The 57,671-nt window shown below is 34.0% G+C and carries 52 protein-coding genes, 1 tRNA gene, 5 pseudogenes and 1 riboswitch (2 of these 59 only partly in view); of the genes and pseudogenes, 27 read left to right on the forward strand and 31 right to left on the reverse strand.

From position 1 onward, the window contains the following. A protein-coding gene (dcd, locus tag OPR42_RS01225) for a dCTP deaminase (protein WP_006012513.1) crosses the window boundary here: on the reverse strand, positions 1 to 348 show its 5' portion. Its footprint begins 210 nt before the window's first position; 348 of the gene's 558 nt are visible here — the first part of the coding sequence; its start codon is at positions 346 to 348; its stop codon lies off the left edge, out of view. 71 nt (positions 349 to 419) lie between these two features. Next, complete coding sequence (locus OPR42_RS01230; RefSeq protein ID WP_265041567.1) at positions 420 to 1,877, reverse strand: TrkH family potassium uptake protein; 1,458 nt, start codon at positions 1,875 to 1,877, stop codon at positions 420 to 422. A gap of 124 nt (positions 1,878 to 2,001) precedes the next feature. Between OPR42_RS01230 and OPR42_RS01235 the strand changes: the two genes are divergently transcribed. Beyond that, positions 2,002 to 2,970, forward strand: coding sequence for a hypothetical protein (locus tag OPR42_RS01235; protein WP_264682670.1), 969 nt, complete (start codon positions 2,002 to 2,004; stop codon positions 2,968 to 2,970). 123 nt (positions 2,971 to 3,093) lie between these two features. On the opposite strand, the pseudogene OPR42_RS01240 reads toward OPR42_RS01235, so the two are convergent. Beyond that, positions 3,094 to 3,366 (reverse strand): annotated as a pseudogene (locus tag OPR42_RS01240) (transposase); the annotation flags it as partial. Between the two features lie 107 nt (positions 3,367 to 3,473). Here OPR42_RS01240 and tnpC (OPR42_RS01245) point away from each other — a divergent pair. After that, positions 3,474 to 4,826 carry an IS66 family transposase gene (gene tnpC / locus OPR42_RS01245; protein ID WP_264330462.1) on the forward strand — a complete coding sequence of 451 codons (1,353 nt, stop codon included), beginning with the start codon at positions 3,474 to 3,476 and terminating at the stop codon, positions 4,824 to 4,826. A gap of 22 nt (positions 4,827 to 4,848) precedes the next feature. Here the strand turns inward: tnpC (OPR42_RS01245) and OPR42_RS01250 are convergent. After that, positions 4,849 to 5,646, reverse strand: a pseudogene (locus OPR42_RS01250) (IS256 family transposase); the annotation flags it as partial. A gap of 219 nt (positions 5,647 to 5,865) precedes the next feature. Between OPR42_RS01250 and OPR42_RS01255 the strand changes: the two are divergent. Together OPR42_RS01255 and tnpC (OPR42_RS01260) are read left to right on the forward strand one after the other, a co-directional pair. Continuing rightward, on the forward strand, positions 5,866 to 6,909 hold the full coding sequence (locus tag OPR42_RS01255; protein ID WP_265041569.1) for an IS110 family RNA-guided transposase: 1,044 nt from the start codon (positions 5,866 to 5,868) through the stop codon (positions 6,907 to 6,909). Positions 6,910 to 6,986: 77 nt separating this feature from the next. Continuing rightward, a complete protein-coding gene (gene tnpC, locus OPR42_RS01260; RefSeq protein WP_264330462.1) occupies positions 6,987 to 8,339 on the forward strand; it encodes an IS66 family transposase in 1,353 nt (450 codons plus the stop codon). Between the two features lie 160 nt (positions 8,340 to 8,499). Here tnpC (OPR42_RS01260) and OPR42_RS01265 read toward each other — a convergent pair whose 3' ends face one another. Both OPR42_RS01265 and OPR42_RS01270 read right to left on the reverse strand, forming a co-directional pair. After that, the gene (locus OPR42_RS01265; protein WP_264376075.1) at positions 8,500 to 8,622 is read right to left on the reverse strand and encodes a hypothetical protein; all 123 of its coding nucleotides are present in this window, start codon (positions 8,620 to 8,622) and stop codon (positions 8,500 to 8,502) included. Between the two features lie 435 nt (positions 8,623 to 9,057). Further along, entirely contained in the window at positions 9,058 to 10,719 is a 1,662-nt protein-coding gene (locus tag OPR42_RS01270) for a hypothetical protein (protein WP_265041571.1), read from the reverse strand. A 436-nt stretch (positions 10,720 to 11,155) separates the two neighbouring features. On the opposite strand from OPR42_RS01270, the gene OPR42_RS01275 reads away from it, so the two are divergent. Next, positions 11,156 to 11,587 carry a hypothetical protein gene (locus OPR42_RS01275; protein ID WP_264682413.1) on the forward strand — a complete coding sequence of 144 codons (432 nt, stop codon included), beginning with the start codon at positions 11,156 to 11,158 and terminating at the stop codon, positions 11,585 to 11,587. Between the two features lie 3 nt (positions 11,588 to 11,590). Continuing rightward, positions 11,591 to 12,214 (forward strand): heme ABC exporter ATP-binding protein CcmA, encoded by a 624-nt coding sequence (ccmA, locus tag OPR42_RS01280; RefSeq protein ID WP_064085635.1) that lies wholly within the window; start codon positions 11,591 to 11,593, stop codon positions 12,212 to 12,214. A gap of 62 nt (positions 12,215 to 12,276) precedes the next feature. Here the strand turns inward: ccmA and argS are convergent, their stop codons facing one another. The 3 genes from argS to OPR42_RS01295 form a co-directional block, all read right to left on the reverse strand. Next, positions 12,277 to 13,983: an arginine--tRNA ligase gene (argS, locus tag OPR42_RS01285; RefSeq protein WP_265041573.1), complete on the reverse strand. Its 1,707-nt coding sequence runs from the start codon at positions 13,981 to 13,983 to the stop codon at positions 12,277 to 12,279. A gap of 171 nt (positions 13,984 to 14,154) precedes the next feature. Beyond that, entirely contained in the window at positions 14,155 to 15,120 is a 966-nt protein-coding gene (locus tag OPR42_RS01290; protein ID WP_265041574.1) for a hypothetical protein, read from the reverse strand. Positions 15,121 to 15,205: 85 nt separating this feature from the next. Beyond that, a complete protein-coding gene (locus OPR42_RS01295) occupies positions 15,206 to 15,811 on the reverse strand; it encodes a hypothetical protein (protein WP_265041575.1) in 606 nt (201 codons plus the stop codon). A gap of 157 nt (positions 15,812 to 15,968) precedes the next feature. On the opposite strand from OPR42_RS01295, the gene OPR42_RS01300 reads away from it, so the two are divergent. Continuing rightward, positions 15,969 to 16,235, forward strand: a complete 267-nt coding sequence (locus tag OPR42_RS01300) for a hypothetical protein (RefSeq protein WP_019236943.1) — start codon at positions 15,969 to 15,971, stop codon at positions 16,233 to 16,235. Positions 16,236 to 16,566: 331 nt separating this feature from the next. Here the strand turns inward: OPR42_RS01300 and OPR42_RS01305 are convergent, their stop codons facing one another. Together OPR42_RS01305 and ubiE are read right to left on the reverse strand one after the other, a co-directional pair. Then, positions 16,567 to 18,267 carry an ABC transporter ATP-binding protein gene (locus tag OPR42_RS01305; protein ID WP_265041576.1) on the reverse strand — a complete coding sequence of 567 codons (1,701 nt, stop codon included), beginning with the start codon at positions 18,265 to 18,267 and terminating at the stop codon, positions 16,567 to 16,569. A 175-nt stretch (positions 18,268 to 18,442) separates the two neighbouring features. After that, the gene (gene ubiE / locus OPR42_RS01310) at positions 18,443 to 19,141 is read right to left on the reverse strand and encodes a bifunctional demethylmenaquinone methyltransferase/2-methoxy-6-polyprenyl-1,4-benzoquinol methylase UbiE (RefSeq protein WP_265041577.1); all 699 of its coding nucleotides are present in this window, start codon (positions 19,139 to 19,141) and stop codon (positions 18,443 to 18,445) included. A gap of 149 nt (positions 19,142 to 19,290) precedes the next feature. On the opposite strand from ubiE, the gene OPR42_RS01315 reads away from it, so the two are divergent. From OPR42_RS01315 to OPR42_RS08870, 3 genes and pseudogenes are all read left to right on the forward strand, one after another. Then, a complete protein-coding gene (locus tag OPR42_RS01315; RefSeq protein WP_265041578.1) occupies positions 19,291 to 20,439 on the forward strand; it encodes a Bcr/CflA family efflux MFS transporter in 1,149 nt (382 codons plus the stop codon). A 78-nt stretch (positions 20,440 to 20,517) separates the two neighbouring features. Next, entirely contained in the window at positions 20,518 to 22,149 is a 1,632-nt protein-coding gene (locus OPR42_RS01320; protein WP_265041579.1) for an ankyrin repeat domain-containing protein, read from the forward strand. A gap of 199 nt (positions 22,150 to 22,348) precedes the next feature. Further along, a pseudogene (locus OPR42_RS08870) lies at positions 22,349 to 22,438 on the forward strand (WPE palindromic element domain-containing protein); the annotation flags it as partial. A gap of 439 nt (positions 22,439 to 22,877) precedes the next feature. On the opposite strand, the gene OPR42_RS01325 reads toward OPR42_RS08870, so the two are convergent. From OPR42_RS01325 to pgsA, 8 genes are all read right to left on the reverse strand, one after another. Beyond that, positions 22,878 to 23,558: a thiamine diphosphokinase gene (locus OPR42_RS01325; protein ID WP_319606746.1), complete on the reverse strand. Its 681-nt coding sequence runs from the start codon at positions 23,556 to 23,558 to the stop codon at positions 22,878 to 22,880. Then, a complete protein-coding gene (locus tag OPR42_RS01330; RefSeq protein ID WP_017532519.1) occupies positions 23,530 to 23,814 on the reverse strand; it encodes a SemiSWEET family sugar transporter in 285 nt (94 codons plus the stop codon). The genes OPR42_RS01325 and OPR42_RS01330 overlap by 29 nt, the downstream gene beginning before the upstream one ends. Then, positions 23,803 to 23,905: riboswitch (TPP riboswitch) on the reverse strand. (Overlaps the previous gene by 12 nt.) A gap of 76 nt (positions 23,906 to 23,981) precedes the next feature. Further along, a complete protein-coding gene (locus OPR42_RS01335; RefSeq protein WP_264687197.1) occupies positions 23,982 to 24,851 on the reverse strand; it encodes an SPFH domain-containing protein in 870 nt (289 codons plus the stop codon). Continuing rightward, entirely contained in the window at positions 24,835 to 25,893 is a 1,059-nt protein-coding gene (locus OPR42_RS01340; protein ID WP_264375469.1) for a M23 family metallopeptidase, read from the reverse strand. The genes OPR42_RS01335 and OPR42_RS01340 overlap by 17 nt, the downstream gene beginning before the upstream one ends. Further along, entirely contained in the window at positions 25,890 to 26,630 is a 741-nt protein-coding gene (locus OPR42_RS01345; RefSeq protein ID WP_264687196.1) for a YebC/PmpR family DNA-binding transcriptional regulator, read from the reverse strand. Before OPR42_RS01345 ends, OPR42_RS01340 begins: the two co-directional genes overlap by 4 nt. Positions 26,631 to 26,637: 7 nt before the next feature. After that, complete coding sequence (bamD, locus tag OPR42_RS01350) at positions 26,638 to 27,324, reverse strand: outer membrane protein assembly factor BamD (RefSeq protein ID WP_010404795.1); 687 nt, start codon at positions 27,322 to 27,324, stop codon at positions 26,638 to 26,640. Positions 27,325 to 27,391: 67 nt separating this feature from the next. Further along, the gene (locus tag OPR42_RS01355) at positions 27,392 to 28,348 is read right to left on the reverse strand and encodes a hypothetical protein (protein WP_007302576.1); all 957 of its coding nucleotides are present in this window, start codon (positions 28,346 to 28,348) and stop codon (positions 27,392 to 27,394) included. A gap of 99 nt (positions 28,349 to 28,447) precedes the next feature. Next, positions 28,448 to 28,990, reverse strand: a complete 543-nt coding sequence (gene pgsA, locus OPR42_RS01360; protein ID WP_006012406.1) for a CDP-diacylglycerol--glycerol-3-phosphate 3-phosphatidyltransferase — start codon at positions 28,988 to 28,990, stop codon at positions 28,448 to 28,450. 121 nt (positions 28,991 to 29,111) lie between these two features. Here pgsA and OPR42_RS01365 point away from each other — a divergent pair, with 121 nt between their 5' ends. The 3 genes from OPR42_RS01365 to grxD are packed head-to-tail and all read left to right on the forward strand — an operon-like array spanning position 29,112 to position 31,043. Beyond that, a complete protein-coding gene (locus tag OPR42_RS01365) occupies positions 29,112 to 30,431 on the forward strand; it encodes a malic enzyme-like NAD(P)-binding protein (protein ID WP_265041580.1) in 1,320 nt (439 codons plus the stop codon). Positions 30,432 to 30,469: 38 nt separating this feature from the next. Next, the gene (locus tag OPR42_RS01370) at positions 30,470 to 30,688 is read left to right on the forward strand and encodes a BolA/IbaG family iron-sulfur metabolism protein (protein ID WP_006012412.1); all 219 of its coding nucleotides are present in this window, start codon (positions 30,470 to 30,472) and stop codon (positions 30,686 to 30,688) included. A gap of 16 nt (positions 30,689 to 30,704) precedes the next feature. Next, on the forward strand, positions 30,705 to 31,043 hold the full coding sequence (gene grxD, locus OPR42_RS01375) for a Grx4 family monothiol glutaredoxin (protein ID WP_265041581.1): 339 nt from the start codon (positions 30,705 to 30,707) through the stop codon (positions 31,041 to 31,043). A gap of 57 nt (positions 31,044 to 31,100) precedes the next feature. Here grxD and OPR42_RS01380 read toward each other — a convergent pair whose 3' ends face one another. Then, entirely contained in the window at positions 31,101 to 31,769 is a 669-nt protein-coding gene (locus OPR42_RS01380) for an ankyrin repeat domain-containing protein (RefSeq protein ID WP_265041582.1), read from the reverse strand. On the opposite strand from OPR42_RS01380, the pseudogene OPR42_RS01385 reads away from it, so the two are divergent. After that, positions 31,750 to 32,378 (forward strand): annotated as a pseudogene (locus tag OPR42_RS01385) (IS256 family transposase); the annotation flags it as partial. The gene OPR42_RS01380 and the pseudogene OPR42_RS01385 overlap by 20 nt on opposite strands. Before the next feature lie 50 nt (positions 32,379 to 32,428). Here OPR42_RS01385 and ligA read toward each other — a convergent pair. After that, the gene (gene ligA, locus OPR42_RS01390) at positions 32,429 to 34,384 is read right to left on the reverse strand and encodes an NAD-dependent DNA ligase LigA (protein ID WP_265041583.1); all 1,956 of its coding nucleotides are present in this window, start codon (positions 34,382 to 34,384) and stop codon (positions 32,429 to 32,431) included. A 154-nt stretch (positions 34,385 to 34,538) separates the two neighbouring features. On the opposite strand from ligA, the gene OPR42_RS01395 reads away from it, so the two are divergent. Further along, positions 34,539 to 35,267 (forward strand): hypothetical protein, encoded by a 729-nt coding sequence (locus OPR42_RS01395; protein WP_264704292.1) that lies wholly within the window; start codon positions 34,539 to 34,541, stop codon positions 35,265 to 35,267. 260 nt (positions 35,268 to 35,527) lie between these two features. After that, positions 35,528 to 35,650 carry a hypothetical protein gene (locus OPR42_RS01400; protein ID WP_264375462.1) on the forward strand — a complete coding sequence of 41 codons (123 nt, stop codon included), beginning with the start codon at positions 35,528 to 35,530 and terminating at the stop codon, positions 35,648 to 35,650. Positions 35,651 to 35,773: 123 nt separating this feature from the next. Here OPR42_RS01400 and OPR42_RS01405 read toward each other — a convergent pair whose 3' ends face one another. Further along, the gene (locus tag OPR42_RS01405; protein ID WP_264375440.1) at positions 35,774 to 36,796 is read right to left on the reverse strand and encodes an IS110 family RNA-guided transposase; all 1,023 of its coding nucleotides are present in this window, start codon (positions 36,794 to 36,796) and stop codon (positions 35,774 to 35,776) included. A gap of 219 nt (positions 36,797 to 37,015) precedes the next feature. On the opposite strand from OPR42_RS01405, the pseudogene OPR42_RS01410 reads away from it, so the two are divergent. After that, positions 37,016 to 38,033: pseudogene (locus tag OPR42_RS01410) on the forward strand (IS256 family transposase); the annotation flags it as partial. Positions 38,034 to 38,229: 196 nt separating this feature from the next. On the opposite strand, the gene OPR42_RS01415 reads toward OPR42_RS01410, so the two are convergent. Next, positions 38,230 to 39,507: an IS4 family transposase gene (locus tag OPR42_RS01415; RefSeq protein WP_265041416.1), complete on the reverse strand. Its 1,278-nt coding sequence runs from the start codon at positions 39,505 to 39,507 to the stop codon at positions 38,230 to 38,232. A 220-nt stretch (positions 39,508 to 39,727) separates the two neighbouring features. Here OPR42_RS01415 and OPR42_RS01420 point away from each other — a divergent pair, with 220 nt between their 5' ends. Beyond that, a complete protein-coding gene (locus OPR42_RS01420) occupies positions 39,728 to 40,645 on the forward strand; it encodes a hypothetical protein (RefSeq protein ID WP_265041584.1) in 918 nt (305 codons plus the stop codon). Positions 40,646 to 40,711: 66 nt separating this feature from the next. Here the strand turns inward: OPR42_RS01420 and OPR42_RS01425 are convergent. Next, positions 40,712 to 40,785 (reverse strand) — tRNA-Arg (locus tag OPR42_RS01425). A gap of 151 nt (positions 40,786 to 40,936) precedes the next feature. Here OPR42_RS01425 and OPR42_RS01430 point away from each other — a divergent pair. The 6 genes from OPR42_RS01430 to OPR42_RS08790 all read left to right on the forward strand — a co-directional run bounded on the left by OPR42_RS01430 (position 40,937) and on the right by OPR42_RS08790 (position 45,302). After that, entirely contained in the window at positions 40,937 to 41,674 is a 738-nt protein-coding gene (locus tag OPR42_RS01430) for an ABC transporter ATP-binding protein (RefSeq protein WP_007302769.1), read from the forward strand. A 140-nt stretch (positions 41,675 to 41,814) separates the two neighbouring features. Further along, positions 41,815 to 41,982 (forward strand): twin-arginine translocase TatA, encoded by a 168-nt coding sequence (gene tatA, locus OPR42_RS01435; protein ID WP_006013840.1) that lies wholly within the window; start codon positions 41,815 to 41,817, stop codon positions 41,980 to 41,982. Positions 41,983 to 42,108: 126 nt separating this feature from the next. Continuing rightward, a complete protein-coding gene (locus OPR42_RS01440; RefSeq protein ID WP_265041585.1) occupies positions 42,109 to 42,762 on the forward strand; it encodes an exopolysaccharide biosynthesis protein in 654 nt (217 codons plus the stop codon). 114 nt (positions 42,763 to 42,876) lie between these two features. Beyond that, complete coding sequence (locus tag OPR42_RS01445) at positions 42,877 to 43,533, forward strand: exopolysaccharide biosynthesis protein (protein ID WP_265041586.1); 657 nt, start codon at positions 42,877 to 42,879, stop codon at positions 43,531 to 43,533. After that, positions 43,526 to 44,920 carry a cysteine--tRNA ligase gene (cysS, locus tag OPR42_RS01450; RefSeq protein WP_064085935.1) on the forward strand — a complete coding sequence of 465 codons (1,395 nt, stop codon included), beginning with the start codon at positions 43,526 to 43,528 and terminating at the stop codon, positions 44,918 to 44,920. Before OPR42_RS01445 ends, cysS begins: the two co-directional genes overlap by 8 nt. Next, positions 44,889 to 45,302 carry a YqaA family protein gene (locus OPR42_RS08790; protein WP_012481730.1) on the forward strand — a complete coding sequence of 138 codons (414 nt, stop codon included), beginning with the start codon at positions 44,889 to 44,891 and terminating at the stop codon, positions 45,300 to 45,302. The genes cysS and OPR42_RS08790 overlap by 32 nt, the downstream gene beginning before the upstream one ends. Before the next feature lie 30 nt (positions 45,303 to 45,332). Here the strand turns inward: OPR42_RS08790 and OPR42_RS01455 are convergent, their stop codons facing one another. The 7 genes from OPR42_RS01455 to hemJ form a co-directional block, all read right to left on the reverse strand. Then, on the reverse strand, positions 45,333 to 48,269 hold the full coding sequence (locus OPR42_RS01455) for a DUF3971 domain-containing protein (RefSeq protein WP_265041587.1): 2,937 nt from the start codon (positions 48,267 to 48,269) through the stop codon (positions 45,333 to 45,335). Then, the gene (gene rnhA / locus OPR42_RS01460) at positions 48,262 to 48,699 is read right to left on the reverse strand and encodes a ribonuclease HI (RefSeq protein WP_010401349.1); all 438 of its coding nucleotides are present in this window, start codon (positions 48,697 to 48,699) and stop codon (positions 48,262 to 48,264) included. Before rnhA ends, OPR42_RS01455 begins: the two co-directional genes overlap by 8 nt. 175 nt (positions 48,700 to 48,874) lie before the next feature. After that, positions 48,875 to 49,762, reverse strand: coding sequence for a heme o synthase (locus OPR42_RS01465; RefSeq protein WP_010401351.1), 888 nt, complete (start codon positions 49,760 to 49,762; stop codon positions 48,875 to 48,877). A gap of 1 nt (position 49,763) precedes the next feature. After that, positions 49,764 to 51,314: a cytochrome c oxidase subunit I gene (gene ctaD / locus OPR42_RS01470; RefSeq protein WP_139686463.1), complete on the reverse strand. Its 1,551-nt coding sequence runs from the start codon at positions 51,312 to 51,314 to the stop codon at positions 49,764 to 49,766. Positions 51,315 to 51,329: 15 nt separating this feature from the next. Next, the gene (coxB, locus tag OPR42_RS01475) at positions 51,330 to 52,094 is read right to left on the reverse strand and encodes a cytochrome c oxidase subunit II (protein WP_264375831.1); all 765 of its coding nucleotides are present in this window, start codon (positions 52,092 to 52,094) and stop codon (positions 51,330 to 51,332) included. A 556-nt stretch (positions 52,095 to 52,650) separates the two neighbouring features. Further along, a complete protein-coding gene (locus OPR42_RS01480; RefSeq protein ID WP_265041589.1) occupies positions 52,651 to 54,162 on the reverse strand; it encodes an HlyD family type I secretion periplasmic adaptor subunit in 1,512 nt (503 codons plus the stop codon). 154 nt (positions 54,163 to 54,316) lie between these two features. Further along, positions 54,317 to 54,745 (reverse strand): protoporphyrinogen oxidase HemJ, encoded by a 429-nt coding sequence (gene hemJ, locus OPR42_RS01485; protein WP_006013861.1) that lies wholly within the window; start codon positions 54,743 to 54,745, stop codon positions 54,317 to 54,319. Between the two features lie 65 nt (positions 54,746 to 54,810). Between hemJ and pdhA the strand changes: the two genes are divergently transcribed. The 3 genes from pdhA to OPR42_RS01500 form a co-directional block, all read left to right on the forward strand. Next, complete coding sequence (pdhA, locus tag OPR42_RS01490) at positions 54,811 to 55,791, forward strand: pyruvate dehydrogenase (acetyl-transferring) E1 component subunit alpha (protein WP_108784629.1); 981 nt, start codon at positions 54,811 to 54,813, stop codon at positions 55,789 to 55,791. A gap of 205 nt (positions 55,792 to 55,996) precedes the next feature. Beyond that, a complete protein-coding gene (gatB, locus tag OPR42_RS01495; protein ID WP_265041592.1) occupies positions 55,997 to 57,430 on the forward strand; it encodes an Asp-tRNA(Asn)/Glu-tRNA(Gln) amidotransferase subunit GatB in 1,434 nt (477 codons plus the stop codon). Then, on the forward strand, positions 57,430 to 57,671 hold the start of the coding sequence (locus tag OPR42_RS01500) for an ankyrin repeat domain-containing protein (RefSeq protein WP_265041594.1). 3,031 nt of this gene lie beyond the right edge of the window; 242 of the gene's 3,273 nt are visible here — the first part of the coding sequence; its start codon is at positions 57,430 to 57,432; its stop codon lies off the right edge, out of view. The genes gatB and OPR42_RS01500 overlap by 1 nt, the downstream gene beginning before the upstream one ends.

Genomic DNA, 57,671 nt, shown 5'->3' on the forward strand with positions numbered 1-57,671 from the left:
TATAATACCACATCTTGCATAAGTTGATTTACCAACACAAATTACCAGTACATTCCTTGGTATACGAAAATATTCCACCGTGCTGGCAAGTACAAAACTATTTGGTGGGATTATACATACATCTGTTTCCTTATCTATGAAACTATTCTCAGAAAAATTCTTGGGGTCTACAATAGCTGAATTAACATTAGTAAAAATCTTAAACTTATTACTAACTCTTGCATCATAGCCATAAGATGATAATCCGAAAGATACAACACCCTTACTGCTTTTATGATTCACAAAAGGCTCTATCATTCTAGAGTTTTCAGCCTTTTCCCTTATCCATTTATCTGGCATAACTGCCATAATTGTCCTTTAAAGTTTTGTAATACTTATAATAATATGTAATAGAATTTAAATGTAAACCTGAATTAGCGTTACACTCTGGAATGGCAAAGTTTCCAGTATAAACTACCTATACAAAAATAAATTGGCAATATTTCAAGCCTGCCAAGCAGCATCAAAAACGATAGAAATAGCTTTACTCCACCACTAAAGGAGGAATAATTACCTGAAGGACCTATTAGGTTACTAAATCCTGGGCCAGAATTTGTAAGCATTGCAGAAACAGAGCTGATGCTAGTTATAAAGTCCGCATTGCTCAAGTAAGACATCACTATTGATGATATAGCGAACGTTAACATGTAAATCGCAAAAAACGTAAAGACAGATTGAACTTCATCATTCTCCAGTATTTTACCATTGAGTTTTACTCTATCGCTTTCACTTGGATTTAATAAAGAGCTAAAGTAATTCCTTATAGATTTTAGAAAAATGACTAAACGGAAGATTTTGATTCCACCACTAGCAGAACCACCACATCCACCAATAAAGGCTAAAAAGAAAGCTAAGACTGAAATAAAGCTCCAATTCAAGTAGTTGCACATTACATAGCCAGTTGATGTGATAAAGGAGGTAATGGTGAATGTGCTGTACCTAAATGATAAAAATACTCCTAAGTCAAAATTTTTATATAACCAAAAACAAGCAAGCAAAGATGAGATAACAACTATCTTAATAAAGTAAGAGACCTGTTCATCATAACAAACGTCTAATCGTCTTATAATTTTTAAATAGCTCAGAAAAGGTAAAGAGCCTAAAATCATAAAGATAATTGTTATGACCTCCAATATAGGGTTATTGTAGTAGCCTATAGAATCGTTATAGTTAGCAAATCCACCAGTTGATACAGCGGACATTCCGTGACATACTGCGTCAAATAATGGCATGCCAGCTAGATAGTAGAAAAATATGCACAATAAAATTAGGCAGTAATATATTTCTGCAATATGTATTACTACGCTTCGCGTATGTGGTAACTTTCTTTTAAGAGCATCTGAGTACTCAGAATAGAGTAAATTATTTAAGCTCAAAACCTTAAATATGGGAAAAATTGCAATTCCTACTGTAATTACTCCAAAACCACCTATACCGTGCAGCATTGCTCTCCACAGTAGTATCCCCGGAGATTGTTGCTCGATGTAACTTAGAACAGTTGCTCCTGTGGTTGTAATCCCAGATACTGCTTCAAACAGTGCATCAATGTAGCTTAAACTATCAAGATAAAATGGAATAGCTGCAAATAGAGATAATGCAATCCAGGTACAACTGGTAATCGCAAAAATTGCCGGCATTCCATGTACCCTATTTAGTTTACCCAGTAGAATAAAAATCACACTAAATGTGCAGGTAACTATAAATCCAACCAGAAAATTTTTCCATTCGTAACCTAGATAATTATTAGTAATAGCAGGAATAAGCATTGCTACGCCAAACAACAATAGAAAAATTCCCACAATAAACGCAATTGAACGTAAAACTTGCAGACTTTCCATAGACAGTACTGTGAAAGCTATATGTTATTAAAACTTCAAACGCTTTGCTAATTTTTTCTCTTGACTTGATTATAAATACGTATAATTATAGCGCTAAATTTGCCATAAGAGGTAGAGGTAAGGTATGTTATTAACTGAAAGACAAAAAAACATTCGAGATTCATTAATTAGTGAAGCTATACAAGGCAACTTTGAGAATATAAAAAATAATTACGATAGCGATATACAAGAAGTTTTGAAAAGCGAATTACCTAGTAATATAAAAAAAGAGTTTAAAGACGATCTACCTAATCCTTGTACCATTTCACAGTTGATTATATTCAAAAAAAATCAAAAGGAAATTAATCAATGTATACAGAAAATGGAGCAAAAAATTGAGAGTATTTCGTGTGATATAGCTATGCAAGAAGCGAAAGGAAGTTATGATTCGCATATGCAAAAAGTGAAAAACTTAAAGAGAACAAGTGATCTTCACCACAAATTACGTCAAGCAATAGATTATTTAGATGTTAAAAAAGTTAAAGCAGTATTAGAAGATTGTGATACAAATTTAGCAATGATTTTAAATAGACCTATACATTCACAGAGCAAAACTACCCTTTTACTTTATCCTCTGCAAGTTGGTCTTAATAAACGATATATAGGTGATGGTAAAAGATTGAAACAAGAAGATCTGAGAAATATAAAAGAAATTACTAAACTTCTTTGGGATAAAGCTTCTCCTGATATTCGCAATTTCTGGTTTAAATTCCATCAAGATCAACAAGAAGAAAGTACAAAAGACACAAAAGCAACCTTTGAAGCTCATTTGAAAAAAGCTCCTCCTGATATTCGTGACTTGTGGCTTAAATATCAAAGAGTGCCTGAAAATCAAGATGCAGCTGTAATAAAACTTCTTAAAGGTGAGCAACAACGACATGCCAAGATAGGTAGTGAGAAGTGGCTTGAAGATTTCATTCAAGAAGTTAAAGATTACACAGAACAAAAAAGCATAGAAGAAAACCTTGAAATAGCTACAGAGAAACCTACAACAAAATCTGTTCTACAAGACGCACAACTTTCTCAAATAAATAGAACTTGTTGTATTTTGTAGTAAATAAGTTCTTAGGAAATCTAAGTATGATAACAATAAAAACAAGAAATTTAAACGTTCTATTTTTAACCTAGTATCCAGAATAAAAAGGGAGTGTTAAATAAACTGTGTCAAACCTAATTTTTAGCTCAACTCAATTTTCAATCTACCAGGAAAGAAAATGTCGAGCTGGGATATGGTTAATGCCCAATCATGTACAGGCATAGTCCATTTCTCTTCCACCTTTTTTATAGCACAATATACCTGTTTATACAAGGCACTTATGCTGGTAAATGAGCCTTTGGTCTTGGTGAACTTTCTAATTTGCCTATGCAGCCCCTCTATGGGATTGGTAGTGTAAATTACCCTTCTGACTGGGCCTGAATACTTAAAATAACCAGATAAATTCTCCCAATTGGTATCCGTTCAGAGGTGTGGCAAGGATAAAAAACAATTGACATAATATATTAAAGTAGTAATAACACAAAATGTTGATAGTAAAGTAAGGCTAGATGCTTCAATTGTTGATCAGTATTGTAGAGTTATGTAAAAACTTAGAGCAGAAAGTAGCAAAGCTTGAAGAAAAAAATAAAATCTTAGAAATAGAGAATGCTGAACTAAGAGAGAGACTCGGCTTAAACTCAAGGAATTCATCTTTACCAAGTTCAAAAGAGCTGTACAAAATAAAAAAAGACACACCAGAAGATAAGTCAGAGGGCGGCAGGAAGATAGGTGGTCAAGTTGGACATAAGGGGAATTGCCGAGCTAAAATGGAAGCAGATGAGGTGGTGAAGGTAGAGTTACCAAATAGATGCGAGTGTGGTGAAGAAATCGCAATATCGGAAAAACCATATGTCTATCAAAAAGTTGATTTACCAGAAATTAAGCCTTACGTAGTTGAGTATCAATTAGAACATGGTCGCTGTCGTAAATGCGGAAAAAGAAGGAGTAGCAAATTACCAGAAGGAGTTACACCGGATACCTTTGGTCCTAGAGTTAAGTCAGTAGTTGCATCACTAAGTGGGTTTTATAAGAATTCAAAGCGAGAAATAGCGAATATTATGAAAGACATCTTTAACATGAGTATAAGTGTTGGTAGTGTGTCCAATAGTGAAGCAAGGGTTTCGTCAAAATGTAAAGAAGCCTATGAACAAATAGAGGAAGAAATAAAAGCAAGCGAAATTTTGCATATTGATGAAACCAGTCACTACAACAAAGGCAAATTGGGATGGTGCTGGATGTTTGCCAACAATAAAGCAAGTCTTATGAAGTTAGCAGATACAAGAGGAATGAAATTTTTAAAGAATAGTGCATTTTGTGATTACAAAAACCTGGTAATTACTGACAGATATGCAGTTTACAACCACTTCAGTGATGAAAAACGACAAATTTGTTGGGCTCACTTATTGAGAAATTTCGAGAGGTTATCTCATAGTTGGAATAGTGAAGTAATGAGACTTGGCCATTGTTTAAAAGACGCAGCTAATGGATTGTTTGTATTAAAAAACGCTTTGTCAGAAAATGAAATTAGTATTTCAAAGTTCACTAAGCAAGCTAAAGAATTACGAAGATACATACAGTACTGCATGATAAAAATATCTTATATACTTGAAGCAAAAGGAGCTTCACGAACGGTAAAGGGTATTATAAAATCCGAGTCAATGATGTGGACATTTTTGGATGACCCAGAGAATATTCCATTAACGAATAACCATGTTGAGCGACAGATACGGCATTATGTTGTCTATCGTAAGAATTCATATTTTGCACAGTCAGAGCGAGGGAATAGATTTCTTGAGCGGATAATTTCGTTGTATCTGACTTGGAAACAAAAGGAATTAAACCCTTTTCAAAACCTGCTAGCTGTTGTTTCTTAAACCACACCTCTGAACGGATACCCCAATTGTTCTGCCAAAACCATAGGATACTTTGCACCCCATTTTTCATCCAATTCCAATAAATAATTCTCAGCAACTTCCTTGCTTGAAGCTTGATATACCTTCTTCAAATCACTTAAAAAGCTCTTTACATCTTTGCTAGCCACGTACTTCAATGAGTTGCGTATTTGGTGCACTATACACAGCTGCACTTCTGCATTAGGAAATACGCTATTTATAGCTGTAGGAAAGCTTTTTAACACAAGCTATCAGAATATCATCTACTCCTCTCTCCTTTAGGTCATTTAGTACTTCCAACCAGAACTTCACTTTCAGCCAAATAAAAACCCAAAACTTCTTTTCTGCCATTTTGCTAATATGTTATACATACATTTGCTTACACAATGCCCGTCCTCCTTGACCTTAAAAAACCATGAACACTATTGGATATACAGATTGCAGCGGACGACTGCGCCATTCGTTGATTACCGGTAACAATTTGTCAGTAATACTTGATATCTCTGCTGCAGATATTTTATATTTCTTCTACATGCGATGCTATATCCCATGCCACTGGCATATGTACTTAAAACCTTTGCTTCAAGTTCGGTTGTTTGCCTTTTTCTGACTACTTGTGGCTCAAAGCTTCCTTCCCTATCTATTGGTGTCAATAGTTCAAATACTTGTCCGTAAAGTCTTTGAATTTCTTCGGTTGTTTTTTTCGCTTTCAGCTGACAAATGGTTTTCTATCTCGCCTTCCCTCTAGCAGTTTTTTTACAAACGGTGTTAATGCACCATCTCTTTCCGTCAATGGTCTTGTATCTTGTAAAAAGCATCTAATGTTTTAAGCTTAAGCATTAGATGGAGAAGAGAAGAACTCTGTCAGTGGTCTTAGATATAAAATCTGTAAGGTAGATAAGAGTTCTCTTCTCAAGAGTACAGGCTGGACGGTATCGTAGAAAAACCTAAATGGTTCTAATTCTGTATTCACAAGACTAGCCTTACTTTTCATTTTTAATGGTAACGCATGGGGTTATATATGATCAACAACTTTTTAGGTATAGATGTATCGAAAGATCGCTTTGATGTTTTTCTCTCGTTCATAAGCAAAAAAGGAAGATGTGAAACTAGAAAAAGGAGTTTTAAAAACGAGGATTCTGGGTTTCAAGGTTTACTTAGCTTTCTACAAAAACATAATGTAGAAGAAGTAAAAGCCTGCATGGAGGCTACTGGTTGTTATAGCGAAGCTTTGGCTGAGTTTCTGCACAACGCTGGACATTCTGTTAGTGTTGTAAATCCTTATTGCATAAAATCTTATGCAAGGAGTAAGCTGATACGACAAAAGAATGATCAGACCGATGCAGAAGTTATTGCTGATTATTGCCAAAGACAGGAACCTTCTAGTTGGACACCACCTTCTCCTGAAATGAAAAAATTAAAACATCTTTATCGTTGCTCAGTTGCGTTAAAAGATGAGTTAACATTAGTAAATAACCACTTAGAAAAAAAAGAGAGACTGCTTAAAGAAGTTGCAAGTGCTTGGGAAGACCTTGCAATGAATATAGCTCAAAAAATAGAAACAATAAAAAACTCCGTACGTGAACTATTAAATCAACATAAAGAATTGTTGGAAAATTTTCAACTTCTATTGACTATTCCAGGAATAGGAGAAGAATCAGCAATAGCTATTTTAGCTGAAGTTCCTGACATAGAGGTTTTTAGAGATGCCAGGCAATTGGCAGCATATACAGGAGTTATACCACGAAATATGACGTCAGGTTCCTCTGTATATGCCAAACCCAGATTAAGTAAATCCGGTTCACAAACATTACGTAAAGCACTTTTCTTTCCTGCTATAGTAGCTAAGAATCACAATCCTATCATTATTAGTTTTTGCCAGAGATTAAAGGAAAAGGGTAAGCATAATATGGCTATCGTTGGTGCTGCAATGCGTAAGCTACTCCATATCATTTTCGGTGTTCTAAAATCCAAAAGTGCTTTTAATCCTGACCATATCAAGAATTACAGGGCAAAGCGGTTGGAGGAGAATTTAGGTATCCGTTCAGAGGTGTGGCAAGGATAAAAAACAATTGACATAATATATTAAAGTAGTAATAACACAAAATGTTGATAGTAAAGTAAGGCTAGATGCTTCAATTGTTGATCAGTATTGTAGAGTTATGTAAAAACTTAGAGCAGAAAGTAGCAAAGCTTGAAGAAAAAAATAAAATCTTAGAAATAGAGAATGCTGAACTAAGAGAGAGACTCGGCTTAAACTCAAGGAATTCATCTTTACCAAGTTCAAAAGAGCTGTACAAAATAAAAAAAGACACACCAGAAGATAAGTCAGAGGGCGGCAGGAAGATAGGTGGTCAAGTTGGACATAAGGGGAATTGCCGAGCTAAAATGGAAGCAGATGAGGTGGTGAAGGTAGAGTTACCAAATAGATGCGAGTGTGGTGAAGAAATCGCAATATCGGAAAAACCATATGTCTATCAAAAAGTTGATTTACCAGAAATTAAGCCTTACGTAGTTGAGTATCAATTAGAACATGGTCGCTGTCGTAAATGCGGAAAAAGAAGGAGTAGCAAATTACCAGAAGGAGTTACACCGGATACCTTTGGTCCTAGAGTTAAGTCAGTAGTTGCATCACTAAGTGGGTTTTATAAGAATTCAAAGCGAGAAATAGCGAATATTATGAAAGACATCTTTAACATGAGTATAAGTGTTGGTAGTGTGTCCAATAGTGAAGCAAGGGTTTCGTCAAAATGTAAAGAAGCCTATGAACAAATAGAGGAAGAAATAAAAGCAAGCGAAATTTTGCATATTGATGAAACCAGTCACTACAACAAAGGCAAATTGGGATGGTGCTGGATGTTTGCCAACAATAAAGCAAGTCTTATGAAGTTAGCAGATACAAGAGGAATGAAATTTTTAAAGAATAGTGCATTTTGTGATTACAAAAACCTGGTAATTACTGACAGATATGCAGTTTACAACCACTTCAGTGATGAAAAACGACAAATTTGTTGGGCTCACTTATTGAGAAATTTCGAGAGGTTATCTCATAGTTGGAATAGTGAAGTAATGAGACTTGGCCATTGTTTAAAAGACGCAGCTAATGGATTGTTTGTATTAAAAAACGCTTTGTCAGAAAATGAAATTAGTATTTCAAAGTTCACTAAGCAAGCTAAAGAATTACGAAGATACATACAGTACTGCATGATAAAAATATCTTATATACTTGAAGCAAAAGGAGCTTCACGAACGGTAAAGGGTATTATAAAATCCGAGTCAATGATGTGGACATTTTTGGATGACCCAGAGAATATTCCATTAACGAATAACCATGTTGAGCGACAGATACGGCATTATGTTGTCTATCGTAAGAATTCATATTTTGCACAGTCAGAGCGAGGGAATAGATTTCTTGAGCGGATAATTTCGTTGTATCTGACTTGGAAACAAAAGGAATTAAACCCTTTTCAAAACCTGCTAGCTGTTGTTTCTTAAACCACACCTCTGAACGGATACGAATTTAGTACTTTAAAATCAAAAAATGCGTACTTTCTATCTTATGTAAAATAGCATTTTACACAAATTTATTTAATGTAGTTGGTTAGTGTATATGTTGATAGAAAGTATTTTTTGATTTCGTAATACAGCTTAAGATTCAATTTCTATAATTTTCTTGTTGACTGACAAGACGGTATCTTCCTTCTCGTATAGATGATAAGATATTTGTTTCTAATTCTTTATAGTCTACCAAACCGGTAGTTCTGTTTGCTTGACTCATTGTCAAACCTCCATTTTTTTATCAATTTATTACTTTACTTCTCGGTTTGACACAGTTTATTTAACACTCCCCCGTTGCAGAAAAGTTTACTCAAAAGGGAGCTTCTTATTGATACTTCTCAACGTTCTGTTCAACAAACTAGAACTTCCATATTTAAACACGTAGAAATTAGATTTCTTGCACTACTGGAATTTAAAGAGTTCCAGCGCGTAACGCTGGAATCTAGATTTTCTTGCTAAATCCCAGCTGGGATGACGCTTAGTTATGCAAGAAATCTATTTTTTATCATAAATAACTTAAATATTATATTATAAACTCTGCTAAATTTATTCTCACAACAAAAACTTCTTCTCTACTTTTTTTTGAGTAAGGTCACCAATTCTATTTTTCTAAAAAAGTGTTTTCTGAGCTGAAAAGCCCAGAAAACATTTAGTCTTATATAAAATTAGTATCATCAGAAACAGGATTATCTTCATAGTAAGGACTCGCTCTTTGCATATCATCAAAAACAGTTTTTAACAGTACTTCCTTATCAGTATCCCATGCAACTTTCTTCATGATTGGAATATAATCCTTACACTTTTGGTCATTTCCACAGTCCTTGATTTTACCATTAGCCTTTAGATAAGGCTTTAATAAATTATAGTGTATTTGAGTGTTATTGCCCTCTTTATCTATCATTTGTCCTGAGTTATTAACAAGTATCAATGGTGCAACTTGTTTTGCTTTCATAACACTTATTTCACCTAACTCTTTAACGAGATCAGGACATGATTCTCTAGAAAAAAAATTCTTGTTGCATTCTTTAGTAGCATAGTACTCGTTAGAGTAGCAGAAACTCTTAATCCCTTCTTCTTGACACGCTAACTCTTGTGGACTATTAATGCATTTATCACATTTTATATCACTAAAGTAGCCTATTGAACTAAGAGTATCAGTAAAGGCAAATTTAAAATTTACTGCACCATAACCACCCTCTGCTCCCTTTTCTATATATGGTGCAATTTTAGGATTACCGTACATCTCAGAATACAAATTCTTTAATAAATCAGATGTATTAAAACCTTGATAACCTATCTTTGCATTTTCTCCATAAAAACGAGCATAAGATCCACAAATTTCTTCCTTGCTACAATCTGGGGTTATTTTTTGAGACGTAATTTCTCTATTTTCATCCCTTCCTCCATTAGTAACAGGTTTGACTACATTAGTTTCATCTCCTCCTCCATTAGTAACAGGTTTGACTACATTAGTTTCATCTCCTCCTCCATTAGTAACAGGTTTGACTACATTAGTTCCACCTCCTCCATTGGGACAAGGTTTATCTGTACCACTTCCTTTCTCTTTTTTACATTCTTCAGCTTCTTTTTTATACCACTCAGTCTCTGCTTTTGCCGTGTCAATTTTACACTGTATAAGTTCTTCTTTATCACTTCCTTTCTCTTTTTTACATTCTTCAGCTGCTTTTTTATAACACTTATTCTCTGCTTTTGTCATGTCAATTTTATACTGCATAAGTTCTTCTTTTACCTTGTCAATTTTACACCGCATAACTTCTTCTCTCTCTTGTCCAATTTCGCACCTCAAAGCTTCTATTCTTGCTTGCTCAGCTTCCAATTTTGCTTGCTTAGCTTCCAATTTTGCTTGCTTAGCTTCTAATTTTGCTTGTTTAGCTTCTGCTTGAGCATCATCATACTTTGCCTGATTAATTGCCTGTTCAGAGCCTTCTTTCATCTTCTCAGCATCTTTTTTACACTGTATTAACTCATCTTTTGCTTCCTTAGCTTCATTCTTAGTTTGTTCTACCTTCTCTCTTTCTTCTTGAAACTGTGACTTTAATTCACTAGCTTCTGCTTCTAATTGTGTAATTTTTCTTTGTGATTCCACAGCATCTTTTTTACACTGTATTAACTTATCTTTTGCCTTCTTAGTTTCATCTCTACAGTCACGAAGTAAATCTTCTTCTGATTTATCATCCTCTTTTCCCGCAACCTGATCTCCTAGATTTTCGACTTGCTCACCCTCTTCACCATAAAAAAGTTTGTTGGCATATAAATTACTATTATTAACTTGATTGCTATAGATATTGTTTGACATTGTGACCTCCTATATAGTCAAAACTGGAATTAAATTAGAGTATAAAAGCTAGGAATTCAACATGGGTAAAAGAAACCACAGCTCAGGAAATCTAAGGTTAAATCAGAAATTATTATAAGCCAAAATGATTAAAAATTTTATAACTTATATTGTAGATCTAGCATGATAACCAACAATTAGATTTTCTTCAATTTCCACCTTACTCACCAGCTTGACACAGTCCATCTTTATTCATTAGAGAGCCGTGATTCCTCTACTCTCCAATGATTAATCACTTGTCAGTTTTGAGTGTAGTAGTTGATAGCCTGTACGTAAATACGTTGCTTTTGTTCTTTAGAAATTTTTAGTCTACTATCTTTATCCAGAAAAAAATTGTAAAATTTCTATAGTTATGGTATAATTGTAAATACCGCTTGCCAATAAGCTGAGTATAAAAATGCCGTTCGGACAAATCATTACATATAGCACGATATTACTTACTATAATTGCAGTATTTCTCTTTTTGAGAAAAATATACAAAAATCATATTAGAAAAATTATATTTCCTCTAAAAGTTCTCAAAGAAGAGTGGGAAGAAAATAGAAGATTTAATGAATTGTATCAAAAAAATAAGCAAAAAGAGTTGATGAAACAACAGGAAATGCTAAGGGAGAAACAAAAGAATATGCAAGTTTACAAAGAAGATCTAGAAATAGTTGATATAGCAAAACCGTTAGGTAAATGGACAAAGATGGTTATGATGGGTAATAGTTTAATGAAACATTTTGCACAATTGATAAACAGAGAAGGTGATAAGAAAGGATTTTGGGAGCTATTTATAAAAGCTCAGTCTTCAACTAAGGGTAAATATAAAGGAAAAGGCAGATAATCCATGCTTGAATGTAAAAATCTATCCTGTGCTCGTAATAACAAAGTATTATTTAAAAACCTCAATTTTAAAGCTGAGCCAAAATCAAAAATCTTAATCACTGGTCCAAATGGTAGCGGCAAAACCAGCTTAATCAGAAGTTTATCTGGACTCTTACCACCAGTATCAGGCAATATAAGATACTGCGGAAAAGACATATATGATGATCCAAAATCCTTTATATCTTCCATGGTTTACGTAGGACATAAAAACGCCTGTAAAGATAGTTTAACAATTGGTGAAAACATAGAATTCTGGGCAAGAATACGGAACACTAGAGAATCAGTTATGGCAGCTGCTTATTGTTTAGAGTTGCAGCCTGTATTTAACATTAGATATGGTGAACTTTCTGCAGGCTGGAAAAGAAGAGTTGCGCTTGCTCGCCTTTTAATTTCTAATGCAAACATTTGGCTGATAGATGAACCATTCTGTAATCTTGATAGCACAACATGTGAATTAGTATTGAACCTAATCTCAATACGCTCTGAGCAGAACGGTACAGTAATTATTACAGGACATAGCTCTACAGAACAATTGTGTGACTTCAAGACAATCGACATACGTGATTTTAACAGACCTCTTGTATAATTTTTGGCCTTATTGTACTTACATCAATAATTTATTATCACATTTAATATTACGCATTAAAATTAACTCATCTCTTTCAAAGGCTCTATATTAAAAATCGAAAGTCCAGAAGCAATGACGTGTGCTAAGGCTTGGACGAGAAACATTCTTGCAGCGGTGAAATTTAAGTTATTCTCCAGTATAAACCGCATATTTAAATCACTTTTGCCATATCCCCATAAAACGTGAAACGCTTCTGCAACTTCAAGTAAGTAGAAAGTGATTCTATGTGGCTCACAAAGCCTTGCAGATATTTCTACCACATCTGGCCACTTTGCTAAGGTTTTTATGAGGAATAGCTCCCCATCTGTCTTTAAAAGTGAAGGGTCTGCTGTTGGGAGCTCTTTTGGAGCATTACGCATTAACGAATGAGCACGGGCGTGCGCATATTGCACATAAAAAATAGGGTTGTCTTTTGACTGTTCTTTAACTTTAGCAAAATCAAAGTCCAAGACCATATCATTCTTGCGTGTTAACATTATAAAACGAGTTATATCCCTGCCAACCTCTTCCACTACATCCCTAGCTGTAAGAAAATTTCCTGATCTTTTCGACATCTTAACAGGTTTGCCATTTTCGAAGAAATTCACAATATTATGCAGTTTTACCTCTATCTTTGCTTGATCATCACTGAGCGCAGAGACAACTGCTCTAAGCCTTTTAATATAACCGCCATGGTCACTGCCGAGCTCTACGATCATATTGTTAAAACCACGTGATATCTTATCAAAATGGTAAGCAATATCCGATGCAAAATAAGTCCAGCTACCATCCTCTTTTTTTAGTGCGCGGTCAACATCATCACCAAATTTTGTAGAGCAAAATAACATTTCTTTTCTGGAAATCCAACTTTCACTTTCTTTGCCTTTTGGTTTCTCCAGGTACCCTTCATACACTAGACCCTTGTCAGACAATATCTTTATACTCTCTTCGATTTTGCCATTTTTTTGTAGCTCATACTCTGAAGTAAAAATATCATGATTGACTCCAAGCAAGCTCATGTCCTCCTTTATGAGTTCTAAAATAGAACTTAAAGTATATTCTCTAATTATCTGGTTATCTTCCTCTGCTCTAAGCTCCTTTCCATATTTTTTAGCTAGCCCCTTCCCTATTGGCTTTAAATATTCACCTGGGTATAAACCTTTTTCGATGCTAATTTTCTCTCCCAGAGCTTCCTTATACCGCAAATATACTGACCGAATTAACGTATCTATCTGCGCTCCAGCATCATTGATATAGTACTCCTTAGTAACTTTATAACCAACTTTCTTTAGCAAATTTGCTAAAACATCACCAAACACTGCCCCTCTTGCATGACCAATATGCAGTGGACCGGTTGGATTTGCAGATACAAACTCAACATTGATGGCCTGATTGTTTCCAATGTTGAGAGTGCCAAACTCCTTTTTTAGCTCATTTATTTGTTTTAAAATCCCATGCCATACTTCCATTTTCAAGTGCATATTGATGAACCCAGGACCTGCTATTTCCACTTTTGCAACTTCATCAAAAGATTTAAATTCTTCTGCTAAGATCCCTGCAATCTCAACTGGATTCTTTTTTTCATGTTTTGCAAGCACCATAGCAACATTTGTATAGATATCACCATGTGCTCTATTGCTCGGAGGCTCTACAATAAAGTTTGTTGCATTCGTACTTATAACACCCCTTTGCTTCAACTCATTTAATTTACTAAAGATTAGAGAGGCAACCTGTTTAAAAATGTTCATTCACTATACTGCTGTAAAATCTATAGCAGTATAGCGAATAAGTGGGGCTAGTTAAAGGTTTATCTAATGTAATCTACATTGCAGTTTTCTGTAATTCCTGGTCCAGATACTAATTGTATATTATTTCTAATATAAGCTTTTCCTTGCTCAAGTGAGCCAGGAAAAATGTAGTTATACCAAGTCATTGCCGGAATGAGAATAAGAAGAAAGTAGCTCATTTTGAATTTCAGAGTAGTAAGAGTTTTCTAGATTATTAGAAGTTGTCGACAGGTTGTCACCATCATCCTCAGTTTTATCATCCTTAGTTTTATCATCCTCAGTTTTATCATCCTTAGTTTTATCATCTTCAGTTTTATCATCCTTAGTTTTATCATCTTCAGTTTTATCATCCTTAGTTTTATCATCTTCAGTTTTATCATCCTTAGTTTTATCATCCTTAGTTTTATCATCCTTAGTTTTATCATCTTCAGTTTTATCATCCTTAGTTTTATCATCCTTAGTTTTATCATCCTTAGTTTTATCATCTTCAGTTTTATCATCCTTAGTTTTATCATCCTTAGTTTTATCATCTTCAGTTTTATCATCCTTAGTTTTATCATCTTCAGTTTTATCATCCTTAGTTTTATCATCCTCAGTTTTATCACTAATCTTAAACTTAAGACTTTTCTCTAGTTCATTCTTAATACTTTCTTTTATCTCATTCTTAGTCTTACCACTAATCTCAAACTTAAGACCTTTCTCTAGTTCATTCTTAATACTTTCTTTTATCTCATTCTTAGTCTTACCACTAATCTCAAACTTAAGACCTTTTTCTAGTTCAGTCTTAATACTTTCTTTTATCTCATTCTTAGTCTTATCACTAATCTCAAACTTAAGACCTTTTTCTAGTTCAGTCTTAATACTTTCTTTTATCTCATTCTTAGTCTTATCATCAATCTCAAACTTAAAACATTTTTTCAGTTCATTCATAGTGTTATCATCAATCTTACACTCAAGATCTTTACCACATTTATCATGAATCAACTTACTCTTATTGACTTTACAATCATCCAACTTTGTAAACAAATTAACTCTTACCATATCATTTACAGAACATATATTAGTTGGCATTGGATGAGGATAGGCGCTTTTAAACATAAAATAACTCCATCAGTAAATAAATTTATCAAACAATTAAACATAGAATAATGTGTGTACTAACAATACACACATTGTATTACTTTTATAGAAAATAAATATTTCCTTCTAGCGCTGGTATATTGTAGGTAGAAAGAAAGGCTGCAGCACTTTGAGAATCTATTATAGAACCGTTTATTATTTCTACACATTTATCACATTCAGAATTGTCTTCACAGCTACCCGCAAGTTTACCATCTACAACCTTAAGATTATTTTTAGAATTCTGAATAATCTTTGCACACTCTTTAAACTTGTAGCCTGTTGGATCTTTGGTCTTAACATCAAGGATATCATCAGTTATTGGGTTAACCGTTATTGCAAGCTTTGAAAAATCAACGACTGTTTTAGATTCAGGTTCAGGTTTAACTTGTGGACAAGGTGGACAAGCAGGAGCAGGTGGACAAGCAGGAGCAGGTGGACAAGCAGGAGCAGGTGGACAAGCAGGAGCAGGTGGACAAGATGGTATATTTATATCGGGAAGCTGTATATTTAACTCAAGTCCATTATCGTACGGGTTAAATCGATTATAGTCAGATGGATCAAAGTTATGACACCATGGATTGAATTTATGATGATGCCGTGGATCAATCATCAAGCTCTTACGTGCGGAAGTACAAGGGTCTATACATGAAGAAAAATTATAAGTCATAAAAATCCTAAAAAATAACTATCTTACTATTATAAGATACAGAAGTTAACGATTTCATAACTCCAATGTTAAAATTAGCATATACAAATACAATACATTTAAATACGACTTTAACATAGGAGATATTGAAACTAAAAAGCTTTGCCACAGCAAAATAATGCTAAGATTTCAAGAAAAAGCTGTCAGTAGTCAAATTAGTTGTGTTAATTTTGGTAGAACTGCTATAGCCACTGCAAATGACAAGCAAGCATCTGTTTATTATATTTTTAAGCAAAATGTGAAGCACATGGTTTCCCATGTGCTATTCGAAGTACGTGTAGCAAGAGTGGCAGCACATATATTTGTAAGTGATCCAAACTTAGCAAAAATAATCAAATGTTTCACAATAAGGGTTATGATATATGTCATAATGGCTATTATATGAGTTAAAATGATTATGGCACGAATTAGTAGCACAAGGTACAAATGTAGGTGGACAAGATTGTGCACAATTCGATACTGGTGCTTGTAAAGCTGTTGGTAAATTATAAGGCATATTTAATACCGGTGCTTGTAAGCCTGATACTGGCAAATTATAAGCTGTGTTCGATACTGGTACTGGCAAACTATTAACCATAGATTGTAGTTTTGGTAGACTATTGTAAAACATAACGATCCTTAAAAAATACTATGATGTCATTATAAATTAAAATAATTAAAGATTTCATAACTTGATTGCTAAATCTAGCATGTTAACAACATTATGATTTAAATTTCTACCCTATCTTCACCAATTTTGCATACAGCCCATCTTTACTCATTAGAGAATCATGAGTTCCTACTTCTTCTACTTTCCCGCAATTAATCACTATAATCTTGTCAGTTTTGAGTGCGGTTGATAGCCTGTGCGTAATTATAATTGTTGTTCTGTTTTGCATTAACTTGCTCAGTGCTTTTTGCACTAGGTTTTCACTTTTATAATCAAGGGCAGAGGTTGCTTCATCCAGTATTAAAACCTGAGGATTTTTCAGTATTGCTCTTGCTATTATAATACGTTGCTTTTGTCCTTCGGAAAGCTTTAGTCCTCTTTTTCCTACAAATGTATCAAATTTATCCGGCAGCTTATCAATAAATTCCATCGCATAAGCGCTGATAGCAGCTCGCCTGACTTCCTCATATTCAGCACCCGGTTTGCCGTATAGTATATTTTCCATTATTGAGCAAGAAAATATCATGTGATCTTGTGGTACTAAGCCAAACAGCGATCTTAGATCATTTAGCGCAATTGTCTTAATATTCTGTCCATCGATAGTAATACTGCCTTCACTTGGATCGTGAAAACGGAGCAGAAGCTTTAAAATGGTGCTCTTGCCACTGCCAGATGGTCCAACAATTGATACTGATTGGCCTGCCTCTATAGAAAATGATACGTTATTTAATGCTGGCTTATCAGCATAAAAAAATGTTACATCGTTAAACGCAATTTCTTTTTGAATACTATTAATTCTTATAGGATTTTCGCCATTTACTATAGAGCTTTTCATGTTCGTAAACTCAAACAAACGCTCTACAATTCCAAGACCTCGTTGTAAATCACTGATATTATCGCTCAAATTATTTATAGCTCCTGCCGCAAGCGCTGAATAAAACACAAATGAGGAGAGTTCTCCAATGGTCATATTATTACTTAAGACTTCTTTTATTCCAAAAAAAAGCAAAATAACTAGCGAACCTATCACACACGTGATAACTAGAGTTACTAAAATAGCACGCAAGAGTACTAATTTTACGTATGATTTTGATACTGAGTTTAGATGTTTCTGAAAACGAATTTTTTCATTTTCTTCTAGTACAAATGATTTAATGGTTACTATAGATCTAAAATTTTCCTCACTAAATGATGCAAGCTCACTTAATTTATCCTGAGCAAAGCGTGCATAATTGCGAACTTTTTTTCCAAGTGAAGTCATGATAATGAGCAGTATGGGTATTATTGCAGCTGCATATGCGGTTAAATGTAGATTTGTATATAATAACATGGCAACACTGCCAATTAATATTACAAAATTTCGCAATATGGTGAGTAGGCTGCTATTTATTATTGATTGCAGCGCAGAGGTATCAGTAATGAGTGCTGAGATAACATCTTGTACGCCTGTGTTTTCAAAGAAACTTGGTTGCAAGTCAGTGATACTGCTATATAAGTCGTATCTGATTCTTGCGATAACTTTTTCGCTGCCAATGCCAATGAAATATAACCGAATAAATGCAGTGAAAGAAATGCCTAAAACTATCAGTATTGAAACTACGAGCTTGGTAGTAAAGTTATGCTCTGCGCCAGAATCAATTATGTTGCTTAAGCCCCTACCAAAAAGAAGAATCGTTAAAGCTGAAAATAGAACTGCAATAAAAGCTACGGTAAAATAATGTAGATTAGGTTTTATATAATAAAATAACTGCTTAATGTTAGATCGCATTTTATTTTTAAGTTAATTATATAGATTTTAGCTTCAGGAAAAAGTTACAATATTAGTTTACAGTGTACTTCGTTAGAGCAATACGTTCAAGAAACTTTAGCTTGATTTCTACTGAAGGAAAAACGCTGCGAAATTACAGAAAGTTAGCAAAAAAAACTACTGAATAGACCAGAGTTTATTTTGTTCCAATATGTAATGCTACTATTCCATAGCTCATATTATAGAACTCAACATTCTTAAAGCCTATCTCTTCAATTTCCATTTTAAAATTAGTTTGAGTTGGAAATTCTCTGATGCTTTTCACTAAATATTCATAAGAACCCTTATCTTTAGCAACTATGCTACCAATTTTAGGAATTACTTTAAATGAGTATAAGTCATAAAATTTGGTGAATATCTCATTTTGATAATGCATAGGGGCAAATTCCAAGCAGACAAATTGTCCATTTGGCTTTAGTACCCTATATGCTTCACTTAAAGCCTTTTTACGGTCAGAAAAGTTTCGAATACCAAAAGCTACTGTATAATAATCAAATTCAGAATCTTCAAATGGTAAGCTCTCTGCATTTGCACATACCCAATTGAAATTTAGCTGATTTGAATTTATTGCTTTATCACGCCCTTTGTCCAGCATGTTTTGATTTATATCACATACTGTAACTTGAGCACTTGGTTCACCTCTTGCTATTCTTATAGCTATATCTCCTGTTCCTCCAGCAATATCCAAAACCTTGGAGTGCTTTTTAAAATTCACACTACTTACCATCTTCTCTTTCCATAGCCTGTGCATTCCAAGGCTCATTATATCATTCATGATGTCGTAGCAATTTGCTACAGAATCGAAAACCTCTTTAACTAGTTGTGATTTATCCATATTTTATATAGAGATTGCTTACATAATTATTTTAAACTTTAGCAGTTAAATTAATATACTAATGAGAAAAATATACTACAATTAAACATATTTAATCCAGTAAATCATTAGTGTCGACAGCTTTTTCACAAAATATCATCTCCCTTATTATGATATTATCTGTAGCAGTTGTTGATATGGCAACAGACTTATACTCAGTTGCATTGCCAAGTATTGCCAACTATTTTAAGGTGAAAGGTAATATAGCGCAGCTTACGATCAGTTTAAATTTAGTAGGAATTGCAATATCTGGATTAATTTATGGCCCATTGTCAGACTATTATGGCAGGCGCCTAATAATGCTGATTGGTATGACAATTTTTACTTTAGCAAGTATTGTATGTTGTATAGCTGATAATATTATACTTTTAATATTAATCCGGTTTATACAAGGGGCTGGAGCTGGTGTTGCAGGCGTTGTCGGATATGCAGCAATCAGGGATATGTACTCAGGTAGTGAATACTCAAGAGTAATCTCAAAGTTAAATATGATAGTAGCACTTTCACCTGGAATAGCTCCAGTGGTAGGCAGTTATATAATTTCACATGGTTATAGTTGGAAGTTTTTGTTTTTTATCATATCACTTGCCGCAATTATTATGCTCATTTTTATTTACTTGAAGCTACAAGAAACGCTGACCGTAAATAAAAGTAAAGCCAGTATTAATATCTTCAAGCAGTATATATTAATATTTAAGAATTATCGTTTCCTTGGGTTTTCAGCCATTCATGGATTAACTTTCATGTGGCTTTGGGCATACATTGCTAACTACCCGTTCATATTTGAATCAATGGGCGTTGAAGTACAATATTTTGGCTATCTCATATCAATCATAGTTATATTTTACATAATTGGAACTTTAATTAATAGAAGGTACGTACCAAAAATAGGAGTGAGCAAGATGTTAATAATAGGTTTGGTATTACCGATGATATCGGATGGTTTATTGGTATATTTTTATCTCACAAACAAGTTAAGTGTACTTATTCTTCAAGTTCTTTGGATTCCAAGCAATATAGGACTTGCACTCGTAATCAGCAATAACGTAACTTCTGCTTTAGAAACAGTCAAAAGTATAGGGCTTGGTAGTGCAGTTCTCTCATTTTGCAATATGATGTTTGGGGCTGTTGGAATATACATAGTAGGAAAATTCTTTTCTTATGGCATTTTACCAAATTTACTATTAACAGTTGTATGTTCTATAATTGCAATTCTTATATATAGTTTACTTAAATATACTGAAAAACACGAAGGATAATCATTATTTCTACAACCCAGATTTCATGAATTATTAACTACCTTACTATGGTAATGCAATTTTATAGAGAAGTGTTAAATGAATTATTCAATCAGAAATATAGATGCTGCTTTACTTGATGCTGCTAAAAGAGGTGATCTTAATGAAGCAAAGCGCCTAATAATTGAAGAAGCTGATGTTAATGCATATGATGGATCTCAAGGTAATTCTCTATATTGGGCTGTTAAAAATAATCATTCTGATATAGCAAAAGTTCTATTAGATAATGGAGCAGATTTTATTGCTTATGACTCTTCTCGAGAACGCCACGTGTTAAATAAATACGAAGAAGTAAAAGCTGAGTATTGTAAGGTTTCTCTACATCTGGCTGCCAGACTTGGCGACTTGAAAGCAGTAGAAGACCTATTAAAGAAAGAAGCAAATGTTAATGCAAAAAATGATAAAGGACAGACTCCTTTACATTTGGCTGTTGAAATGTGCTACCATGATATATCAAATCAAGATGAGGTAAATAATTATTGGGATTGGGATCGGCATGCTAATGCTAAAATAAAATGTGGCAATGTGAAAATAGCAGAAGCCCTATTAGGAAACAAGGAAATTAATGTTAATGCACAAGATAACAACAAAAAGACTTCTCTACATTATGCTGCTCAAAACAACAACAAAGAGATAGTAGTAGCTCTAATAAAAGCAGAAGCAGATCTTAATATAAGAGATAAAAACAGAGAGACTCCTTTGCATTTAGCTGCTCAAAACAACAACAAAGAGATAGTAGTGGCTCTAATAAAAGCAGAAGCAGATGTTAGTATAACAGGTAAAAACGAAGAGATCCCTTTAGATTTAGCTATTGACGAAGAAATAAAAGTGCCATTAATAAATGCTGCTTTACTTAAGGCTGTTCAAGAAGGTGATGTTCAGAAAGTGAGACACCTAATAAGTAAAGGAGCAGATGTTAATATATCGGATGAAACAGGAAAGACTCTTTCATATTATGCCATTCAAAAGGAGAACTTTGAAATGGTAATTGCTCTAATAAAAGCAAGGGTAAATGTTAATGCAGTGGACAAAGATGGAAGGATTCCTTTACATTGGGCTGTTCACAAAGAAAACTTGGAGATAGTAAATGTTCTAATACAAGTAAGAGCAAATGTTAATGCACAAGATCTATATGAAAGGACTCCCTTACACTATGCTGCTATGAGTGGCGATATAAAAGTAGTAGAAGCCCTACTGAAAATAAAAGAAATAGATATTAATTTAGCAGATAAGGATGGAAATACTCCTTTAGATTTAGCTAGCACAGAAGAAATAAAAACTCTATTAAAAAAAGCCAAAGAAAAAATTGATGACATTATAGAATCGAAAGATAATGAAGGAAATCTAAAGGAGGATACTGATACACAACAGGGAGAGAGACAAGTAGATGATTTAGAGGAAGAGGAGGAAAGCATAGAAGAAACAGATGTACAAGCTTATGCTGCTTCTACTCCAGAATCTACAGAGACAGAAAGTTCTTTTTTTAGTAACTTGTTTAGTATATTTATGAAGCCTTTTTCTTTAATAGGGTCATTTTTTGGTAATTTCTTTTCATGGTTGTTTGGATCTGATGAACCATCAACTGAATCTGATCAAATAATTGCACCAAGTAACTCAGGAAGAGAGGAGCTAACAAACTATCAAGAGGGTGATAATAATATTATACAATAGATTTCTTGCATAACTGGAATGCAAAAGTTGATGTCATGAAACCAATTAAATTTACGGAGTATAATGGATTCCAGCGTCAAGCACACAGCTGTACGAACATTCATTTTTGCAGGTAAATTGCACAGCAAATGGTGTCATTCCAGTGCTTGACACTGGCATCCAGTCCTTTCACAGAGTTCCATCCAAAACGTTGTAAAGTGTTTACCAACTTAGCTGGATTCCAGTGTCAAGCACTGGAATGACACCGTCTGCTACGCGAATTGCCCACAAACCACAATGTTCGTACAGCTGTGACTGGAATGACAAGAAAGGGAGAAATGACTTGCACATTCCCCTGAACAGATACCTTGATACATTAAAGTTTCTAGGTTTGAGTAGTGAAATCCGATCAGTATGAAAATTAGCAAACTCCTTTTTATTCGCTGTAGAATAAAATTTTTTATTTTAATGAAAAAATTGCTTCCGCATACTCAAGATGCCATTATAATGATGGTAGAGATATTTAGAGAGCTCAAAATCTATCTCGGTCTGCAGACCTTTTAACCAATTTTTCAATAAAAATTCAGCCACATCTGTTGTGTGTACATTCTGAATCTTTTTTATACAGGAGGATTTTATGTCCAGAATTCCAGATATTTGACCTTTACTTTAGCTAACAACAGGCGCCTGTAGTTTTTAGAATTAGTGTTAACACGGTTTTTCTACTTTTTTTTTCTTAATGTTTTAACTCAATACACACCATCATCATTTACTGCTTCTAAATATATCATTGCTAAACACACGCCGCTGTGTATTTCTATAGATAACTCATTGCCTAAACTTCGATTAAAGCAAGAATTCTTTCCTGGAAAAGCAAGGTTACTAAGGTACAGTTCCCATTGTAATCCTTTAGTTGATATTTGAGCTTTCGGTATACCAAGTAAGGATATTTTAGTATTTTTTAGCAAAGAGGAAAAATAGCTAATACCTTTTTGTAAGGCGTACCCCACCATGGGAGGCGAAGGCATATAAAAGATACTATCTGTACTTAAAAAAAAGTTAATATTTTGTAGTATATGATCAATTGCTCCTCCAGTAATACCCGTTACTATTGATGGCAATAACTTTACTGTTTTTAAGTGAGCCATTGCTTTAGAAAAGTCGCAATAATCTTGATCAGGTAGATATACTGTATTTAAATTAGCACGTAAATTCGGATTTATACTATCCAAATCTCCTATTACAAGATCAGGTTTTACGCCAATTGATAGAAGCTTATTTGCTCCTCCATCTACAGCAATAACAGGTATATCTTGTTTAAAAAACGATGAATCAGGTATTTCTCCATTTAGTACTACAATAGAACGATATTCTTGCTCCACGCTACAATGTAGCATATGGTTATAAAACGCTTCGTGCAGTTTTTGCATCGTAGTAACATTTTTGAACAATTGATATTATACTGATCACTAATCCAGCAATATTACTGAGTATCACAAAAGTTAAACCCTGACAAATACCGTAAATAAGCCAAGATGATGAACAAATAAGATAATTCACCAACATTAGCATCGATACGTCACGAGTAAGTTTTGTGATATATGCTCTATATACTTGAGGCAATAACCCAATGAGAGATGTAATGAACGCGATGAAGCCAAAGCATTCTTCAATATTTATATACATACATTTTCCTACGTTTGTTTTAACAAGATCAGGTTCAAAGGGTTGTACTTTATGTACTCTCAGCTTTTTTAGAGCACCCCTAATGCGTGTAATTTATAACATCATTTAGTCTATTAATCAAGAAATTAACAGTGACTTGCATTCATGAAACCCAATCGGCTTCTATGCTAATTATTATCCAAACTAATAGTCGGCTGTGCATCCTGCTCAGAGATCAGAGCAACTAGCAAATTGTTTATCAATTGAACCTTTTGTTTTCCATCCAATTGTAAGCTTTTATTTTTTTCAAAATGGGCTATTACTTCTTCGATAATTCCTATTGCATTTTGCACTATATGCCTTCTTGCAGAGGTGATGGCATGTGCTTGTTGACGTCTCAGCATTGCTTGTGCAATCTCAGATGAATACGCCAAATGCGATATTCTCGCTTCTGTAATTTCAATTCCAGCAATATTCAATCTTTGTTGTAGCATTGATCTCAATTCATTTGAAATTTTATCAGAATTTTTACGCAAAGATTCCTCATCGTTTTCGCTATCATACGGATAATTACTTGCCAGTTCTCTAATTACCGAGTCACTTTGCACAAAAACAAAATCATGATAATTATTAACATTATAATATGCCTTCGCAGGACTGCTCACTCTCCAAACAATTACTACTGAAATCTCTATCGGACTTCCATTAGCATCATTAACTTTAATTTTTTCTGTATTGATATTCTGAAATTTCAAAGAAACTCTATATTTACTCGAAAATGGAAGCGTTACGCATATTCCAGACTTAAAATAAGTTCCAATATAATGACCAAAAAACTCTATCACTCTTGCTTCATTAGGATCATTAACGAAAAATCCTTGAGAAAAAGTCAATATTGAAACAGCAGCAACTCCAAGTGCAATTGTGCTGTCATACACAAAAAGTACCAATAAAATTAACCCTAGCGCTATTAGTACAGGAAAAGCCCGAATTTTACTTAGATTTCTATCATTTATTGTATTTTTATCTGTACTGTCTTCATCAGATTGCTTTTTCACTTGCACCCTCTCTGCTGATTATTTCATCTACCTTACTTACAAATAATTTAAACTCTCTTAATTCACGATCAGGCAACTTTATCTCATTGCCATGAGCTATCGTAAGCGGATCAATATGTTTACCATTATATATAACTTCATAATGTAAATGAGGTCCTGTTGCAACACCAGTGCTGCCAACATAAGCAATGATTTGTCCCTGCTTTACTTTAGAGCCTAACTTTACATCGCTACTAAATTTGCTTATATGTGCGTAACAAGTTGAATATTTATTGTTGTGCTTTATTTTGATGTAATTCCCATAGCCACCATTCTTTCCTATATATTCTATTACACCTTCTGCAGTGGCGTGTATAGGAGTGCCAAGTTTAGCTGCATAATCTACTCCTTTATGAAAAGCAATTTTACCATGAATGGGATGCTTTCTATTACCAAAATTTGAGGATATACGAAAATCTCCGTTTAAAGGATTTACAAAAATTTCGCTACTCTTCAAGCTTACCCCCTCTTTATTAAAATACACTTCTTTTGCTTCTTGTGACTCATAATGATACAAGCTAATGACCTTTTTATCTGTTGTCAGTGAAGTATATAAAATTTTTTCTTCAGCCTTCTGATTACTGAGTGATTTTTCACACAGCACCTCCAATTTGCTTTTGGGCACAATGTCTTTTTTAAAATCTACACCATAACCTTTATATATGTCGATTAATCTCATTACTGTATTTGGCGCCAAACCTTCTGCGTCAAAAAAAGAGGATTTTATGTCACTGGATATGAATAACAACTTTCTATCACTTTCTGTCACCAAAGCAGCTTTTTTTTTCCTGATCCCGTGCTGAAGTAACGCTGGAAAGTGGTTTAGGTTGCTTTCTGTTATTCCAGTGCTTGAACAGTTTTTTAATCGAAAATGTTGTATAGCGTGCTGTTTACAATCAATTTCCAGTGTCTGGGCACTGGAATGACAATAGTATTTCTGCGCAAATGTTTCAGTTGCATATGCTGGTAAAATACAAAGCAGTGGAAGTATTACCAGCCTCATAGTTTATCAGCAAAAATAAAATTACCTTCAACATACTGCACATCATCATTATCTTCTAGCTCTTCAACTAATGTAGATAATTTATCAATTAATTCTTTGTCGCTCACTTCAATCAGGTCCTTTGGTTGCCATGAAAGACGAGCAAGTTCTGGTTCTCCAAATTTTGTATAGAAAGCATCACGCACTCTACCAAAATCTTTCACTTCACAAGTTATAACATATAATTCTTCCTTGTTATTTTCCTCAACATTCAATACTTCTAATTCAATTCCATAGTTAAATAAATCTTCAAAATTTATACCCTCTGCTTTATAGACAATTAAGCCTACATGATCGAAAAGGTAACTCACACATCCTGTTTCTCCCAAATTACCGCCTTTGCGAGAAAAGATATAACGTATCTCAGAAGCAGTTCGGTTGCGATTATTTGTCAGAGCATGGACAATAAGTGCAGCACCAGAAGGTCCGCAGCCTTCATATTGTATTTCTTCATAACTTTCTCCAGCAACGTTACCAGCTGCATTTTTTATTGCTGTTTCTATTTTATCTTTTGGTAGATTTTCCTTTCGCGCAGAAAAGATAGCAGAGCGAAGACGTGGATTAAGCTCGGGATCAGGTAGCCCTTGTTTTGCAGCAACTGTTATTTCCCTAATGAGCTTCGTAAATTTTTGCGAGCGCTTTGCATCCTGAGCACCTTTTCGATGTTTTATATTTGAAAACTGTGAATGACCAGCCATAAGAAAACTAATTCACCCCTTCTACTAACATATTTTCATACTGCTCAGCTTCTAAGTCAAGGCCAAGAGCTAAGTGAGCTGTTATTAAATAACTAATAACTCTAGAAGAATATTTAGAATCTTTATCGCTTATCATATCTTGAAAACGCTTAATTGCTGCTAAATATTCACCACGCTTTAGGTAAAATTCACCAATAGAATACTCTTTTTTTGATATATGTTCTGTGATTAATTTTTCTTTTTCTTTGATCTCTTCTATATATTCGCTATTCGGAAAAAGATTAATATATTCAGTAGCTAGCTCTAAAGTTTTATATGCAATTTGTTGCCCAAGCTGCACTTTGTTAATTTGCATGTAATAAGATAATACTCTTAAGTAATATACATATGGCAAATCTTCACCATTTGGATAAACGTATATATAATCATCCATATCACTTGCAGCACCGCTGTATTTACCCATATTATAGTGAGAAACCCCAGACAATAATTTGGCTTTCATTGCCCAATAAGATAAAGGATACAAATCCTCTATCTTTTGAAATGCTCTAATAGCTTGCTTATATTTTTTCTGATCATAAAGCTTAACTGCCTCCTCATATAGTTCAGTTTCAGTGTGTTCAAGATCATTCGCATACGACTGCGTGAAGGGGCAAGTCAGAAGAAAAAAGCATATGATTAAAGTCTTATACATAAGATTTTTTTTGATCAAAATAAAGTATAGACTAAATATTACCTAAATAAACAAATTTTTGGCATTATCATCGAACGAAAAGCGTCTCTTGGCCACCATTACCTATATTGCTCGCACCACCACCTATTGCAACACCCTTTCCACTCACTTCTACGTTCTCTAGCTTTCTACTATAAGAATGTGTGATCAATCCACTTCCTACCATCAAAAGAGCAATACCTACCAGACCTAAAGCAGGCCCAACAGCAGATGATGCTAATGCTACTCCAGAAATCAATATTATTTTCCTGATTAGTAATAAAGAAGAACCAGCGAGCATTAACTTAGCTGAAGACATATTGCTTGTCTTTTTTTCAAACTTCTCATCAAAGTCTTGCTCTTTTTCTACTTCATATTTTTTACTTTTCTTGTACTCGCGATAGCAGAAAGTAGCACTCGCTACAAAGTAAAATAGACTAGAAATTGAAAAAGCTACGTCTCCTATTATTCCTTGCTCCAATGCTTCACCTACTATGCTAGCCACAATAACTAATGTAACTAAAGCAGCATCAGCATAGTTAAAGTAATCATCAACGGTACAAGGAAGGTCTCTCTTTTCTTTTTCTACTGTTTTCCCACTTTCAATATTCTCCAATTCTCGTTCTTTTTGTGCTATTTTTCTATTATTATAAATTAAATATAGCGTGCAAATAAGGGATAAGACTGTGAAAGGTAATATAGTATGGCCTAATGAGCTGCTTATAAGGCCAAGTAATACCTGATCGCTACATGTTTTTTCGAGCTCAATTGCCATCAATAATGCAAATGGAACCATTGTTACCAATGATACACATTTCCTATGTAGCTCTCTTTTTTTTAGTGTTAATAGTTCTTGTTCGAGCTTTTTGCTTTTTTCTTCCTCTCTTTCTTTTCTGACTTCTTCATCAACTGTTGGCCAAAAATCCCAGAAAAAATCTTCCATTTTAGCACCTTTTTTACCTTTGGATCTTTTTAAAAAAAACTTAGTGCCTGTAATACTAGTCATATGAACAGACCAACTTATGAACTAATACATTATATAGGATTTTAATTACTAAGTCAATGTTATGAAATTATTAACTTTCTTTGTATACTCTTAAGCAATTTAGTCAATCTGTTTGATGCCAGCTAGAACGTAATTATAGCCTGACCACATAGTCATAACAGCCGCAGCCCATAAGCAAACCACACCTATATATTTAGTTGCTTCATAATCACTCATTATTAACGCTACTATAGCAACCATCTGCAAAAATGTTTTAATTTTCCCAGCCTTACTCACAGGTAAACTAACGTTTGTAGCTATCAAGAACTCCCGCAAGCCTGAAACTAATATCTCCCTACAAACAATTATAACTGACGGTATAATTGTAATATCATCTATCTTATGCTTATAAACTAGCATGATTATTGTTGAAGCTACTACTAACTTGTCGGCAATTGGATCAAATAACTTGCCAAAATTCGATTGGACTTTCCATGCACGCGCTAAATAACCATCAAAAAAATCTGTAATGCACGCAAACATAAAGATCAATATTGTTATTAGACTTGCATACTTACTCTCTATATAAAAGCTTGATATTATTGCCGGTATTGCGAGCGCACGAGAAATTGTTAGCAAATTAGGCACGTTTTTCTTAAGCATGTCACATCACCCTACGTAGTAGATAAATTTATACAGAAGTACAATAGAGTTCACAAGCTAATAGTTGAACATTCATAAAAACCCCATATACTTAGGAAATTACTAACAATAAGCTCAAAGCATGAATAATGATTTAGATAACACCACAAAACAAGAAGCACTTAAGTACCATAATAAAAGTGGTAAACCTGGTAAGGTATCAGTTATACCAACAAAACCCTTATCCACACAGCATGACCTATCACTTGCTTATTCCCCTGGTGTTGCAGCCCCATGCCTTGCAATAGCTAAAAATCCTAAAGCTGTTTATGATTACACGGCAAAAAGCAATTATGTGGCTGTCATTTCAAATGGCACCGCAGTGCTGGGACTTGGCAATATCGGTCCTCTTGCTTCAAAACCCGTCATGGAAGGCAAAGCTGTTTTATTTAAGCGTTTTGCTGACATTGATGCAATTGATATAGAAGTTGACACAGAAAACATAGAAGATTTCATCAATGCAGTAAGGTATCTTGGTCCAAGTTGGGGGGGAATAAATCTAGAAGATATAAGATCTCCTGATTGTTTTATAATAGAGAAACGTCTAAATGAGTTGATGGATATTCCGGTGTTCCACGATGATCAACATGGCACTGCAGTAGTTGTTGCAGCTGGTATAGAAAATGCCCTCGATATTGCTGAAAAGAAATTAGAGAATGTCAAGATCATCATGAATGGTGCTGGAGCAGCTGGTATTGCGTGTTTGGAAATACTAAAGTCCATGGGCGCTAAGAACATAGTGCTATGTGACAAACAAGGAGTAATACACAAAGACAGAAAAGAGGACATGAATAAGTGGAAGGAAAAATATGCAATTGACACTAAAGAACGTTCTCTACTTGATGCCATAAAAGGCGCTGATGTATTCATCGGACTCTCTGCAAAGGATGTGCTCAGCGAAGAGATGTTAAAAAGCATGGGTAAAGACCCGATCATTTTTGCTCTTGCTAATCCTGATCCAGAAATAAGGCCTGAATTTGCAAAGTCTGTCAGGCCAGATGCAATAATTGCAACTGGTAGGTCAGACTATAACAACCAAGTCAATAACGTAATGGGGTTTCCTTATATATTCAGAGGAGCACTTGATGTACATGCAACGACAATAAATGAAGAAATGAAAATTGCAGCTGCAGATGCAATAGCGAAGCTTGCCCGTGAGCCAGTGCCGAATGAGATATCTGCAGCCTATGGCGGTCGTAAAATGAGCTATGGACGTGAATATATAATACCTACTCCATTTGATCCAAGATTAATTTCTATGGTATCTCCTGCTGTTGCAAAAGCTGCCGTTACCTCAGGTGTGGCAAGAAAGGAAATAGAGGACTGGAATGAGTATGCAAGTCAATTAAAATCTCGTCTTGCTAGTGCTCTCAGCACGCTGAATCTATTGTCTTCACAATAATCAATTGCATATTTTAGACTTATAATTAAAATAAACCAATGACTATTACAATTCACGAGTTAGAGAAAATTATCAAACAATCATTTCCTGATGCTGATATAAAGATTAAGGACCTTGCTGGAGATGATGATCATTATCATTTAAAAATAACTTCCAAGTGTTTTTCTGGAAAGACAAAAATAGAACAACACAGAATGGTATATAAGGCTCTTGAAGGTCAGTCTATACATGCATTGCAACTAGAAACTGGAGCTTAAAATTAAGGTGATATTTATGAACAACTTTGAACAAATAAAAAAAGACATAGCAGAAAACGATGTAGTGCTGTATATGAAAGGCACCTCTGACTTTCCTCAATGTGGATTCTCTGGACTCGTCGTGTCAATTCTCAAAAAATTGAATGTAAAGTTTAAATACATCAACGTACTTGAGAATGATGAAATACGTCAGTCCATAAAAAGTTTCTCTGATTGGCCAACAATTCCACAATTATATATAAAGGGAGAGTTTGTTGGTGGCTGTGACATAACCCGCGAGATGTATGAAAAAGGTGAGTTACAAAATTTGCTAAAAGAAAAAAAGGTTACACAAATACATCAAGAGATGGGCTAATGTACCCCCGTCTCGGTTGTACATGCCCACTTATCTCCTTTACATCACATTTTCAACTTATTGTCTTTGTGCTTTTCTTGATTTAGCATAAGATTCTACTTTTGCCTCTTTTACAGTCGTACCTGGAGCAGTATCTCCGTCACTTTCTAAGCTATCATTAGAAGAAGCTCTCCTGTCACTTTTTAAATTGTCATTGGAAATATCCATATCTTTAGCTTCTATGTTAGCACTTTGCTCAATAAGATTTTTAACTTTTTGGATAGTTTCTTCCGCAACTGCAGTCATCTTTTGGCCTAATTGTGGTTGCATTAGAGAACTTACTATTTCCATGTGATTTCTTTCGCAAGCTAGATCTAAAGGTGTTTTATTATTCTTATTTTTAGCTTCTATGTTAGCATGTTGACCCAGGAGAAATTCACAAAGCTCTAAGTGATTATAACGAGCAGCATAGTGTAAAGGTGTCCATTTATCATCATCAGCATCATCAACTCCTATTCCTTTACTAAGAAAAAATTCCACTATATCTTTATAACCTGCTTTAGCAGCAGCATGTATAGGCTTTTTATTATCACCATTAGCTTTAGCATTAATATTAGCTTCTTTTTCATTCACAAGAAATTCAACAATTTCTTTACGGCCTTTCCATGCAGCATAGTGTAAAAGTGTCCATCCATCATCGTCTTTAGCTTCTATGTTAGCACGTTGATCAAAATGTATGTATAACATATTAGCAAAATGGCAGAAAAGAAGTTTTGGGTTTTTATTTGGCTGAAAGTGAAGTTCTGGTTGGAAGTACTAAATGACCTAAAGGAGAGAGGAGTAGATGATATTCTGATAGCTTGTGTTAAAAAGCTTTCCTACAGCTATAAATAGCGTATTTCCTAAAGCAGAAATGTATAGTACATCAGATAAGAAATTCACTGAAATATGTATCGAGCAAAAGTTTTCATGAATGATTTGAAAAAAACATATCAAGTAGAGAAATAGCCGAAAATTATTTACTTGAATTGGAGGAAAAATGGGGAGAAAAATATACTTTAGTTTTGGGAGAATAATTGGGAAAATCTGTCTAGTTATTTTAAATATTCCGGCCCTGTAAGAAAGTTAATTTATACCACAAATCCTATTGAAGGGTTACATAGACAGATCAGAAAATTTACTAAAACTAAGGGCTCATTTACCAGCACAAATGCCTTGCATAAACAGGTATATTGTGCTATAAAGAAGGCAGGAGAGAAATGGACTATGCCTATACATGATTGGGCTTTTACTATCTCTCAACTTGATATCTTTTTTCCTGGTAGGTTAAAAATCGAGTTGACACAGTTTATTTAACACTCCCATTCTTCTATCAGTTAATTCATTCCCGTCAGATTAAGTTGTGTTTAGCACAATTTGTTCCACTGTTCTTCATCTAAAATTTCCACACCCAATTCCATTGCTTTTTTATATTTTGAACCTGGATCTTCTCCTGCAATTAAATAGTCAGTTTTAGTAGAAAGGCTTGAACTGATCTTTGCCCCTAAAACTTTAGCTCTTACTTTTGCCTCCCCTCTGCTCATAGCACGTAGCTTACCAGTAAACACTATAATTTTGTTATTCAAAAAAGAATCGCTAGAGTTGGAGCTCACGGGAAGAATTTGCAGATATGCAGTAAGATCATTTAACATTTTAATGTTACGTTCCTGAGAAAAAAACGATTTTAAAGATTCAGCTACTTTTTCTCCTATACCATCTATACCTACCAACTCAACATCATTTGATGACATCGAATTATACCAGTTATCATAAGATACATAATAATTTGCGAGCAATTCTGCTGCAACTTGGCCGATAAATCTGATACCCAAAGAAAATATGAACCTATCTAGAGAGATTACTCTTCTGCTTTGTATAGCACTTAATAGATTAGCTATTGACTTCTCGCCCCAACCATGATGCTCTTTTAAGGAAAACTCTTTTAATCTTTCCTCTAAAATAAAAATGTCTGGAATTTGTCTTATTAGTTCCAGATCATAAAAAAACTTTATTTGTTTTTCACCAAGGCCAACAATGTCAAATGCATCTTTTGACACAAAATGTTTTAGTTTTTCTACTATTTGAGCCTTGCAATTAAATTCTTTAGGACATCTTACTGCAACTCCTTCAATCTGCACTTTACTACCACATTCAGGACATATGTCAGGAAACACAAATTCAGGCATATTTGCATGACGAGAACCTTCATCTACTTTGACAATTTGAGGAATTACATCTCCAGCTCTTTTAATTGTTACAACATCTCCTTCTCTTATGTCTTTACGTTTTATCTCATCTTGGTTATGTAGACTTGCTCTGCTAACTAGCACTCCGCCAATATTGACTGGTACCAAATCTGCAACTGGAGTTAAAACCCCCGTTCTACCCACCTGTATAAATATTTTATTTAACTTTGTCTTTGCATAAACCGCAGAAAATTTATATGCAAGCGCTGAGCGTGGCGCTTTGTGTGTACTTCCCAGACGACTTTGTAGCACCAAATCATTCACTTTATAGACTATCCCATCGATATCATAATCCAAGTTATAACGATAATCATAGATCTCGTTATAGAACTTTAGCATTCCATTCAAACTACTTGTTAAGGAACGATGCTCATTTACGCAAAAACCAAGTTTCTCAAGTTTTTCTAGTACTTCACTTTGACTTTTCTCTATTCCACCAATTAAAGAATAAGAAAAATATCTAAGAGGCCTTTTTGCTGTAATGTTCGCATTCAATTGCTTTAAAGAACCAGCAGCTGCATTTCGAGGATTAGCGAATTCATTATTTTCATTTAACTTTAAAAAGTCGCTGTTACTGATATATATTTCACCCCTTACTTCTAGTCTTCCTTGCACATCTTGTAAAAACTTAGGAAAGCCTTTTATTGTTGCAACATTGTGAGTTACATCCTCTCCTACAAAACCGTCACCTCGAGTTGCAGCTTTAACAAATTTCCCATCTTCATAAATTGCAGAAAATGACAATCCATCAATTTTTGGCTCACATAATATCTCTATTTCATCTGCAATTAAAAATCTCTTTATTTTAGACAAAAATTTTTCTACACCTTGTTCATCATAAGCATTCTCAAGAGAAAGCATAGGTTCTTGATGTTCCACCTTAGAAAATCTCTCATCAGGCGGAGCACCAACACTATCTTGTGTTGCATAAGCTTCTGGCTCTATTGCAGCTAACTTTTTTTTCAGTTCATCATATTCAGCATCACTTATCTCTGGCTTACTTTTTTGATAATATAAGATATTATGATAATTAATTTGATTTTGCAGTTTTTCTCTCATCTTTTCCAAGTCAGTCATGATACCAATATAATGCTCTTTGCCGTCAAGTCATGAATTTTTTCAAAAGGTACTATAAATTTATACTACTGCCCTGAAAAGCAATACTAATGTTAATATAATTTTTGTACTTGTATATTAATGTTAGTATAGTTTTTAAATTAAGGAGTACATTATGAAAGAATACAATTACAAAAATTTGGCTGACGAATCAAACTTCGGCTCTCAAGTGTATCGTGCAGGAATGTTTGATAAAATTCTTGGTATAAGCAAAACAGCAAAAGAAGCTGCGAATCAAGTAATATCTAAAATGGGTAACGATTTAAAACTAGAAGCTAGAAAAGCAGCTCAAGATGAAGTAAAAAAAATAGAAGGAAAAATGCTAACTTTAGCTGAAGAGAAAGCTAACAAAATAGCTAGCGAAAAAGCTAATCAAATAGAAAAAAAAATATCGACTTCAATTGATAAGACAGTAAAGTCAGTAGAAGCAAATGCTGAAAAAGCAGCAAAAAATGCAGCTGAAAAAGCAGTGAAAAAAGTAGGACCAGAAGTTGCAGATTTGCTAAAGCCAGAAATAAAAACTCAGGTAGAAGAAGCAGTAAAAAAATATACTGAAGAAAAAATTGAAAGCCTTATAAAACCTGAAATTACAAGCAAAATAAATGATCTTGTCACTACACAAAGTAAAGAAGTAAGTACACTTTTAGAAGATGAAATGAATAAATTAGTCGAAGATGCACATAAAAATTTGAATGGGAAAATAGATCAGATTAAATGTGAACTTACAAAAGTAAAATCTGATCTCTTAGAAGCTAGTGCAAACAGTTTCCTTGAGAGCACAAAATTATTGTCGCTTATGGCAGAAAATGAAACATGTGAAAACCAAGATTTAGTGTATTTTTAATCACAACAGGGGTTTTATATAAGGTTTTTATGGGTTAAAAAACCCATAAAAACCTTAGGATAAATGAAGAGAAAAGTATCTGTTAAGTTGCATGGCTACTGTGCAAAATATTGAAGCAAAAAGGTTTCATCCCAGTACTTCCTACCTTGTCATCCCAGTGCTCAGACACTGGGATCCATTGTTCCTTTCGGGAGTGTTAAATAAACTGTGTCAAACCGAGAAGTAAAGTAATAAATTGATAAAAAAATGGAGGTTTGACAATGAGTCAAGCAAACACAACTACCGGTTTGGTAGACTATAAAGAATTAGAAACAAATATCTTATCATCTATACGAGAAGGAAGATACCGTCTTGTCAGTCAACAAGAAAATTATAGAAATTGAATCTTAAGCTGTATTACGAAATCAAAAAATACTTTCTATCAACATATACACTAACCAACTACATTAAATAAATTTGTGTAAAATGCTATTTTACATAAGATAGAAAGTACGCATTTTTTGATTTTAAAGTACTAAATTCTCCTCCAACCGCTTTGCCCTGTAATTCTTGATATGGTCAGGATTAAAAGCACTTTTGGATTTTAGAACACCGAAAATGATATGGAGTAGCTTACGCATTGCAGCACCAACGATAGCCATATTATGCTTACCCTTTTCCTTTAATCTCTGGCAAAAACTAATAATGATAGGATTGTGATTCTTAGCTACTATAGCAGGAAAGAAAAGTGCTTTACGTAATGTTTGTGAACCGGATTTACTTAATCTGGGTTTGGCATATACAGAGGAACCTGACGTCATATTTCGTGGTATAACTCCTGTATATGCTGCCAATTGCCTGGCATCTCTAAAAACCTCTATGTCAGGAACTTCAGCTAAAATAGCTATTGCTGATTCTTCTCCTATTCCTGGAATAGTCAATAGAAGTTGAAAATTTTCCAACAATTCTTTATGTTGATTTAATAGTTCACGTACGGAGTTTTTTATTGTTTCTATTTTTTGAGCTATATTCATTGCAAGGTCTTCCCAAGCACTTGCAACTTCTTTAAGCAGTCTCTCTTTTTTTTCTAAGTGGTTATTTACTAATGTTAACTCATCTTTTAACGCAACTGAGCAACGATAAAGATGTTTTAATTTTTTCATTTCAGGAGAAGGTGGTGTCCAACTAGAAGGTTCCTGTCTTTGGCAATAATCAGCAATAACTTCTGCATCGGTCTGATCATTCTTTTGTCGTATCAGCTTACTCCTTGCATAAGATTTTATGCAATAAGGATTTACAACACTAACAGAATGTCCAGCGTTGTGCAGAAACTCAGCCAAAGCTTCGCTATAACAACCAGTAGCCTCCATGCAGGCTTTTACTTCTTCTACATTATGTTTTTGTAGAAAGCTAAGTAAACCTTGAAACCCAGAATCCTCGTTTTTAAAACTCCTTTTTCTAGTTTCACATCTTCCTTTTTTGCTTATGAACGAGAGAAAAACATCAAAGCGATCTTTCGATACATCTATACCTAAAAAGTTGTTGATCATATATAACCCCATGCGTTACCATTAAAAATGAAAAGTAAGGCTAGTCTTGTGAATACAGAATTAGAACCATTTAGGTTTTTCTACGATACCGTCCAGCCTGTACTCTTGAGAAGAGAACTCTTATCTACCTTACAGATTTTATATCTAAGACCACTGACAGAGTTCTTCTCTTCTCCATCTAATGCTTAAGCTTAAAACATTAGATGCTTTTTACAAGATACAAGACCATTGACGGAAAGAGATGGTGCATTAACGCCATTTGTAAAAAGGCTACTTGAAGCAAGCTTGGAGGGTGAAATAGAACATCATTTATCTACTGAAAGCGAAGAAAACAATCGTAGAAACGGAAGGAATGGAAAAACTTTGAAAACAAGTGCAGGTTCATTTGAACTATTGACACCAAGAGACAGAGAGGGAAGTTTTGAACCACAGATAGTGAAAAAAAGGCAAACAACAGAACTTGAAACAAAGATTTTGAGCATGTTTGCCAGCGGTATGGGATATAGAGACATAATGTCACACGTCGAAGAAATTTATGACCATAAAATATCTGCAGCAGAGATATCTGGAATTACAGATAAATTACTACCTATAATCAATGAATGGCGTAGCCGTCCACTGCAATCAGTGTATCCAATAGTATTTATGGATGGGATGTTTTTTAAGGTAAAAGAAGACGGTCGCTGTGTAAGTAAGTGCATGTATAACATATTAGCAAAATGGCAGAAAAGAAGTACTGGGTTTTTACTTAGCAGAAAGCGAGGGAGCTAGCTTCTGGTTAGGCGTATTAAATGACTTGAAAGAGAGAGGAATAGAAGACATTTTGATAGCTTGTGTTAAAAAGCTTTCCTGCAGCTATAAATAGCGTATTTCCTAAAGCAGAAATGTATAGTACATCAGATAAGAAATTCACTGAAATATGTATCGAGCAAAAGTTTTCATGAATGATTTGAAAAAAACATATCAAGTAGAGAAATAGCCGAAAATTATTTACTTGAATTGGAGGAAAAATGGGGAGAAAAATATACTTTAGTTTTGGGAGAATAATTGGGAAAATCTGTCTAGTTATTTTAAATATTCCGGCCCTGTAAGAAAGTTAATTTATACCACAAATCCTATTGAAGGGTTACATAGACAGATCAGAAAATTTACTAAAACTAAGGGCTCATTTACCAGCACAAATGCCTTGCATAAACAGGTATATTGTGCTATAAAGAAGGCAGGAGAGAAATGGACTCACTGCCATTAAGTTAAGGGAAAGAGAAGTTAAGATTGGACAAAAAATTTGAAGTGATTGATAATTATGGTAAATACTAGGGTGAATTTTTAAGAAAAGGGAGTCTGAAAAGTGCAAGTTATTTAAAAAAGTAATAATTGCAGGTTATTTTGCAAAGAATGTACTAATGCAATGATACTGAAAAGATATCTTGAATTTAAAACACATGTTTTCTAGCTCTTTTCTGGTAGTTGAGTGAACGAATATCAGATATCTTATGACGATCAACTCTTCTCCCTTTTCTCACCACTAAAGTGTTCATCAAAAATAACTGTGATAGTCGATACATAATGCAGTCTATGTCTGACTCTGTAGAAAAAATATCAAAGGCTAAGTTTTTAATCGCATTAAATGAGACAGATTTATTGATGCTTTTTTTTAGTTTACTATTCTGTGAGCTCAATGTCTCTTCATCATCTTCTATCATGATACTTTCTAGATTACTGATGAAGATAGTTGACCAAAAATCCTGCTTGATAGTTTCAATACTTTTTCCTGTGAAATTCTCTAAATTTAATCTTCCCTTCAGCCTAGAAAAAAATGTTTCTACTCCCCAGCGCAAGTAATATAATCTCTCAAACTCTTCAACTGTAAAACGTTTCTCATCTAACAGAGATGTTACTAACACTTCAACTTCGCCAGAAGAAAGTATTATTTTGACTAACCTGAATTTCATCTCATCAGGTAATCCTAGCTTTCGTAGCTGTCTTGCTACTTTAATAGGTGCGGTAGACACTACCACCGTACTAGATGGGCTTTCCGGCTTAAACATAGTGTTTATTTCATTGAAAGACGAACTTGAACAGCGAATTATATAATTGATTTTCCTTCCTGTAAGCTCAGCAAGAAATCGATAAGATACGTATCCTCTATCACAGATTAACAAATCGTCTGATTTTATGGATTCAAGCATACCGATTGCTAAATCAACCTCATAGCTGTCACCTCTACTTAGCACAGATTTTATTGCAATATTATTTAGCACATCGTAGCAAACTTCAAAGGTTGCACTTGTATAGTCTTCAAATCTCTGGATTCCATTCCATACTGCTCTTGAGCCAAACTCACCTATTATTTTGTCGCTCTTTGGCAGAATCAGTATTGAAGCATCAAATGCAAGTACTCTGAAGCCATGGTGGGTTTTAAATTCCTGATCTTGGTAGTATAGGGAAACTATATCATCATTTAACTCTGAAAACGCAGTATGTTTTAGCTTCTTTCTTGCTTGAGTAAATGCACTTGCCGTAATTGTATAATCTTTTCTTGTATGCAGAACAAACTCATTAAGCATCACTTGTAATGACTTTACACTCTTTCTAAAAATCAGGAGAAATACATTAACGAAGGGCAGCTTTCTTTTTCGTGAGAAGTCTTTTGAGGATGCTCTGTGTGCGTTTATAAAGTTTAAACTCATCAATTTATTTTTTATAAACATGATTATTCTTTTTTTTACTCATGTCATTACTTCTTTTAATTTGTGAATCTTACCTGATTTTATAATACAGTTCATCACTTTTCCTTAACTTAATGGCAGTGAGTCCAATGTCAGTAATACAAGCACTGGTCTCACGCTAAATAATGATGACATTAGGAATCTGTGTCTTGATATAGATAGGGTTACAAAACAGGATAGCACAGTTACTAGTTTTGAAGATTTGCAAAAAAGGTTAAGAAGGAAGGGAATTAATCTTCAGAGCAAATGTGAAAAAAATGCTGTACTAGAATATGCAATTAAAGATCAAAATTTGAACGTTATAAAATTTCTCTTACAAAATGGAATGACCATCATCAATGCAATCGGTCAAGAAGGAAGGTATTACGTTAGCAAAATTGAAGGAGAAAAATCTATATTATGCTTTGTTGTCTCTTACACTGATGATGACAATGCTGAGATTCTGAGCACGTTACTGCAAAGTGTTAATGCAGAGCAATCAAAACTAGATCCTGAAAGTGAATTGTACAGATTATATCAACAGTTAAAGGATGATGCATTCTGCACTGCTTCTTCAAAAAAGAATTCTGTGGCAGCAACAGCACTGATACAAAATGATCGAGAAATAATTGTGCCGCATGGATCAGCAACAAATAAGGAACAAGAAACATTCCACATAGAAACAAATAGTGTATCCAATAGTAATAGAAATGTTATTAGTAGACCTGTAGCAACAGCGCCTCCAGTTAGTACTAATGGTAATAATAACAAAAATGAAGCACCTGTATCAACAAGGACTGGCCCAACTGTCACACCAAATAATGATAAGAAAGCTAACGGCTTTGTAGAGGCTCAATTTTCTCCACCACATGAAAAAGAAACTAAATACAAAAAAAGTAAGGAGAGTTTTTACACCTCATTAAGGAGTGATGTTGTTGGAGTTGTTATTGCAGGATTGTTTGTTGCTGCTGCTGTGACGGTTCCATCTTTAGCTGGTGCATTAGTTTGCAGTGTCCTAGCTATTTTAGTTGTAATGGTAACTGGATTACATGTAAAAAATTTTACACTTCCAAGTTACAGCGAAATGAGAGAAAATAAGGTTGAACCTGTAAATTCAAGTTTGAGAAACCATGCAATCTAGCTCCTAGAATCACTTTTCAAACCAATTATAATTTCTTGATTGTTAAACCACTTTATCAAAATTAAGTGGGACTAGTGCGATTCGAACGCACGGCCTTCGGATTAGGAATCCAACGCTCTATCCTACTGAGCTATAGTCCCATGTCTTCTGCTATTTATGCAAAATTATAGCAAAAAGTCTCGCATTTTTCTAGGCACCCTGTACAATTAATTCACAATAATAAAAAATATTTCTGTATTTCTTGAATGTAATACTGTTATATTTAATAATACGATTCCAATTGAAAGATTAATGCTAGTTAACAATATTAGTTACTTTTATAGTAATCAAGATGGCTTTGCTTTAAGCAACATCAACATTCAAGTGAAGAAAGGAAGTGTTGCCTGTTTACTAGGTCATTCTGGCTGTGGCAAGTCAACAATTCTAAAATTAATCGCAGGAATAGAAAATCCAAAATCTGGAACCATTGTTATAAATGATAAATTAGTTGCAAGTAACAAAGTGTCAATTGCTATAGAGCGTAGAAATATCGGATTGATTTTTCAGCATTCTGCATTATTTCCTCATAAAACAGTAATAGAAAATATAACTTTTGCTATTTGCAGTACTTCTAAAAAAGAAAAATACCTTACTGCATTGGAAATCTTAAAGCTATTTAATATAGAAAAATATGAAAACATGTACCCTCATGCTTTATCAGGAGGACAGCAACAATTAGTTGCAATAGCAAGAGTAATGGCGCAAAATCCTGATGTTGTTTTGCTCGATGAACCATTTTCTAATTTAGATATACTGCTCAAATATCGAATAAGGCACCATATATTGTCACTTTTTAGAAGCAAAAATATTCCTGTACTCATGGTAACTCATGATCCGCAAGAAGCGTTGAAAGTTGCAGATTTTATTTACGTGATGAAAAATGGTAAAATTATTCAATCAGGAGTTCCTAGCTACATATACCACAGACCTAAAGATGATACGTTAGCAAAATTTTTTAGTGAGCTTCCTTTTACTCTACAGCTAAACTAAACTTAATGTTAGGCTAAAACTATTATAAGATAATTAAAAACTCTTGATTTATAATTCAATAAAAGTGATATAATTTATGTATCACTTGGCTTCAGTCAAGTTTTAATACCTAAAAGTTAATATTTTCAACGGAGGTACAAATGAGTTTAGGTCCATGGCAGCTGTTTCTAGTCTTAATAATAATCTTAGTTCTGTTTGGTGCAGGTAGGTTACCACAAGTTATGGGTGATTTAGGCAAAGGCATTAAAAACCTTAAACAAGAACTTAAGGATTCAGAGAAACTATCATCTAATGAACCAGATCGTTAGCTTCCTTATGTTTCGTGACACGCACTAAAGTGCGTGTCATTTGTTTAAACAAGGCTAAAGAATTGAAGAGGTATGATTGAAGTACAGTAATAATTATGTTAGTTAGAATGTTATTAAAGGTTAATCGTGGAAGAAAGTGAGAAATTGACTGAAGATAAAAAATTGGCCTCTGATATTCTAAAAGAGGTTGCAGATACCAATAACAACGATAGTGATAAAGTAACATTGTTCGACATCAAAACAGCTTTACATGAGCGTGGTTTTGGTATTTTAATAATCATCTTCTCTTTACCGCTATCAGTACCTATACCTGTTCCACCTGGCTATACAACCATTCTTTCTATACCTTTAATCTTATTTTCACTGCAGCTTCTATTTGGGTTTGATTCTCCTTGGATGCCTAATTGGCTAGAAAGGAAATCTTTTCAACGTTCAACACTAGCTCTCGTGGTAGAGAAAACTTCACCTACATTAAAAAAAATAGAAAAGTTCATGAAACCAAGAATGTCTTTTATTTTTCTTGGTCCGGGTGAAAAGATTCTAGCTTTTATGATGTTGCTTTGTGCAATAATAATAGCTCTTCCATTACCTTTTACTCACTTCCTTCCTGCAATTGGTATAACTCTTATTTCACTCGGCATTATGGGTAAAGATGGATTTTTATCTACGTTAGGAGTGTTAGTTTCATTCTGTGCGTTATTGGTTACCCTTATTGTAATAGTTAAAGGACCAAAACTTATAGCCGGAACACTTTCTCTTCTTAAAAGCCTTATAACTTAAAAGCTTTACAACACTTTAATAAAAGAATGAAGTACAGCATGAAATGAATAATCGATATTGAAATATAGCAATAACTATGTTAGTTAGAAGTTATATTGTTATTAAAGGGTAACTGTGGAAAAAAGTGTGAAATTGACTGAAGATAAAAAATTGGCCTCTGATATTCTAAAAGAGGTTGCAGATACCAATAACAACGATAGTGATAAAGTAACATTGTTCGACATCAAAACAGCTTTACATGAGCGTGGTTTTGGTATTTTAATAATCATCTTCTCTTTACCGCTATCAGTACCTATACCTGTTCCACCTGGCTATACAACCATTCTTTCTATACCTTTAATCTTATTTTCACTGCAGCTTCTATTTGGGTTTGATTCTCCTTGGATGCCTAATTGGCTAGAAAGGAAATCTTTTCAACGTTCAACACTAGCTCTCGTGGTAGAGAAAACTTCACCTACATTAAAAAAAATAGAAAAGTTCATGAAACCAAGAATGTCTTTTATTTTTCGTGGTCCTGGTGAAAATATTTTAGCATTTATAATGCTGCTTTGTGCATTATCGATAGCAATCCCACTTCCTTTAACTAACTTCATTCCTGCAATTGGTACAACTCTCATTTCACTGGGTATCATGAGCAAAGATGGATTTCTCTCTATAATGGGAGTATTAGTATCATTGTGTGGGTTATTACTTACTCTTGTCGTAATAGTTAAAGGACCACAGCTTATATTTGGAGCATTTTCTTTTCTAAAAAGCTTTGTATATGGTTAAGCTTTACAACACTTTAACAAAAAAAAAAGAGCCCTTTACACCGATCGATAAAGATCATATAAAAATGTACGTTTGTGGGCCAACAGTATATGATACAGCACATATAGGTAATGCACGTTCTATTGTTGTTTACGATGTATTATTTCGACTGCTTAAATTTTGTTATGGAAAAGTTACTTATGTGCGTAATATAACCGACATCGATGACAAGATAATCAATGCAGCAAATGAGAAAAATAGTAATATAGAAAGCATTAGCAAATATTACACTAAAACTTTTCATGAAGACATGGAAAGCATAAATTGTGCAGAACCAACATATGAACCAAAAGCAACGGAAAACATAGATAACATTATCAAGTTAATTGAGTCTTTGCTGCAAGCTGGTCATGCTTATGAATCCAATAAACATGTATATTTTAGTGTAGAATCTTACCCTGAATACGGAGTTTTATCAGGAAAAAAAATTGATGAATTAAACTACGGTAGTAGAGTTGAAGTTGGTGAAAATAAAAAACACCCAGGAGACTTCGTACTTTGGAAACCTGCAAACGAAACTGACTATAAACTTTCAAGTCACTGGAATAGTCCATGGGGAGAGGGAAGACCAGGGTGGCATATAGAATGTTCAGCAATGTCATATGCTTACCTTGGCAAAGATTTTGACATTCACGGTGGGGGTATAGACTTGCAATTTCCTCATCATGAGAATGAAATTGCACAGAGTAAATCTGCATTTGCTGAGTCAACGTTTGCAAAATATTGGGTACACAACGGGTTTCTTACAGTAAATGAAGAGAAAATGAGCAAATCCTTATTTAATATAGTCAAAGTAAGGGATTTGTTAGATAGTGGAATAAAGGGTGAAGTAATACGTTATGCGCTGCTTAAAACTCACTACAGAAAACCACTTGATTGGACAGAAAATGTTATCTCTGAGTCGCAAGAAACTTTAAACAAGTTTTATCGGTTATTACGTAGTACATGTATTGAGGAAAGTGATGCAGAAGTCTCTAAAGATTTTATAGAGGCTTTGAAAAACGATTTAAACATTCCTGAAGCTGTAGCCATATTGCATGAAATGGCTACAGAAATCAATAAGACAAGTAATGAATGTGAGAGGCTCAAATTAACTAAGAAGTTTGTTAAAAGCGCAAGGTTCATTGGTATTCTTGAGTCAAGTTATCAAGAGTGGTTTGCAAGTGGTGTGAGTCATCAAGAAATAGAAAGGTTGATAGACTTAAGAAAAGTAGCAAAACAAAATAAAGATTATGATACTGCAGACAAAATAAGAGAGCAATTGAAACAAATGGGGGTTACAATTTCTGACAACGAAGATGGTACAACAACTTGGTATGGAAAATTATCTCCTATTGTTTATAGATAGCCTAGTATCATCGCTTATCTTACCCATACATCAAGGTTTTGTACTTTACACTATGTTATGCTTTAGGTCAAACTACGATCAACTACTTATATTACTTTTTGGAGTATTAGGATCCAGTCTTGGTGGAATAGCTAACTGGTATTTAGGTAGAATAACAATTTTTATTAGAAGATCACATCACAAATTAGAGAATGAAGACAAAACACCAAAAATCGTAAGGCACCTACTGATTTGTGCAGTTGCATTGCTTTCGTGGGTACCAGCACTTGGAAGTGTGACTCAGATTTTATCCGGTTACTTCAAGTTAAACCTTTATATTCTTGTTCCCTTAATTATTTTATCTAACTTCCTCTGTTTGTTGTATCTAACGTTTACCATCTAACTAAACATCAATAAACAACTTTTCTTCTGGTCATATTGAGCTAAATTTCTTCTTCAAACTACCTTTTAAAATGCTTTTATTAGTTTTTGTCATAATACGATCAAATACTCCTAATAACCTCTTAAGTAAGCTTGGGGTTAGCGAAGAGATAGGATTAACAGATACGTTATTGTTTTTATCATCACCATTTGCTTTGTAGTCTATTGAAATAATCCCCCTACTCTTCCCACCAGTCAGAAGTTTTCCGATTATAGGGATTTTCAACAAAGATTTGTTAATTGAATATGCTGGTATTACTTGTCCTTCAACCTGGAATTTATAACCCTTAATATCGAGCGTACCACTAGTGCTAATGCCTAGTTCCGCTCCTTCAAGCCAAGATTCTTCAATTTCAACAGTGCCATCTTTATATGAAAAAGGTGCATTACACTTATAAAAATGTACACCTTCGTTCTTTATAGCATTTACAATACCAGGCAGTGAAGACATTGATAATAAAGTGGTAAGCAGTGGAGCATCTTTGATATAGAAATTGCTGATAGATAACATACCATAATGTTCTCCATTTTCTCTCTTAGAAGATAGATAAAGAGATAATTTGCCATTTTTAACTGATTTACCAATACCTAAAGAACGCAAAAGCATACCTGAATTATCCGAATATATTTCAAGCCCTATTTCACTATGTTCTACTAGTATATTACTGTTATCTTCTAAAAACTGTCCTGTGAATTGACTTCCACTACAATCACCTTTAGCACAAGTTACATTTAGCTTAGCATCTTTTATGATAATTCCTTCTTTCATAATTATATTATCAACATTCATAGTAACTTCTATGTTGTTATTTAATCGATTACTATCTTTGCCAAGTAAACCTAAAACATCACTTAAGTTGATTTTCTCACCATGAATAGTTATGGTATTTTTCTCCTTACCTGACTCAATCTCTATACTAAAATTATTATCAGGTAATTTAAAGTTGCTAGAATTTAAATATAGATTTCCATTTTCTACTCTTCCGCTAAATTTTATGTCTAGATCATTTCCTACAACGTCTAGTTTATCTATTAGCAACTCACCTACTCCTTTTAGCCTTGTAGAAAATAAAACTTCATTGTGATCTTCAAAATGGTTTTTCCACCCTAAGTAGCTTGAACGCAACTCGAGCTCTGATAAATCTATATTACCATTAACGTACCCTGTTTTGTCTTGATACATTACTGACTCTATATTTGCATTGATATAACCATCACCGAAATTAAGTATTTGAGCAGGTAAATCTCCAGTTAAACTCCAGACAAAATTTTCATTTTTATTGCTACTTTTGAGGTCAAATAGAAGCTGTGTATTATTTACCATACCACTGCCATTTAAATCTATAAAGTCACTCCCAAAATCGAGCTTAATATCATACTTACCAAAACTTCCATTATACACCACCAAATTATCAATTTCAGAATGAAATTTGGCCGAAAAATCTACTTTTTTATCACTAGAGTTTAGATTAAAAATGCGAAAATTGAATACAGACTTTGCTATTCCACCTACTTTATCTCTTTCAAGTTTTACCACATCATCCAGCTTAAATCTTATAGGCTCATATAACCCATAAGCATCACTTACAGCCTGACCATTAATGGTAAGAACAGAATCTTCTTTATTGAGAGAGTTCATTTCAATATGACCACTATTGATAGTAAAATTCTGAAACTTAGCTCTATTTACAATAATTTTGAGATTGTTATCCTTGAGAGTTAACTCACCGTTCAACTTCTCCACTCGTTCAAAATCCTCATCAAATTGAACGCTGCCATTTTCTATATCAGCAACAATTACAATACCTGACAGATCATCATTTATTAAACTATCGATTTTACCGTTAAAACTTATAATTGTATTTATAATATTCCCATCAATATTATTACAATACCACTTTCTAAATTCATTGTTCACTAGACCATCTGGTACATAAGTACATAAATCTTTTGCAACAAGTTTACTAATATTAACTCTAAGCAAAGCATGATTTGTGCCAAAGTTCATTTTGCCAATCAAAGAAAGGTAAGTATCATTTAACTTAAAATGAAAGTTTTTTACGCTAATGATTTCATCACTATATGTCAAATTTACATTTACATTAGTCAAGGCTAAGTTTTTACCTGAGTGACTCTCTGTATTTAACACGTATATGTTTCCATCCATAACTTCATCCTTTCCATTAATTCTCATTGAGAAGTTCCCTTTGAACCCTATTTCTTTGTCCAAATTGTAACTTTTAACTAGTGTGGAAAACTCGTTAAATAGCCCCAACTTTAGGTTATAAAATGTTCCATACAAATTTAACAAATTATTGCGATTTTTTATCATAATAGATAAATCATCTAGAATCCCCTTTTTATCTTTTGTATGAACACGAATATCCAAAACATTAAAATTTTCCTCCTTTCCTACATATACTTTATCAATGAAGAATTCACCTTCCGTGCTTTTATTGACAGCAATGTTAGTAATTTCAATCCTTGAGTCTGCATTTAAGTAGAAAAAAATTTTTCTTATTGTCTTCAGCAGATTTTTTGTACTACTCATCTTATCTGTCATTACAGATGTTGTTATTCCTCTGGTCTCTTCCTTCTTGATATATATGTGTACATTACCAGCTAAAACCTGAGAGAACTTTTTGGAACTTAACTTAAAGTGTACGAAAAGCTCAGGAACTTCTATGGTAAAGTCAGGATTTGTTATTTTTAAATCTGTAATGACTAGCTTGCCATCTTTCTGCCAAATAACCGAGGTACTCTCCATGCTGACATCCGAATTGGTAAATATCTTTAATATTTTTTTCTTTATATAAAAATTAATATAACTAATATTGATTTCTAAAGGACCTTCCCCTTTAAAAGGGATAAAGAAGCAGAATATAAATAATAAAATTATAGAAAATGATAGAGCTATTTTTTTAAGCATCGATTATTGCTTTTCTTGCTAAGCTGTCGGCTTCTTCATTGTATTTATCACCATTATGCGCTTTCACCCACTTCCAGTTAATCTCATGTTGCAAAGCAACATCGTCTAATTCTTTCCATAATTCTATATTTTTTACTGACTTCTTATTACTTGTCTTCCAGCCGTTCATTTTCCACTTATTTATCCATTCTGTTATACCGTATTTAATATAGAGGCTATCCGTATACAAACTGATATTACAAGGAAATTTTAATACCTTCAGTCCATTGATCACTGCTGTTAACTCCATTTTATTATTTGTAGTATTTTCTTCTCTACCACAGATGTTCTTTCTATGATTTTGAAATAATATGATTGCTGCCCACCCTCCTGTCCCTGGGTTACCAGAGCATGCTCCATCTGTGTATATTGTCACTTCCTTTTTCTTCATCTTTAACTGTAGTGAATTAATAAAGTATATCGTTGCTTCTATAAAATCACAATTTTTATAGATATAGAGGCAATTTAAGCCGCACCTTTAAATTTTATTATGGAAATAAAAAAAAGTGCTACAACGAGCATTATTAGAAGAGAAAGTAAAAGATAGTTTTTATGTTCTTTCATGGTTAAAACAAATCAATAGAGCAGTAAATAACGCTGGCAAACAGAGAAAATAGATAAGAAATCGAATAAGAAAACATTTTTTTCTGCGAGCTATGACTCTTAAGCCTTATAACGGATGCAGCAAACCAAATAAAAACACACCCTTCAATAATTGCCATACTGAGGTAAAATAGAGCCTTTTTCAAAAATAGTGCTGGAAGTAAGCTAGTTAATACGAGTAACACGCTATAGATTAATATATATTTCCTCGTTTTTTCTGGACCATAAACGATATTGAACATTGGAATCGATGCTTTTGTATAATCTTCAGATCTATTTAAGGATAGAGCCCAAAAATGTGGTGGAGTCCACATAAAAATTATTAAAAATAGAATACAACTTTCCCAGCTTACAGAGTCAGTTACAACCGCCCAGCCAATCATTGGAGGAAAAGCACCTGCTGCACCACCAATAACAATATTCTGCGGAGTACGCCTTTTGAGCCAAATTGTATACACAAAAACATAAAATAATATGCTAATTGCAAGCAAAGCAGCAGAAACATAGTTCACTGCTATTGCCATGATAAATACTGACAATATTCCAAGAGTTATGCCAAATTCAAGCGCGCTTTCTGCAGAAACTCTACCTGAAGGTATAGGGCGGTTTTTTGTTCTCTCCATAAGCAAGTCTATATCTCTGTCATACCACATATTTATTGCACCTGCAGATCCTGAACCAAGAGCAATGCACATAAGAGATATTAGTGCAAGGAAAGGATGAATGCTACCTGGTGCAGCAACCATTCCAGCAATTGCAGTAAACACTACAAGGTACATTATCCTTGGCTTCAGCAAATGCCAAAAATCCAGTATTGTTGATTCAACATTTAGCAAAACACTTGTGTACATTCTATTTTATCACTGGTGGTTTTTCAAAAGTATGAAAAGGCGGTGGTGAAGATACCGTCCATTCTAAAGTGTCACCTTCCCAAGGATTATCTCCAGTTTTTTTGCCCCACTTAAAGAGATGTATAACTATAAATACAAAAAACATAACTGAAAGAAAGGACATATATGAGCCAATTGAGGATATATAATTCCAAGGGATAAACGCGTCGGGATAATCAGGTATACGCCTTGGCATACCTGCTAATCCCAGGAAATGCTGGGGTAAGAAAGTGACATTGGTGCTAATAAAAGTGAGCCAAAAGTGTATCTTTCCTAAACACTCGTTATATTGCTTACCTGACATTTTGCCTATCCAATAATAAAAACCGGCGAAAGCTCCAAATAATGCAGCAAGCGACATGACATAGTGAAAGTGAGCAACGACATAATAGGTATCGTGCAAAAGCTTATCTATTCCACCGTGAGAAAGAATTATTCCGGTTATACCACCTCCAACAAACATGAAAATAAAACCTAATGCAAACAGCATTGGTGTCTTCAATTCAATCGCTCCACCCCACATAGTTGCAATCCAACTAAAGACTTTTACACCAGTTATAACACCAATGAAAATTGTGCTAGTGCTAAAAAATATAGCAGCATCCTCGCTAAGCCCAACAGTAAACATATGGTGAGCCCAAACCATGAAGCCAAACGTTGCTATTCCTATCATGGCATAAACCATTCCCATATAACCAAATACTGGCCTATGAGAAAAAGTTGACACAATCTGACTGATGATACCAAATGCAGGAAAAATAATTATGTAAACTTCTGGATGACCAAAAAACCAAAACAGATGTTGAAATAACACAGGATCACCACCACCAGCAGGATCAAAAAAGGAGGTACCTATATTACGATCAGTGAGCAGCATAGTTATAGCACCAGCAAGTACCGGTAAGGCAACAATTAACATAAATGACGTGAGTAAAATAGACCAAACAAATAGTGGTATCTTAGTTAGTGACATACCTTTTGCACGCATATTGAATATGGTAACTATAAAGTTGATCGCCCCAACAATTGATGACATACCAGCAATATGAAGTGCAAGTATAGCAAGATCAACTCCTGCACTTGGGTGGGACATAATTTGCGACAAAGGTGGGTATAAAGTCCATCCTGTTCCAGGACCTTCGCCAGCAAATACCGAGAGGATAAGCAAAATAAAAGATGAAACTAACAACCAAAAACTTAAATTATTCATACGAGGAAATGCCATATCTGGTGCACCAATCATGAGAGGTACGAACCAATTACCAAATCCTCCCATTAAGGCTGGCATTATCATAAAAAACACCATTATTACCGCATGCCCTGTAATCATTACGTTATATAGCTGGTAATTATTGTTAAGTATATTAATGTGCATTAGCTGAGTACGAATAATTACCGATAATAATCCACCAATAATTCCAGCTAATATGGAAAAAATAATGTATAGTGTCCCTATATCTTTGTGATTAGTAGAAAACAGCCAACGTCTTATACCTTTTGGTACATCACTCATATCTATACTCCAAACTTAACTTACTAATTTTTTATCTTCAATCCACTTATTAAAATCTTCTTTACTCACTGCTTCAACAACAATTGGCATAAATCCATGACCTTGACCACATAGTTCATAACATTGCCCATAATAAATACCGGGCTTTGTAACGTTAAACCATGCTTCATTCAGCCTACCTGGTATTGCATCAATTTTTATACCAAAAGCCGGTATTCCCCAGCTATGTATTACATCTCCTGCTGTCACTTGTAAACGAATATTAGTATTGATAGGTAAAATAACGTTATTATCAACAGAGAATAGTTTTAAATCTCTTTCGGTAAAGTCTTCTTTTCCTTTTATATAGCTGTCAAATGAAATACCTTGATATTCTGGGTACTGGTAACTCCAATACCATTGATGACCAATAACTTTTAGTGTTATGTCAGCTTTTGGCACTTTCTCCTGTAGTTTAATTAATTCAGCATTTTTAAAAGCCAATACCCCAACAATAATCGTTGGTATAACAAACCAGATAATTTCTACAAAGATATTATGAGTTATTTTACTGACATTTTTCACTTTGCCCTTACGAAAGCGAAATACTACATAAGCAAGCAGGGCCCATACAAAAAGCATAATTGCAATCATTACACTCATCACAAACGAATGTGACTTAACTACAGCCTCCATTATCTCAGTTGCAGGCGCAGGAAATCCAAATTGCCAAGAAGTAGGAGCAGAAGCAATTGATATGTTTGAGTAAAACATTATCAATAATGCAAATAACTTCACCATATTTTTTGCTGTAAAACTAACTGTATAATAATATATATACACTTACTATGCAAACAGAGATTATAGAATGTACAAAAGTGTTTTGCTAAATATTGAATCAAAAGTAAATGATGATTAATGTTTTTTTAGCATTTAATAAATATAGTAATACGATACTAACTTGAGGAAAAAGCATTTACATGAATCTATTTTAAGTTAAAATATTATAATATTTTAAGTTAAGTATTTACTTTAAGGAAGTTCTATAATAAGTTTAATAGTGTCTGTTATTGCTAATAACCCTCTAGCCTCACACCTAAAAGCAGTAACAGACACTATTAAACTTTAGGTAAGTTTGCCTATTTATAATTCATTAAGGTAAAAATCTTACTAATTCCTTTAATTCTATTATACAGCTGAGTTTACTAATTAACCTTTAATGTTTACGTTAGCATTTGCATCTTAAATCAAAGATTTACATATTATAGAAAATAATTATAAAATAATACACTACTTGTGTGTAAATTTTTTTGCACATCAAACTCTGTAAACAAATTTTTTAGAAAAGCAAAATAAATTATCTCTCTATGAAAGATCTATCGAATGTTGCAATTATAGGTGTAAACAAGAACGATAAAAGAGTGCGGGATTGAGTAACTATATATACTTCTGCTGGCATACCAGGATATAGGTATACGTTTTTAAATTGAGCAAGTTCTGATTTTGGTATCACCACTCGCACTGAATAATAACGCCCCATCCTTGGATCATCAAGAGCATCAGGGGAAATATGGTTTACTATACCGTTAATTAAACTTAAGCGACGTGCACTATAAGCGCTCAGCCTTACTTTAACTTTTAGCCCTTCTAGTCCGTCGATAGAGACTATATTGCTATCTTTCTTTTTTGCTGACAGTATCTCTTCTATGTTTCTGGTTAGAACTTTAGCATCTATTATTAGATCATCATCTGATGGTACTATACTCATGATTGGAACTCCAGATTGTATAACACCACCTTCAGTGTGGTATCTTATATCTGTAACTATACCATCTTGAGGTGATTTAATTATTGTACGTGCTAACGAATCTTCAGCAACCATCAGCCTCTCTTTTAAGTCTGCAATAGATGTATTGACTTCCTTAAGCTCAGCATTTGCTCTTTCTTGAGCATCATTCTTCACATTTATAATCTCTAACTCATTTTCTCCAATCTTTTGCTGTACTTGAGATATTGCAGAACGGTAATGTCCAACTCTACCCTCAATTTCAGCAAACTGTTTTTCTAAAGCTAAAATGTGTGGTTTGCTTATATGGCCACTATCAAGTAATTGTCTTTTTGTTTCTAACTCCTCAGTTATCAAGTCATATTGCTTATGGGCTGCATTTAGTTGAAAATTTAGCCCTGCTAATTCATCATTTAACTGCTTTATACGTTGTTGCAGTATGTCAGTTTTTCCTAATATACTCTTTCTCTGAGAGTTGAACAACTTTACCTGATTCTTTATCGCTTTATTTACAAGTTCATCGTTAGATAATCTTTTAACCTCATCAGAAAATTCTAGCGTATCTAAGTCTCCCCTAATTGCAATAAGTCTTGCTTCAGTTGCCAAAAGTGATAAGAGTTTTTCTTTAATTATACTCAAATTTGCCTTTTCGTTAACATCACTTAATAAAACTAAAGGCTCATCTTTTTTAACTGTTTGACCTTCTTTTACTAAAATTTTGCTTATTATTCCCCCACCCAAGTGTTGCACTATTTTTCTATTTGAAGAGACAATAATTTCTCCACTTGCATGCACTGCTCCGTCAATTGGAGCTATAGCCGACCAAATACCACCTATTCCAAAAAAGATGAATATCACCACTAAACCAAAAAATAGTGGTCCCCATGTGACTTTTAGGACTTCATTTGCGTTATTACTCTCACGTTTAAAAATAAAATTTATCATCGCATCAATCCATGCGAACGTCTTATCCAAAAATTGATATTTCTTCTTTCTATTTCCTGCCCTTTGCATATCTATATCATCACTACCAATCAGGCCTGTCAAAGAAAGTCCAGCACTAAGCTTTTTTAACTTACTCATTATAATACTACTGCGAATTCTTGTTAATCAGGATAACACACAAAAACAAAGAATCTATATCTTAAGTACTCTACTTAGACTATGGAACATCAGAATAAACTATTTAGTAACAATTCTTATACTCTATTGAATGGTTCAGCATTAGGCTAGAAAATCAAAAAGGTTTTACAATAACCATAATAACTATAATTATTATTAACACTGTTACTGCTTCGTTTAAAACACGAAAATAAACGTGAGTTTTCTTATTCAAGCCCACTACAAAATTTTTCCTATGCTTTGCAAGTAGGACATGAATAGCAAACATTAAGAATAATGCTAGCGCTTTTACATGAAACCACCCTTCGTGATATGGTTCCCTAATAATCATTAGCATAATTCCAAAACTAAGGGAGAAAAGCATTGCAGGGTTTATGATATATCTAAGGAGTCTCTTCTCCATTATTTGAAGTAAGCTGTCATTTTCTGACCCTGGTTTTACAGATGCATGGTAAACATAAAGCCTTGGCAAATAGAGCATACCTGCAACCCACATAATTACAGAGATAACGTGAAAAGCTTCAAGCCAGTGATAGTAGTCCATATAGATAGTATTATAAAATGTTAAAAATTTCTGGTATGATCTCAATTTAATAAAAGAAAGTCAATATGAAAGCAGAAAATTTCACTAAAGAACAGGTGATTGGATTCTACAGAAAAATGCTTCTCATACGCAGATTTGAGGAAAAAGCAGGACAATTATACGGAATGGGATTAATAGGCGGATTCTGTCACTTATCAATAGGGCAAGAAGCAGTTGCAGTTGGGACTCAAGCTGCATCAAAATCTGGTGATGCTTTTATCACAAGCTATAGAGACCATGGCTTAATGCTTGCATGTAATTCTGATCCGAATGTTGTGATGGCAGAACTAACCGGCAAAGAAACAGGGTGTTCAAAAGGCAAAGGTGGCTCCATGCACATATTTGATGTTGAAAAAAATTTCTTTGGTGGACATGGAATAGTAGGTGCACAAGTCCCAATTGGCACAGGAATAGCATTTGCTAATAAATACAAGAAAAAAGATAACGTTGTATTCACATATTTTGGTGACGGTGCTGCAAATCAAGGACAAGTATATGAATCATTTAATATGGCATCTTTGTGGAAGTTACCTGTGGTTTATATCATAGAAAATAACGAATACGCAATGGGAACTTCTGTACAAAGATCAACTTTAGTAACTGAACTATATAAAAGAGGAGAGAGTTTTGGTATTCCTGGAAAACAAGTTGATGGAATGGATTTTTTCTCTGTCTATGAGTTAACAAGTGAAATAGCTGAGCACGTACGTGGGGGAAAAGGACCTATCTTGCTTGAAATGAAAACATATCGATATCGTGGTCATTCGATGTCAGATCCTGCTACTTATCGCTCAAAAGAAGAAGTTGAAGATATGAAGCAAAATCATGATCCTATAAGCACCCTAAAGCAGTATATAACAGACAATAAAATCGCTTCTGATGAAGAATGCAAAGCTATTGATAAGGAAATACGAGATTTAGTAAAAAAGTCAGAAGATTTTGCTAAAAATAGTAAAGAGCCAGGCATTGATGAACTATATACTGATGTTTATAAATTTGTTAGCTAATCAGTTGCCATCAAAATTATGTTTTGGCCTACTATAGATATTTTTTGGCAGCACTTAACTTTATTATATAACAGCCTAGTCAATAGAAACTGTAGTAACTCTTATATTATTGATATACACCGCTCTTGGATCATAGGTTAAATGAGTTTTATTTGACTTTTTGTGCTAGTTTGCAGAATATAAAGTTATTAATTGAATAAAATACATGACAAAAGAAAACTGGGAGACAGTAATTGGACTTGAGGTACACGCTCAGGTTTCTTCTAAGACAAAGCTATTTTCTAGTTCACTAACGGAATTTGGCACTGAGCACAATACTCAAGTTTCTCTAGTTGATGCAGCAATGCCAGGTACATTGCCAATATTAAATTATTTCTGCATAGAGCAAGCAATATGTACCGGTCTTGCACTTTCTGCAGAAATTAATAAGTGCTCTTACTTTGATCGTAAAAATTATTTTTATCCCGATTTACCGCAAGGTTACCAGATAACCCAGTTTTTTGAGCCAATAGTTAAAAATGGTAGAGTATTTATCAACGACAATGAAAAGGAAATAAGAATCGCGAGAATTCATTTAGAGCAAGACGCAGGAAAGAGTATTCATGAAGAAAGCAAAACTTACATAGATTTAAATCGTGCAGGTGTTGCTTTAATGGAAATTGTTTCAGAGCCAGATCTTCGTTCATCTGCAGAAGCTGCAGAATTCATGAAAAAATTGAGGCAGATTTTGCGTTACATCGGTTCATGTGATGGTGATATGGAAAAGGGGTCACTTCGCTGTGATGCAAATGTTTCTGTTCGCCCAAAGGGCAGTAGCACATTTGGCACTCGTTGTGAAATAAAAAACTTAAATTCAATACGTTATATTGTACAAGCTATAGATTATGAAGCACAAAGGCAGATCAAAATTTTGGAAAGCGGAGGAGAAATAAGTCAAGATACCTTATTGTTTGATGTCACTTTAGGAAAAACAAAAGTGATGAGAAGCAAAGAAGATTCAAGTGACTATAGATATTTCCCTGAACCTGATTTGCTACCTGTTGAAATAAGCCAAGACAAAATTGATTCTATTAAATCATCTTTACCCGAGTTGCCAGATCAAAAAAAACTTCGATACATAGAGGAATTAGGTATCAATGAATATGATGCAGACGTTATCACTTCTGATAAAGAAATTGCCGATTATTTTGAAAAATTAGCAAAAAAGCATGATTCAAAGATTGCAGTTACCTGGTTAACCGTCGAGCTTTTCGGTCGTTTAAATAAAACAAATATTGATATTGTTAGCTCTCCAATTAAAGCAGATGCTTTATCCGAGCTCCTCGACTTTATCGTCGATGGAACGATCTCTGCCAAACTTGGTAAACAAGTTTTTGATATTATGTTTGAAACTGGAAAGCCTGCATCCCTTATTATAGAAGAGCAGGACCTAAAACAAATAACCGATAGAGGTCAAATATCAGAAATTATCGACAAAATCATCAATAGCAATCAAGATAAAGTTCAAGAATACAAAAGCGGTAAAACAAGATTGTATGGTTTCTTTGTTGGTGAAGTCATGAAACTCACCAAAGGAAAAGCCAGCCCCGATGTTGTGAACTTGGTTTTGAGTGAAAGATTAGGACAAAAACAGGGGTAATGTATCTAGAAGATGATTCTAATTGGGGGTTAAAACGCACTTACCATGGTATTCCCTTTCAAGAGTTATTGATCGTAATATCTCTAATGCATGAGATGGATATAACATCTCTCATGTCTAAGATGGGTAAAGAATATTCTTTCTCCATAGACACAGAGTTAGAGTCAGCTCAAGGTTTTGATGACATTTTTGTCCAGAATGAGCAAAATAAAGATATAGTACATAAGTTTATACAAGCTAA

Source organism: Wolbachia endosymbiont (group B) of Melanostoma mellinum, from assembly GCF_947251465.1.
Classification (GTDB): Bacteria; Pseudomonadota; Alphaproteobacteria; order Rickettsiales; family Anaplasmataceae; genus Wolbachia.

Bases quoted from the DNA above. Each gene is read 5' to 3' on its own strand.
- OPR42_RS08790 (WP_012481730.1), top strand. From the start codon at position 44,889: ATGGAAAATTATCTCCTATTGTTTATAGATAGCCTAGTATCATCGCTT.
- grxD (WP_265041581.1), top strand. From the start codon at position 30,705: ATGAACAACTTTGAACAAATAAAAAAAGACATAGCAGAAAACGATGTA.
- rnhA (WP_010401349.1), bottom strand. From the start codon at position 48,699: ATGAAGAAAAAGGAAGTGACAATATACACAGATGGAGCATGCTCTGGT.
- pdhA (WP_108784629.1), top strand. From the start codon at position 54,811: ATGAAAGCAGAAAATTTCACTAAAGAACAGGTGATTGGATTCTACAGA.
- OPR42_RS01315 (WP_265041578.1), top strand. From the start codon at position 19,291: ATGATATTATCTGTAGCAGTTGTTGATATGGCAACAGACTTATACTCA.
- OPR42_RS01230 (WP_265041567.1), bottom strand. From the start codon at position 1,877: ATGGAAAGTCTGCAAGTTTTACGTTCAATTGCGTTTATTGTGGGAATT.
- OPR42_RS01400 (WP_264375462.1), top strand. From the start codon at position 35,528: ATGAGTCAAGCAAACACAACTACCGGTTTGGTAGACTATAAAGAATTA.
- OPR42_RS01275 (WP_264682413.1), top strand. From the start codon at position 11,156: ATGCCGTTCGGACAAATCATTACATATAGCACGATATTACTTACTATA.
- OPR42_RS01295 (WP_265041575.1), bottom strand. From the start codon at position 15,811: ATGACTTATAATTTTTCTTCATGTATAGACCCTTGTACTTCCGCACGT.
- OPR42_RS01320 (WP_265041579.1), top strand. From the start codon at position 20,518: ATGAATTATTCAATCAGAAATATAGATGCTGCTTTACTTGATGCTGCT.
- OPR42_RS01380 (WP_265041582.1), bottom strand. From the start codon at position 31,769: ATGTTATACATACATTTTGATCAACGTGCTAACATAGAAGCTAAAGAC.
- argS (WP_265041573.1), bottom strand. From the start codon at position 13,983: ATGAACATTTTTAAACAGGTTGCCTCTCTAATCTTTAGTAAATTAAAT.
- OPR42_RS01235 (WP_264682670.1), top strand. From the start codon at position 2,002: ATGTTATTAACTGAAAGACAAAAAAACATTCGAGATTCATTAATTAGT.
- bamD (WP_010404795.1), bottom strand. From the start codon at position 27,324: ATGTATAAGACTTTAATCATATGCTTTTTTCTTCTGACTTGCCCCTTC.
- OPR42_RS01305 (WP_265041576.1), bottom strand. From the start codon at position 18,267: ATGCGATCTAACATTAAGCAGTTATTTTATTATATAAAACCTAATCTA.
- ubiE (WP_265041577.1), bottom strand. From the start codon at position 19,141: ATGGATAAATCACAACTAGTTAAAGAGGTTTTCGATTCTGTAGCAAAT.
- pgsA (WP_006012406.1), bottom strand. From the start codon at position 28,990: ATGCTTAAGAAAAACGTGCCTAATTTGCTAACAATTTCTCGTGCGCTC.
- OPR42_RS01345 (WP_264687196.1), bottom strand. From the start codon at position 26,630: ATGGCTGGTCATTCACAGTTTTCAAATATAAAACATCGAAAAGGTGCT.
- OPR42_RS01330 (WP_017532519.1), bottom strand. From the start codon at position 23,814: ATGTATATAAATATTGAAGAATGCTTTGGCTTCATCGCGTTCATTACA.
- OPR42_RS01365 (WP_265041580.1), top strand. From the start codon at position 29,112: ATGAATAATGATTTAGATAACACCACAAAACAAGAAGCACTTAAGTAC.
- OPR42_RS01415 (WP_265041416.1), bottom strand. From the start codon at position 39,507: ATGTTTATAAAAAATAAATTGATGAGTTTAAACTTTATAAACGCACAC.
- OPR42_RS01430 (WP_007302769.1), top strand. From the start codon at position 40,937: ATGCTAGTTAACAATATTAGTTACTTTTATAGTAATCAAGATGGCTTT.
- OPR42_RS01370 (WP_006012412.1), top strand. From the start codon at position 30,470: ATGACTATTACAATTCACGAGTTAGAGAAAATTATCAAACAATCATTT.
- coxB (WP_264375831.1), bottom strand. From the start codon at position 52,094: ATGGTGAAGTTATTTGCATTATTGATAATGTTTTACTCAAACATATCA.
- OPR42_RS01455 (WP_265041587.1), bottom strand. From the start codon at position 48,269: ATGCTTAAAAAAATAGCTCTATCATTTTCTATAATTTTATTATTTATA.
- OPR42_RS01255 (WP_265041569.1), top strand. From the start codon at position 5,866: ATGATCAACAACTTTTTAGGTATAGATGTATCGAAAGATCGCTTTGAT.
- hemJ (WP_006013861.1), bottom strand. From the start codon at position 54,745: ATGGACTACTATCACTGGCTTGAAGCTTTTCACGTTATCTCTGTAATT.
- OPR42_RS01290 (WP_265041574.1), bottom strand. From the start codon at position 15,120: ATGTTTAAAAGCGCCTATCCTCATCCAATGCCAACTAATATATGTTCT.
- OPR42_RS01265 (WP_264376075.1), bottom strand. From the start codon at position 8,622: ATGAGTCAAGCAAACAGAACTACCGGTTTGGTAGACTATAAAGAATTA.
- OPR42_RS01340 (WP_264375469.1), bottom strand. From the start codon at position 25,893: ATGAGGCTGGTAATACTTCCACTGCTTTGTATTTTACCAGCATATGCA.
- ccmA (WP_064085635.1), top strand. From the start codon at position 11,591: ATGCTTGAATGTAAAAATCTATCCTGTGCTCGTAATAACAAAGTATTA.
- ctaD (WP_139686463.1), bottom strand. From the start codon at position 51,314: ATGAGTGATGTACCAAAAGGTATAAGACGTTGGCTGTTTTCTACTAAT.
- OPR42_RS01325 (WP_319606746.1), bottom strand. From the start codon at position 23,558: ATGCAAAAACTGCACGAAGCGTTTTATAACCATATGCTACATTGTAGC.
- ligA (WP_265041583.1), bottom strand. From the start codon at position 34,384: ATGACTGACTTGGAAAAGATGAGAGAAAAACTGCAAAATCAAATTAAT.
- gatB (WP_265041592.1), top strand. From the start codon at position 55,997: ATGACAAAAGAAAACTGGGAGACAGTAATTGGACTTGAGGTACACGCT.
- cysS (WP_064085935.1), top strand. From the start codon at position 43,526: ATGGTTAAGCTTTACAACACTTTAACAAAAAAAAAAGAGCCCTTTACA.
- OPR42_RS01480 (WP_265041589.1), bottom strand. From the start codon at position 54,162: ATGAGTAAGTTAAAAAAGCTTAGTGCTGGACTTTCTTTGACAGGCCTG.
- OPR42_RS01395 (WP_264704292.1), top strand. From the start codon at position 34,539: ATGAAAGAATACAATTACAAAAATTTGGCTGACGAATCAAACTTCGGC.
- OPR42_RS01465 (WP_010401351.1), bottom strand. From the start codon at position 49,762: ATGTACACAAGTGTTTTGCTAAATGTTGAATCAACAATACTGGATTTT.
- tatA (WP_006013840.1), top strand. From the start codon at position 41,815: ATGAGTTTAGGTCCATGGCAGCTGTTTCTAGTCTTAATAATAATCTTA.
- OPR42_RS01300 (WP_019236943.1), top strand. From the start codon at position 15,969: ATGCTAAGATTTCAAGAAAAAGCTGTCAGTAGTCAAATTAGTTGTGTT.
- OPR42_RS01405 (WP_264375440.1), bottom strand. From the start codon at position 36,796: ATGATCAACAACTTTTTAGGTATAGATGTATCGAAAGATCGCTTTGAT.
- OPR42_RS01355 (WP_007302576.1), bottom strand. From the start codon at position 28,348: ATGACTAGTATTACAGGCACTAAGTTTTTTTTAAAAAGATCCAAAGGT.
- OPR42_RS01270 (WP_265041571.1), bottom strand. From the start codon at position 10,719: ATGTCAAACAATATCTATAGCAATCAAGTTAATAATAGTAATTTATAT.